At 61.9% G+C, this 41264-nt stretch carries 24 protein-coding genes; 8 read left to right on the forward strand and 16 right to left on the reverse strand.

Features of this window, described 5'->3' with window-relative positions:
* Positions 1-124: 124 nt before the first annotated feature.
* A complete protein-coding gene (locus VLU25_05600) occupies positions 125-1516 on the forward strand; it encodes an FAD-binding oxidoreductase (protein ID HSR67397.1) in 1392 nt (463 codons plus the stop codon).
* Positions 1517-1621: 105 nt separating this feature from the next.
* Positions 1622-3172, forward strand: coding sequence for a YifB family Mg chelatase-like AAA ATPase (locus VLU25_05605; protein ID HSR67398.1), 1551 nt, complete (start codon positions 1622-1624; stop codon positions 3170-3172).
* Between the two features lie 36 nt (positions 3173-3208).
* Here VLU25_05605 and VLU25_05610 read toward each other — a convergent pair whose 3' ends face one another.
* The 5 genes from VLU25_05610 to VLU25_05630 form a co-directional block, all read right to left on the reverse strand.
* Entirely contained in the window at positions 3209-6127 is a 2919-nt protein-coding gene (locus VLU25_05610; GenBank protein HSR67399.1) for a TIR domain-containing protein, read from the reverse strand.
* A gap of 5 nt (positions 6128-6132) precedes the next feature.
* Positions 6133-8532 (reverse strand): choice-of-anchor Q domain-containing protein, encoded by a 2400-nt coding sequence (locus tag VLU25_05615; protein ID HSR67400.1) that lies wholly within the window; start codon positions 8530-8532, stop codon positions 6133-6135.
* 9 nt (positions 8533-8541) lie between these two features.
* Positions 8542-10047: a tetratricopeptide repeat protein gene (locus tag VLU25_05620; protein ID HSR67401.1), complete on the reverse strand. Its 1506-nt coding sequence runs from the start codon at positions 10045-10047 to the stop codon at positions 8542-8544.
* Positions 10048-10152: 105 nt separating this feature from the next.
* Entirely contained in the window at positions 10153-10944 is a 792-nt protein-coding gene (locus tag VLU25_05625; protein HSR67402.1) for a hypothetical protein, read from the reverse strand.
* A gap of 155 nt (positions 10945-11099) precedes the next feature.
* On the reverse strand, positions 11100-11471 hold the full coding sequence (locus tag VLU25_05630; protein HSR67403.1) for a VOC family protein: 372 nt from the start codon (positions 11469-11471) through the stop codon (positions 11100-11102).
* Positions 11472-11638: 167 nt separating this feature from the next.
* Between VLU25_05630 and VLU25_05635 the strand changes: the two genes are divergently transcribed.
* The gene (locus VLU25_05635; protein ID HSR67404.1) at positions 11639-14728 is read left to right on the forward strand and encodes a hypothetical protein; all 3090 of its coding nucleotides are present in this window, start codon (positions 11639-11641) and stop codon (positions 14726-14728) included.
* Here the strand turns inward: VLU25_05635 and VLU25_05640 are convergent.
* Genes VLU25_05640 through VLU25_05660 form a run of 5 tightly spaced genes read right to left on the reverse strand, consistent with a single transcriptional unit; the run spans position 14707 to position 19171 of the window.
* A complete protein-coding gene (locus VLU25_05640) occupies positions 14707-15225 on the reverse strand; it encodes a dihydrofolate reductase family protein (protein ID HSR67405.1) in 519 nt (172 codons plus the stop codon). The genes VLU25_05635 and VLU25_05640 overlap by 22 nt on opposite strands.
* 30 nt (positions 15226-15255) lie before the next feature.
* Positions 15256-15762 carry a hypothetical protein gene (locus VLU25_05645; protein ID HSR67406.1) on the reverse strand — a complete coding sequence of 169 codons (507 nt, stop codon included), beginning with the start codon at positions 15760-15762 and terminating at the stop codon, positions 15256-15258.
* A gap of 44 nt (positions 15763-15806) precedes the next feature.
* Positions 15807-16544 carry a succinate dehydrogenase/fumarate reductase iron-sulfur subunit gene (locus VLU25_05650; protein ID HSR67407.1) on the reverse strand — a complete coding sequence of 246 codons (738 nt, stop codon included), beginning with the start codon at positions 16542-16544 and terminating at the stop codon, positions 15807-15809.
* The gene (locus tag VLU25_05655) at positions 16544-18367 is read right to left on the reverse strand and encodes a fumarate reductase/succinate dehydrogenase flavoprotein subunit (GenBank protein HSR67408.1); all 1824 of its coding nucleotides are present in this window, start codon (positions 18365-18367) and stop codon (positions 16544-16546) included. The genes VLU25_05650 and VLU25_05655 overlap by 1 nt, the downstream gene beginning before the upstream one ends.
* The gene (locus VLU25_05660) at positions 18368-19171 is read right to left on the reverse strand and encodes a succinate dehydrogenase (GenBank protein ID HSR67409.1); all 804 of its coding nucleotides are present in this window, start codon (positions 19169-19171) and stop codon (positions 18368-18370) included.
* 1003 nt (positions 19172-20174) lie between these two features.
* Between VLU25_05660 and VLU25_05665 the strand changes: the two genes are divergently transcribed.
* Positions 20175-22043 (forward strand): hypothetical protein, encoded by a 1869-nt coding sequence (locus VLU25_05665; GenBank protein HSR67410.1) that lies wholly within the window; start codon positions 20175-20177, stop codon positions 22041-22043.
* Positions 22044-22097: 54 nt separating this feature from the next.
* The gene (locus VLU25_05670; GenBank protein HSR67411.1) at positions 22098-26762 is read left to right on the forward strand and encodes a hypothetical protein; all 4665 of its coding nucleotides are present in this window, start codon (positions 22098-22100) and stop codon (positions 26760-26762) included.
* Positions 26763-26824: 62 nt separating this feature from the next.
* On the opposite strand, the gene VLU25_05675 is transcribed toward VLU25_05670, so the two are convergent.
* From VLU25_05675 to VLU25_05700, 6 genes are read right to left on the reverse strand one after another with little or no spacing between them, the layout of a single operon-like run.
* Positions 26825-27715: a carbohydrate kinase family protein gene (locus VLU25_05675; GenBank protein ID HSR67412.1), complete on the reverse strand. Its 891-nt coding sequence runs from the start codon at positions 27713-27715 to the stop codon at positions 26825-26827.
* 12 nt (positions 27716-27727) lie between these two features.
* Positions 27728-29983 (reverse strand): FAD-dependent oxidoreductase, encoded by a 2256-nt coding sequence (locus tag VLU25_05680; GenBank protein HSR67413.1) that lies wholly within the window; start codon positions 29981-29983, stop codon positions 27728-27730.
* 9 nt (positions 29984-29992) lie between these two features.
* The gene (locus VLU25_05685; GenBank protein ID HSR67414.1) at positions 29993-30991 is read right to left on the reverse strand and encodes an FHA domain-containing protein; all 999 of its coding nucleotides are present in this window, start codon (positions 30989-30991) and stop codon (positions 29993-29995) included.
* Positions 30984-32654: a hypothetical protein gene (locus VLU25_05690; GenBank protein HSR67415.1), complete on the reverse strand. Its 1671-nt coding sequence runs from the start codon at positions 32652-32654 to the stop codon at positions 30984-30986. Before VLU25_05690 ends, VLU25_05685 begins: the two co-directional genes overlap by 8 nt.
* A 16-nt stretch (positions 32655-32670) precedes the next feature.
* The gene (locus tag VLU25_05695) at positions 32671-33510 is read right to left on the reverse strand and encodes a hypothetical protein (protein HSR67416.1); all 840 of its coding nucleotides are present in this window, start codon (positions 33508-33510) and stop codon (positions 32671-32673) included.
* A gap of 2 nt (positions 33511-33512) precedes the next feature.
* Positions 33513-35171 carry a cyclic nucleotide-binding domain-containing protein gene (locus VLU25_05700; GenBank protein HSR67417.1) on the reverse strand — a complete coding sequence of 553 codons (1659 nt, stop codon included), beginning with the start codon at positions 35169-35171 and terminating at the stop codon, positions 33513-33515.
* 282 nt (positions 35172-35453) lie between these two features.
* On the opposite strand from VLU25_05700, the gene VLU25_05705 reads away from it, so the two are divergent.
* The 3 genes from VLU25_05705 to VLU25_05715 all read left to right on the forward strand — a co-directional run.
* Positions 35454-36221: a Stp1/IreP family PP2C-type Ser/Thr phosphatase gene (locus tag VLU25_05705; protein HSR67418.1), complete on the forward strand. Its 768-nt coding sequence runs from the start codon at positions 35454-35456 to the stop codon at positions 36219-36221.
* Positions 36222-36226: 5 nt separating this feature from the next.
* Positions 36227-40156, forward strand: a complete 3930-nt coding sequence (locus VLU25_05710) for a protein kinase (protein HSR67419.1) — start codon at positions 36227-36229, stop codon at positions 40154-40156.
* A gap of 95 nt (positions 40157-40251) precedes the next feature.
* A partial coding sequence (locus VLU25_05715) for a hypothetical protein (GenBank protein HSR67420.1) occupies positions 40252-41264 on the forward strand: 1013 nt, incomplete at its 3' end.

The raw sequence follows: 41264 nt of genomic DNA on the forward strand, positions 1-41264 counted from the left end.
TTTTGCAAGGGAGCCGTCCTGCCCTCTTCCGGATAACACTGCACGGTCCTTTGGTTCTAGAGTAGGATGTTGCGGAAATCCATTGAAACATCGACTTGCTCGAGACGGAAGGGGTTAGACATCGATGCACCTTGACGAGGCAAAGCTCGGACAGCTTCGCACCTCGCTGCAGGGCGAGCTGCTCACTGCCGGGGATCCCGGATACGAAGGTGCCCGCCGTATCTGGAATGCCAGGCTCGACCGCCGCCCCGCGGCAATCGCCCGTTGCGCTAATGCTACCGATGTGCAGTCGGCAGTCGATTGGGCAAGGAAAAACGGCATCCCGGCAGCCGTCCGGGGCGGCGGACACGATTTCTCAGGCCATTCGGTCTGCGAGGGCGGATTGGTGATCGACCTCTCGCACCTGACCGCAGTCAAGGTGTATCCCGACCGGAGGGTGGTGTCGGTCGGGGGTGGCGCCACCTGGGGCGCCGTCGATCAGGCCACTCAGGCTTACGGCTTGGCGACAACCGGCGGAACCGTGTCGACGGTAGGGGTGGCCGGCTATGCCCTGGGCGGAGGCACGGGCCACTTGACCCGCCGTTTCGGGCTCGGACTCGACAACCTGCTCTCGGTCGAGATCGTCACCGCCGATGGGAAGCTCCGTAAGGCCGACCAAGATGAGCACTCTGACCTGTTCTGGGCTGTGCGAGGAGGAAGCGGCAATTTTGGAGTCGTCACGGCTTTCCAGTTCCGTCTTCATGAGGTAGGCCCAGAGGTGCTGGCCGGACAGACGATCTATGCGCTGGAGGACGCGGCCCAAGTTCTGCCCTCCTACAGTCGCTTCATGGCCCAGGCGCCTGACGAGCTCCAGTGCTATGCCTTCATCGTTCCCATCCCTCCCCTCGACGTCTTTCCAGAGGACCTCCATGGCCACCCGGCGCTCGACCTGGTGACGGTCTACAGCGGGCCGCCGTCCCATGGCGAGGAGATCATCAGACCGCTACGGACCGTGTCCAAGCCCATCCTCGACGATGTGGGTGTCCGCAGCTATGTGGAGGCTCAAACGATGTTCGACGCGGGAGCTGCCAAGGGCAACCGCTGGTATTCCAAGGCTCATTACCTGGACGGACTGTCGGACGAGGCTATCGAGACCGCACTCAGCCATGCGCGAGACCTGCACGGGGAGTTCACCATGGTCTACTTCGAGCCGCTGGGAGGTGCGGTGGCCCGGGTCGATCCTTCCGAGACCTCATTCTCTCACAGGGACGCCGCCTACTCTTTTCACGTCCTGACCGGATGGGCGTCTCCTGAGCGCGACGACGCGAACATGGCCTGGACGCGGGACTTTCATCAGGCCATGGCTCCACACGCCCGAGGCGGCGTCTACGTCAATCTGCTCAGCCCGGACGAATCCGAGCGCATTCCCGAAGCTTATGGAAGCAGCTACCCGAAGCTGTCGCGACTCAAGGCACGATTCGACCCCGGCAACCTCTTTCGATTCAACCACAACGTCCCGCCCAAGCGAATCACGTAGCAGACCAACCCTCAAGCGCTGTTTTCCTTTTCTTCGTCGCTCAACCGGGGGGGTGGCGCGTTCTTATCAGTAGGTCCGTCAAGGCGGCGGATTGAAAGGAGGACGATGCTGCTCAAGATTCAGAGCGCTTATGTGGAGGGCATCCAGGCGCAGTTGATCGACGTCGAAGTCGACTATTCCGTCAGCGCCAAGCCCCGCTACCACGTGGTGGGCCTTCCCGACACGGCCATCCGCGAAAGCGGCGAGCGGGTGCGGGCGGCCATCCGCAACTGCGGACTCTACTATCCCAGCTCGGGGACCATCACCGTCAATCTGGCGCCGGCCGATTTCAAGAAGGAGGGAAGCTGCTACGACCTGCCCATCGCCTTGGCCCTGCTGGGAATGAGCGACGCCCTGCCTCCACGATCCCTGCGCGGCTGGCTCATCCTGGGCGAGTTGTCGCTGGACGGCAAGGTGCGTCCCATCAAGGGCGCTTTGCCGGTGGCGCTGAGCGCCCAGAAGGCCGGAGTCAAGCGGCTGCTGCTTCCGCCGGGCAGTTCCGAGGAAGCCGCCGTGGTGGACGGCATCGAGGTCTTCTGTGCCGAGACGCTGCCCCAGGTCTGCAAGATGCTCGAGAACGACCCCGTCAGCGACAAGCCCGTGCAGGTCCGCAAGCAGGACCTGACCAACCCGCCCGGCCTTTACCGTCCTGACTTCGCTGAGGTCAAGGGCCAGCAGTCGGCCAAGCGGGCTCTGGAGGTGGCCTGCGCCGGCGGCCACAACATCCTCATGATCGGCCCGCCCGGCTCGGGCAAAACCATGCTGGCCAAACGCATCCCTTCCATCCTGCCCCGCATGAGCTTCACGGAAGCGCTGGAGACCACCGCTATTCACTCGGTCACCGGACTGCTCAGCTCTCGGCGCCGATTCCTGGTCGAGCGTCCCTTCCGGGCGCCCCACCACACCATCTCCTTCGCCGGACTGGTGGGCGGCGGAGCCGTCCCGCGTCCGGGCGAGGTGTCGCTGGCTCACAACGGCGTCCTCTTCCTGGACGAGCTGCCCGAGTTTCAGCGTCACGTGCTGGAAGTCCTGCGCCAGCCGCTGGAGGACGGCGAGGTCACCATCAGCCGCGCCGCCCGCACCCTCACATTCCCTTCCCGCTTTATGCTGGCGGCGGCCATGAACCCCTGCCCCTGCGGCTATCACGGCAGCGCCGTCAAGCAGTGCGCCTGCACGCCGCCCCAGATCCACCGCTACCGCAGCAAGATCTCGGGTCCGCTGATGGACCGCATCGACCTGCATATCGAAGTGGCCGAAGTGCCTTACCGGGAGCTGACCGCCAAGCCTGACGGCGAGCCGTCCAAAAACATCGCCGCCCGGGTGCGCGAGTCGCGCCGCCTTCAACTCGAGCGCTTCAAGCGCGAGGGCGTCTACTGCAACGCCCAGATGGGCCCCCGCGAACTGGAATCGCTATGCGGACTCACCCTCAGAGCCCAAAACCGCCTGCGCCAGGCCATCGAGCGACTCGGCTTCTCGGCCCGCACCTACGACCGCGTCCTCAAAGTGGCCCGGACCATCGCCGACCTGGAAGCCTCCGACATCCTCTCCGCCACCCACATCTCCGAAGCCATCCAATACCGAACCCTCGACCGCCACGACTGGACCGACCCCGGCTGACAAGGCATGCAGACGTGATGCTGAAACCCGGACTCTTCAGTTGCCATGATCAGAGGCTGGACAAGTCGGAGAGAGCTGGGAGGGGTCGATTTCAGCCGACGGGGTGCCGTTGAGTCGCTTTTGGACCGAGCGGCGGCAAGCCTCGTCGAGCAGGTCTTGAGGATGCCAGAGAACGCTGCGCGCGGTTTGCTTGGAGGCTACGGTCAAGAGACGCTCCCTGGATCCGGGGTGGAAAGCGACTTGAGCGACCCTACCATCGTTTTCGATCTCCGCGATCAAGCGCCCTTGGCGCCACTGCCACACCTTCGCGCTGAAAGCAACCGCGCCAGCTAGATACAGTCCGTCGCGATCGAAAGCAAGGTCCTTGACGATGCCTCCCGCTTCAAGCTGCCTCTCTTCTTCCGTCGCGGGAGCCCAGATCCGGATGCGGCTGTCCACGGCCAAGGCGAGCCACCGGCCTCGGGGACCGAAGGCGATATCGGCGACCGGCTTGTCGTAACTGCGCTGCGATTGCAAGAGGGGCTGATCAGCGAGTGACGACCACAACTCGATCCGGCTTCCACGGGCCAAGACCAACTGCTCCGAATCGGGACTGAAAACGAGGGACCGGATCGGTTCCGGCCCTTCGATAGGCAATTCGCGAAACGAGTCAGCCGCGGCTGACTGTCCCAAGAAAACCTTGGGAGGACTCTGGTTGACCCCGAGGGCCAGTCGTCCTCCGCGACCCCAGGCCGCGCGGCTGAACCCAGGCCCTGGAATAAGCGTTGCAACCGTGTCCTGGCCAGTCCACAAAACGGCTCCCCCAGCCGTTGAGAGCAAGACCCTCTCGCCGTCGGGGCTGACGGAGCAATCCAGGATCTGGTTGGCCTGGCCCGACGAGATGAGAAGCCGCCCGGAACCCTCCCTTGAGTTCCACAGGCTGGCCTGGGAGCTTCGACCGCAGAGGACAAGCCGGCCTCCGTCCCCGCTGTAGGCCATGGCGCCGATGCTGACGTCATGCGTGTAACGGCTCCGCTCCCCGCTCCCAAGCGGACTCCAGGAAGCCATCAGGCTTGGATCGGCGAGCTGCCCAGGCTGGCTGATGGTGGCCAGGTTGCCGGCATCTTGAAAGGCCACCGTGTGGACGATTCCTGGATGATCGATACGCAATACCGGCTGGTTGGACCGAAAGTCCCAAACCTCGGCGTTGAAGTTGGAAAGCCCCAAGGCCACCAGGCTGCCGTCGGGGCTGAAGTCGGCCGAAACCACGTCACCAGGGTCGGTCATGAGCACATCCTTTCTAATCGGATCTGGTGCTCCCTGGATGAACTGATGCTCCCAAATGCTGCCGCTGGCTCTTCCCCTGACCTCAACCACCTTGACCCCCGACAGTCCGCCGATGGCGAGAAGGTCGCCGTCCTGTGAATAAGCGAGGACCTGAATGAGGCCTTCCCTGGGGAGGAGCAGTTGCAAGGGCTGGTCCGCGCCGCGCTCCAGCAGGTAAACCCGAGAGCTGAGTCCATCCTCCAGGAGGACGGATACCGCCATGTGACGGCCATCGGGACTCAAGGCCACCCTGTCGGGCCCAATTTCATCCTCGGCATAACAGTGGGCCTTGGTCCTGACCTTCTCGAATCGCCCGTCGCGCTCCCGCCACTCTTCCACGCCGTCATAGCCAGTTGCCGCCAGAACGACCTCGCCCGAGGTCTCTACCATGGAAAGCTTCTCGGGGCCCACCTCATGATGGAGGGGCTCTCCGACCTGCGGGGTATCGCTATCGATATCGATGGGAAAGGTCTCGCCCCCCTGAGTCAGGACGGCCAGCAACTTCCCCCGGGGGTGAAAGACCGCCCACGAAATGTCGTCGGACTCTGCAAGATGACCGGACAGAGGCACCTCCCGCGGCGGGTTGCCGCTGTCCCAATCCCAAACCAGCAGCCGCTGGCCGCCGAATGCCCCCATGCGCTTCTTCAGGGGATGCACGGCACCCCCAATCAACTTCTCTTCAAGCCTGGCTTCGGCCAGTTGCTCGGGAATCAAGGGCAAGACCTGGAGCAGAGCCTTCTGGGCTCGAACGGTCTTCGATTGGGGGAAAAAGGGCCAAACGGCTCTGCCGTACATGTTATCTAATGCCAGGGAACTCCTGACGGCTTCAGCCGCCCAGAGGGCCTTGGCGCTTTGAGGTTGTTCCGGTTTCGCGGCCTCGGTCAAGAGCGCCTCGATGCGCTCTCCCTGGCGGACCAGCCAGATCTGTCCCAGAGCCAGCAGCGTCCCGACCAAGACCAGGACCGAGGCGGAGGCCAGCAAGATCCTCTTGCGCCGGTACCACTTGCGACTCTCCTTGATGAATTCGCGCTCAAGAGGAGTTGGACTTTCGTGCTGGGGACTGGGGCGGGCGAGAAACGTCTCTCCGGCCTTCAATTCGACCTTGTCGCTGATCAGCATGCCGCGCCGCCGCTTGGCCCGTTTCCATTTCAGTGCCTCATTGCGGAAGTGATTGTGTGCCTCAAGCCAATCCCAGTCGCTTTCGATGGCCGTCAGCAGCTCCCCGAAGGCCTTCTCAAACTCGTCCTGCTCAGTGGCGAAGATCCAGTTCAAGTCGTGAATCTTGGCAGGCCAGGCTTCTACAGGATCGTCGGCCTCGGGCTTTACGCGCACCAGAGGAATGATGCGCTTCTCATTCTTGACAGCATGCTCCATCTCCATAGGCACCACCTCCGAGGCGGCAGAGTCGGGCGAGAGGACGCAGATGAAGGCGGGTGCCTCTTCGATGGCATTGAAGATTTCCCTCAACCACTCTCGGGAAGGCTTGATGTCCTTCCAATCCACCCAGATTCCGTAGTCAGCCTCAAGCCGTTTGCATAGGGCCTTGACGAACGGTTTCTGCTCCCGCGCGTAACAGATGAAGAGATCGGGCTCTGCTACGTCGGAACCAGCCGAAGGCTCTTTTACCGTCGGGTCGCTTGTCTCGGGCACGGCGGTCACCTCCTTGGTGCGGCAGGCGCGGGCTGGAAGACCCAGAAGCGGCGAGGATTTTGGGGGCCGGCGGCGAAACTGTACCGGTTGAGTTCCAGCATGTCGCTCCAGCGGCCGGCGAATTCGTCCCAAAGCAGGAGCCGCTCCGGGGCCAGGCCGCTGAGGCTCCAGCTCAGTTCTACGCTTTGGGCTGATGGAGGCGTCCGCACCTCGAACATCCATTGGCGCCCGCTGAAGCCGGACGGTCTTCTCTCAAGGCCGCGGACGTCGGCGGAGAAACGCGGCCATTGAGCGCTCCACTCCGGCTGCGGGAAGTAGAGCGTGAGACCGTGAATGGAGGGCGCCTCCCGCTGGTCCAGGGGGTCCAGTCCATCCTCAGCGGCCGAATCGACCCCCAGAATGTTGTGGTCGTCGGCCAAACTGCCGGAGACCGCCGAGAGGCGAAGAAGCCATCCCCGCGGGCGTGCGGACGGCCGCGCCACCCTGCCTTTGGGCATCAGGGATTGAGCGGGAAGCATGCCGCACAAAGGCGGGATCTCGATGAAGGGGTCGCCGTCGCTGGGGCCAAAGCCACCCTGGAACAGTTGGGCTTCCAGGTGCTCCTGAGTCAAGAAGAACCAGTATCCCCGAGCGGGACGCATGCTTGCTTCGGGTTCCAGTCCAACGGCCTCTGGGGCTTGTCCGCTGGGTCCGAAGCCCAGCAACTGGGAGGAGGCGCCTGGCGGCAGCCGCTGGGCGATGCAGCCCCACTCGAGTTCGAACTGAAAGGGGCTGGAGATCTGCTGCCAGCCTGCGTCGCGCTGCAGGGGGAGAAAATAAGGTGCTCCCGAGGCATCGTTGACGATGCCCTCCACGCTGGACGATGGCAGTCCTCCGCCCACGATCAGCCAGAAACCTCGGCCGGGATCGAAGTCGAAGAAGGGATCGTCTTCGGCCCAGGGACGGTAACGGGCTTGGGCGGTGTCGTATCGAAAGAGAAGCCAAGTCGAGGGGCCCGGCTCTTGACCAATCAACCGGCTCAAGAAGGAAGCCGGACCCACGCCTGCCAGGGGACTGCCCACCATCCGGTAGCCCGCCACCGGATCGGCCAGTTGAAAGGCGGCCGGCTGGGAAAGTGTGAACGTTGCCGGCTGAAAAGGGGGAGCTTCGTAGGCGCCGATGTCGCACTCGCCCAAGGTATTCCGGTCCGGATCGCCGTCAATCCCGCGTCTCCCTCCACGCTGGTCGAGGCGAGAGCAAGAGCTGCTTTGGGCCTGATCGATGGCGGGGCTTCCGGGCATCAGGGCCATTGTCAGAGCCGCACCCTCAATCGAATCGTTGTTCTGCAGGGGGCCCAGCCGGGGCTGGTCGCTCATCACGTCATCTGGATGGCTGGATTGGCATTGGGGCGAAATCAGATTGCCGCCCAGCGTTACCAGACGCGGGCCGGGACAGACCCGCGGACTGTTGGCGAAGAACAACGAGTTGGAGAACTCGACCCGGGACTGGTTGTCGGGCAACCCTCGTTCAGCCAACCCGCCTCCGGCCGATGTGTTGTCGACAACGGTGCAATGGTTGAGAGAGATGACCTGAGTCACTGTGGCGATCAACTCGAAGGCGCCGCCACCAATCTCGGCGTGATTGCCGTGGATAGTCGCGTTCCTCAGGTCCAAGGATGCATTGATGAGGGCGAAGGCGCCCCCCGCCTCGGCGGCCTGGTTGTCGAGGAAGGAGCTGGAGCTGATTTGGCTCACCTTGCCCGCAGGATTCCGCAAGCTGACAGCACCCCCCGAACAACCTTCCGCAAGACCGCAGCCAGCCAGGGCCTCATTGTCCCTGAAGACGCTGTTGCTCACCATCACCGAGGCGCCCACGGCCGCCAGGCCCCCTCCTCGTCCGGCGACATTGCGTGTCACCTCGCTGTCGCTAACCTTCAATTCAACGAGGGGAAAGGAAAGGCCCGGCAACGCTTCAACACGGATGCCGCCTCCCTCCTCAGACCCGGCCTCCCCGCCCTGGATCACCAGGCGCTTGAGTCGGATCACCGCCGCTTGAAGATCGCTGATGCGGATATCGATCACCCGGTCGCCGAGGCCCTCAGCCGAAATCAAAGCCGGGAGCGTGCCCTCGGCGCGTATGGTCACCGAGTCGGTGATGTCGAGGTCTCCCACGAGTCCTTGGTTCTCGCCGCCGCCTTGAAGGGTCAGGAGGTAGCTCCTGCCGGAGGTCAAGAGGATTTCATCGGGCCCTGGGTTGGCATTGGCAGACAGCACGGCTTCGCGCAGCGAGCAGGAGGCAGGCAGGCAAGGGCCAGCGTTCCTGTCGGCGGTCATGGTGACCCTGAATTCAGCCGCTTCGAGCGGTCCGGCCCAAAGAGCGATGAAGGCCGCGGTCAGGAAGCAGAGAGGTCGGATTATTCGAGGCATAAGTGCACCTCAAAAGTCGAAATGGATGGCGATCGAGGCGATATTGCGACGGTATTCGAAGGCCTCGATCGTCGAGTTGTTGAACTGTCCCAGATAATCCGCCTGAAGCCGCAGGTAATCGTTAAGAGGACGCCGAAAGGTGAACTGGATCTGGTGGCTGTCGTCCTGGCGAATGCGCCCAAGGGGGTCGAGGTTGATGGGGAAGGGATAATCTTGGTGACGGAAGGCGTAGCCGATATCGAGGCTGGAACGCCCGGCTAGCGGGAAGCGGCAGCCCAATTCGAACTGATGGCCGGAGTACTGGAAATCGTTGCCGGAGACCCTCTCGGGATTGTCCTCAATGTACTTGTACCCGAAATAGAGATGCCTCTGAAACCCGTCGAGCAGCCAAAAGTAGCGTCCGCCGGCCTCCTGGCTGCGGCCGTCGCGCTGGGGATCGAAGAAGTCGATTCGGAAATCCTGGTCGGTGTACTGATAGAAGGCTTCGACGTAGCCCGAGGAACCCAGGAAGAAGGCTGCGAAGGGCTTGAGGTAGATTTGACGCAGGTAGTCTTGGCCGCCCAACCTGTAGAAGGGCGCTCCTCCCTCCACTCCCAGGCGAAAGCCTCTTCCCGCCCGCCAGGCGGCTTGCAGGCGGGGACGGTGGGACTGAAGATTGAAATCCTCCAAGTCGGAGTGGCGAGTGTAGAGGAAGTCGTATTGTGCGCGCAGGTATCCGGCCTCGCCGTTCCACAATTCAAGACCCCCGCCCGCCGTCACCACCAGGCGAACGTCCGCCTCATCGGTGGGCCTGCGGAAGACAGGGCTTTCTTCAGGCTGGAGGAGGACGTTGGAGTCGTATTGGGTTCCCGCTGAGAACCGCAGTTGCCACAACTTGCCGGCCTTTGGAGCCGCTCCGGAACCGAGGCCTTCCAGACTGGCGATGAGACCACGGGCTCGGACAGCCGTCTCAGACTCTGGTGCCTCGCTGACGACGGTGCGGAAGGTCTGCAGGGCTTCTTCCTCGCGTTCCAGCCCAAGATAGGCCAAACCGATGTGGTACCTGGCTCGAAGTCGGATCTCAGAATCCAACTGAGCAGCCCTCTCTAAGTAAGCCACGGCATCGTCGAATCGCTTGAGTCGATAATGGCATATCCCCCCCTGCAGATGAAGCAGGGCAGAATCCCGGTCCCCGGAGCGTGCCAGCGCGAAAGTCTCCAGTGCCTCAGCGCCACGACCGCTCAGGCACAGCGCGGTTCCCAAGTCGGCGTAGGCCCGGCTAAGGCCCAAACGTCGGACCGGGGCCTCCTCGAAGTCGCGGATCGTCTGGCGCAGATAGGGAATGGCCTCTTCCAACCGTCCCAGCCTGGCCAGGGTCAAGCCCGTGTAGTAGACCGCCAAGTCGAAGGGGTGCGATTCAGCGGCGCCCCGGCGGAAAAACTCCAGGGCCCGGCTGAACAATCGGCGGGCCTGGCTCGGGTCCTGGCTGGCGATGGCCTGCTGAAAATAGTCCAGCCCCTCCCAGTAAGCCTGCATCGAGCGCTCTTCGGACCTGTCGGCGGAGTCCTCTTGGGGTCGAGCGGACAGCGTCCAGGCGCCCAAGAGTATCGACAAAAGCACGAGAGTTGCTCTCTTCACGGCTCACCTCCGGGGAGGTTCAGGCGGGTCTGGAGGCGGGGGCAGTTCGCGTGGCCGCGGCTGATCCCAGACCTGATCCTGGAGATTGACGCCGGGCGGGCGGGTGAGAAAGAAGGAATCGCCCCAGGCCGGAAAGGCGGCGTTCAGATCGAGCCGGTCGAGCGGGCTTCCCGTACCTATGATGCGGGTCGCATCCACCAGTCTTAAATAGAGGCTCTCGTCGATCCGTCCAGGCGGATTCGGATCAGGTCTCTCTCTCCCTCTGATGCGAGTGTAATAACGGGCCCGCAATGGGACGGCGTCGGGCTGCAAAGCCACGGCGAAGACACGCGTGACGCCGTGGACTCCGACATAGAGGCACTGATCGTCGAAAGTGTTCCAAGGCCGTCCGCAGGCCACGATGAAGCTGCTGAAGAATGTCTCCGCGCGATTTTCCCCTGCCCACAGAGTGCATCTGCCACCCTGCGAATTGACCTGGATTGCGCCCTCCTCCAAGCGTGCTTGGTCGACGGTTTCGAGCGGTAACGTCGCCCCGTTGGAAAGGGAAAGACTACATCCATCGTTGAGCCTCACCATCAGCTTGGCGCTGGGTCCTGTCTTTAGTGTGTCGCTGCTGTGGACAGCATCGGGGACCCGAAGTACTGTCTCTTCCCCATCTCGCTCACATCGCGGACCACGTACCGCAAGCCTGGCATTGCCTACCTCATCCTGAGCCGCGAGAAAAACGCAGGCCGCCTTCAATAGCAGCACCCATTGCAGCAGATAGCTCACTTTACACAGTGTCTGCGTCTTCATCTCGCTCTTCCCTGGACTGAGCCAATGAGTTAAGAAAAGTTAGGCGATATTATTCATAACGTCGCAAGCCGTTCGAATACCTCATTTAAGTGAGTGACTCCACCTCCATTCTGCTTCTGACGGCACCTCGGACAGAAACTTCCGCTGCCGGCGGCCTAGACGTGTTGATCGACGAGAATGGGATTTCCGTCTGGATCGACAATCACGAAGCTCGCCGGGCCGGTGGAGTTCTCGTCCGCTTCTGTCGCCATCTCTACGCCGCGCTCCTTTAACTGGCGCTGAAGGTCCCGAACATCGGTGAATTCTTCCAGCGGCTGGGCTTCGCTGTTCCAGCCCGGGTTGAATGTGAGAATGTTCTTCTCGAACATGCCCTGAAAGAGCCCGATGGCGTGTTCGCCGTTCTTCATGATCAGCCAATTCTGCGATGGGTCTCCGGCGAAGACTGCAAAGCCCAACTTTTCGTAAAACGCCTTAGAAGCCTCGATATCTTTCACGGCCAGGCTGACGGAAAAAGCTCCCAGTTCCATAATTGCCTCGCTCTCAACGCGCTACTCTTGCAAACCTCGACTTGAGGGGCTAGAGTACAAGTCAAGTCCGTTAGTTTCACCTACGACTATGGCCTGCGTAAAGGAACTTGTGCCTTCTTGCGGCAAGGTGTCCCGATTCCCAAGGCGAGATCCTGGAGTCATTATTCATGAGCGATGAGATTACTTTTGAAGGAACACATGGCCCCTTTTCGGCTTCTGTGCAAGCCGCCAGCCGGAGCGAGTTGGTCGAGTTCGCCAAGAACCAGCCACCCCGGGGACCTGTCGAATTGGGCGACTTTAACCTCAAGCTGGATGCAGGCGAGCAGTCGGTGTCCTTTAAAAACGGCGCCGGCAGCGTCACCTTCGGCGCAACCGCCGGCGTCTTCGCCCAACTGGGACTCTATCCCGATCCGGCCAGAATCCTATCCGCCATCGATCTCAACGCGAACGTTTCTCCTGCCCTCAACCTCGAGGCTGAGGCCAACAGCTACTACGCGGTCATCAAGGCCGGCTTCAACGCCCAAGCCAAAGCCAACGGATCAATGGCCCTGGCCACCGGATTCTCAGCCTCTTTCGGCGCACAAGCTGACGCCGATGGCCTCTTCGCCGTCATTCAGCGATTTCCGGACGATACCGGGGGACTCACCGCGGTTCAGAAGACCGCCGACAACTGGCGGCTGCCCCGCCAAGTGGCGAAGGCCAGCGATCTGGCACCCGGAAGTTGGCTGATCACGGAAGTGGGCGGAAAAGTGGGAGTTCAATTAGGCGCTACTCTCGGCTACAAGTTCAACTGGATACGCGAGGCTAAGCTGGCGGGGCTGACGGGCGATATCGGCTTGCGCCTGCAGGTCGGCGCTTCGGTCAGTCTGGGTTTCAGCGCCTCCGGCCGCTACGCCGTGGTCGTCAGCCGCGAGACGGAGGCCGAAGAGGTTCGCTTTCGGCTCTTTAAGCAGTCGCAAAAAGGCATCAACTTCGCCCTCAGTCTGGCGGCCACCGTCAAAGCTGAGACCCCCCTGCCCGACAGGGTAGATGACCTGGTCAAGGCCATTTTCGGCGTGCAGGCCCTTCAAGTCATCCAGGACATCGAGGAGTGGACCAATCCCGACATTTCCACGGCCCAACTGCTGGCCGAGAAAATCGGCGATTTCGCAGTGGAGGCGGTTGGAGAAATCACCGGAATCGACCCCGAAACGGCTTTCGAGCAGGCTCGGCAGCGGCTGCTCGACTTGTTTGACAAATGGAACAACCTGCCCGGAGAGCTGTCTGCCAAGATCTTGCAGTGGGTTGACAGCAAGGTCGACCTGAATCCGCTCAGGGACGTCCTCAAGAAGATTGCCGGCTTTGATGATGCACAGCTCTCCCAGCTCATCAAGGATCAAATCTCCAGGATCGACTTCGGAAGCGCCCTGGTGGACGAATGGCTGGATCGGGCGGCCGAGGCCGCCGGCGCCCGGCTCATCGGACTGCTCGAAAAGAACGGCCTGAGGGAAGTCCGGTCGCTGGCCCAAAAGACGCTGGCCGTACTGGACGGCTCCGTTTTGGAGGACCTCCTGACGAAAGCCGTTCAGACCATCAACGAACGTCTCAAGCTGAGCGTAATCCAAGAGAAAATCGACGAAACCAGCTTCAAAGAGATCGACTCCTGGCTGAAAGCCAAGCTGTCGGACTTTCTGGACCGGACCTTCGACTTCGAGGACGTGGAAGAGGTCCGCAAGGCCATCAACCTGGTCATCTCCAAGCGTCAGGAATTCTACGAAAAAGCTTTGGCGGCCGCCAGGCGTTCCTACGAGTTCTCGCTCAGCGCAACCTTTCAGAAGACCACCAGCTCCACGGCCCTCATCGACGTCGCATTCGATTTTTCGGGCTCAAAGGAGCAGGACGCCAAAGTGGCTGAAGTACTGAGCCGGCTGGTCGACGGCGATCTCGACCTGGTACTGATCAAGGAAGTTTCCGGAGTCAAGCTGAGCGTGGGAGAACTGACCCACAGCATCTCCAAAGAAAGTCATGTCGAGATCAGTCTTCCCTTCTGGAGTGGCAGCACCAGCAAATTCACCGAGTCGATGGGCGGTCTCACCGTCTCCGACGACGGAGGCCGCCTGCTGCTTTATGACCTCAAGGCCAAGAACAGGGTGCTTTCTATTTCCAAGGGCCGTTCCGTCCGCGACAGTCAATTGATGGTGGGGTTGAAGTATCCGGCGCGACCGGGCCAGCCTGGCATCAGGGTCTTTTCCAGGACGGAAGCCAACTATTCTTACGGGTTTGAACAAGCCGCCCGCATGCCGCTGGATCGACTTCAATCTCAGCTCAAGTCCTACGCCGGCAACTACTTCGGAGACAACCTCAACCCTGGCGGAGACGACCCGATGCCGCTGGCCGACTGGGTCAAGTTGGTGGAGTCAGCCGCCGGTTCGAAAAAGGCCGCCGTAATTCTCTCTATGCAGGTCACAGCCGGGCAGGAACTCCTGGACGCCTGGTGGAAGGCCCCTCGAGATCCCAACGATCAGCTCTACAAGAAACTGTCACAACACCTTCAGTTTTCCTTCCGCGACTTGGTGCTACATTACTACTTCCAGGACCCTGACCGCTACGATAATCTCACCACGGCACAGGTGCTGCTGCTTTACGCGGCCTCGCTGCCCGTGGCCGAGCCCGAACACGGCTGGTATTGGAACTGGCCCGACCGCGGACTGCGCATGCAAGTCTTGAAGAATCCCGGTTCCCAGTCCCGCTTGAAGAGCAAGCTCAAGGGGGCCTGCGACGATTTGAAGGCGGCAGGCAAAGACGGCAAAGTCGGCTTTTATGAGCCCACGGGGGGCAATATCAGCAAGATCTTCCAGTTCGCCGGGGATGACGAAGGGAACAAGGTCCTGAAGAGCCTCTTCCTGAGCGAGTCGCAACTGGTCAAGGGCGCTATCAAGGCGGCTCAGGAGATCGGCCGGTTCCGCCAACAGGCAACCTCCAAACCTCAAGCGGCAGTCAAAGCTTTGACCATCTTCGGCAAGAACATTACCGAGGCCTTCAATGAAGACGTGTCCAACATCTACGTGGACGGAGCCTTGAGGCCCATGGGATCGATGCTCTTGGTGGAGGCCGCCCAAGTCCTCTCAGGAGGTGGTGAGTCCGACTTGAAAGCCTTGCTCGACCTGCGACTGGTGAAGGACAGCGTTTCCCCCTTCCCGCCCCTCAACTTCCCCGAGGACGATCCCGACCTCACGGAAGACGACCTGCTGCTGCATCAGCGTCTGGTGACCGAGTAGCTGAGCGTGACCAGTCCTGTGTCGTAGCGGGTGATGTCTTGCAGGTGAAGGCGGATGTGGCGGTCGCTGTCCGGCAGCAGCGGGATGCCCCGTCCCAGCAAGATGGGGTGGACGGCTACGCTGACTTCGTCGATGAGTCCGGCCCGGAAGAGAGGCTGCGCCAGTTGTCCTCCTCCCACCAGCCAGATGGCTTTGCCGTCCTCTTCCTTCAAACGTCCTACCGCCTGTGCGGGATGTTCTGAAGTGACCGTGACTTCGGGGTAGTCCTGAGGGTCGAGAGTGCTGGAAAAAACGTAGTTGTCCATGCCCTTGTACTTGCGCATTCCATGGCTGAGGCCGAACTCGTAGGTCTTGCGTCCCAAGAGCACCGTATCGACGGTGGAATAGAACTCGGTCATCCCGTAGTCCTGATCGCCGAAGAGCCAGTCGACCCCGCCCTCGGGATCGGCCAGGTAGGCATCCAGACTCATGGCCACGAAGTACTTGACGGTTCTCATCGCCGCTATTGTAGCGGCCGCCCGTGACGCCTACTCGAGCAGCGGACGGAAGCTGTCCTCTTCTTCGGCTTCCAGGTTGCAGTCGCGGATGATGCGGGCGCAACTGTTCCACCTGAGCAAAGCTTCGTCATTGCCTTCGGGACGCATCTTTTCGGCCGCTTCGAACTCGTCCATGGCCCGGCGCAGCCAATGGTAGACGCCGCTGAGCGAGGCGGGCAGATGATCTTTGCGCAGTTGGGCCAGCGCCCGCCGCTCGTAAATGATGCCCTGATAGTAGCGGGCCCGGTACTCGTCGCTGAGCCGCGAGACGACTTCCTCGGCGCGTTTGAAACGGTCGGTCAAAGACGAGGTTTCGAATTGGTCGGTCAGGGCCAGCAGCAAGAGGACGAGGGCCTCCTGATGGTCGGGCTCGATGCGCAGGATGTCGCGGGCGATGCTCTCGGCCTGAGCGGGCTGATTGAGCAGACGATAGCGTTGAGCCTTCTCGAACGCCTTGGGGACGGCCTTGGGGGAAAGCTTCTTAAGTTCGAAATCCATGCCTGATACCTCCAAACTGCAGTCCGCCGAACGGCAGCCGGCGCTCAGGACCTGAAGAGCCGGAACAGGGCCCGGATGGGATCGAAGAAACGGTCGGCGACCCTTTCCTTGAGCGGAATGATGGCGTTGTCGGTAATCGTAATCTCTTCGGGACAGACCTTGGTGCAGCACTTGGTGATGTTGCACAAACCCACGCCCTGAGTCTTCTTCAATTCCTCGAGGCGGTCCTCTTCGTCCAGCGGATGCATTTCCAGACCGGCTACGTAGATCAAAAGACGGGGGCCGATGAACTGATCGTGGAGCCGGTGTTCGCGCAGCACGTGGCAGACGTCCTGGCAGAGAAAGCACTCGATGCACTTGCGGAACTCCTGCACCCGGTCGATGTCTTGCTGGCGCATGCGCCAGGTTCCGTCGGCCTGGGGCGGCCGGGGTTTGAACTTCTTGATCTTCTTTTTGACCTCGTAGTTCCAGGAAACATCAGTGACCAGGTCCTTGATCAGCGGAAAGGCCTTAACGGGTTCAACCACCACCGTCTCGCCGGGGGGCAGAGAGTTCAGACGCGTCATGCAGGTCAGCCGGGGACGGCCGTTGACCTCGGCCGAACAGGAGCCGCAGCGGCCCGCCTTGCAGTTCCAGCGGATGGCCAGATCAGGCGCTTGTCGAGCCTGTATCCGCCGCAGGGCGTCGAGAACCACCATGCCCTCGGATACCTCGGCCGAGTATTCCTGGAAGGCGCCGCTCTCGGACGTACCCCGCCAGATGCGGAACTTCATCTCTGCCATCAGCCCATCTCCTCTATGATTCTCTTGAGTTCTTCGGGCATCTCCTCGATCTCGGTGTGAGCGACCTCCATCTGGCCGCCGGCCCCCTTGCGCACCACCGTGATGTTGCGGCTCAAGTCGGGATCCTTCTCCTGATAGTCGATCCGGAAGTGGGCGCCGCGGCTTTCTCTGCGTCCCAGGGCGGAACGGGCAATGGCCTCGGACACCGTGAGCAGATTCTCCAGGTCGAGCGCCGTGTGCCAGCCTGGATTGAACTCGCGGTTGCCCGTGACCGTGACATGCTCCATCCTATCCCGGAGTTCCGCGATCTTTTCTAAGGCCTCCTCCATTTCCTCCTCGCGGCGGACGATTCCTACCAGTGATTGCATGCACTTCTGCAGTTCGACCTGAATCTGAAAGGGACCGGTCTCCTGGGCCGAGTTCTTGCTTTCGAAGGGCCTGAGCCGGCGTCGTGAACACTCCTCGACTTCCGCCCCGCCGATCTTGCCCACCGTCGGATGCTCCTTGGCGAAGCGGGCGGCGTGACTTCCCGCCCTTTTGCCGAATACCAGCAGATCTGAGAGCGAATTGCCGCCCAGGCGGTTGGCCCCGTGGAGGCCCGACCCGCATTCACCCACGGCGAAGAGCCCAGGGACGCTCGACATCTGGGACTCGGCGTCGACCCTCACGCCGCCCATCATGTAGTGAGTGGTGGGGCCTACCTCCATGGGTTCTTTGGTGATGTCGATATCGGCCAATGCTGCGAACTGGTGGTACATGCCCGGAAGCTTGCGCTTGATGTGAGCCTCGGCGTCGGATTTCTTCTCCTTGATCCAGGCGATGTCCAGGAAGACGCCTCCGTGGGGCGATCCGCGGCCTTGCCTGATTTCACGCACGATGCAGCGGGCCACGTGGTCGCGGGTCAGCAACTCGGGCGGACGGCGGGCCCGCTTGTCGCCCTGGGTGTAGCGCCAGCCTTCCTCGGGGTTGTCGGCGGTCTGATCGCGGTAGAGTTCGGGAATGTCGTCGAACATGAAGCGGCGCCCTTCGCTGTTGACCAGGATACCTCCTTCGCCCCGCACGCCCTCGGTCACCAGAATGCCCTTGACGCTGGGAGGCCACACCATTCCGGTGGGATGGAACTGCACGAACTCCATGTCGATCAGTTCGGCCCCGGCGTGGTAGGCCAGCGAGTGGCCGTCGCCGGTGTATTCCCAGCTGTTGCTGGTCACCTCATAGGCCTTGCCGATGCCTCCCGTGGCCAGCACGATGGCCGGAGCCTTGATGAGGAAGAAGCGCCCCTTCTCGCGGTCGTAGCCGAAAGCGCCCGCCATGCGGCCGTCCTCTTTGAGCAGGTCGGTGACGGTATGCTCCATGAAGAAGTCGATGCCCTGATGGATGCCGTGATCCTGAAGGGTGCGCAGCATCTCCAGGCCGGTGCGGTCGCCCACATGGGCCAGCCGCGGGTACTTGTGCCCGCCGAAGTTGCGTTGCAGGATGCGTCCGTCGGGCGTGCGGTCGAAGAGGGCCCCCCAGGCTTCAAGCTCGCGCACGCAGTCGGGAGCCTCCTGGGCGTGGAGCTGTGCCATGCGCCAGTCGTTGAGGTATTGCCCGCCCCTCATGGTGTCGGCGAAATGGACCTTCCAGCCGTCGCGGTCGTCCACCGTCCCCAGGGCCGCGGCGATTCCTCCCTCTGCCATGACGGTGTGAGCTTTCCCCAGCAGCGATTTGCTCACCACCGCCACCGACACTCCCGCCGCCGAGGCTTCGATGGCGCAGCGCAGCCCGGCGCCTCCCGCTCCGATCACCAGGACGTCGTATTCATGGATGCGTGGTAGCGCCATTTAAAGAATTCTCCAGTCCGTCAGGTATCCCATCGAGCAGGCGCGCACGTAGACGTCAGAGAAGGCCACCCAAAAAAGACTCATCCAGGCCCACAGCATGTGGCGCCGGTTGAGGCAGCTCACGCAGCGGTAAGAGGCGAATTGGGCCGGAGATTTGGAAAGGCGGTCCCGATAGCCGCCCACCAGGTGGCGCAGGGAATGGCAGCCCAGGGTATATCCGCCCAGCAGCACGACGTTGAGGGCCAGCACCAACGTCCCCACGCCGATCCCGAAGGAGACCTCTCCGTCGGCACCCTGGAACCAGAGCGCCTTCCAGACGTCGTGGGAAAGGATCAGCAAAAAGACCAGCGCTAAGTAAAGAAAATAGCGGTGCACGTTCTGAAGAATGAGCGGGAAGGACTTTTCGCCCCGATAGCCCTTCCGCGGTTCGCCCACCCCGCAGGAAGGCGGGTCGGCCCAAAAGGCCTTGTAGTAAGCGCCGCGATAGTAATAGCAGGTCAACCTGAATCCCCCCGGCGCCCACAGAATCAGAAAAGCCGGCGAAAAAGGCAGCCACAGCGGCCACCAGCCGGGCTTGGCTCCCAGCCAGCTATGGGGGGAACCGCCGAGCAGCTCCGGCGAATAGAAGGGGGAGAGGTAGGGCCCGTAATGGTAGTGCTCGCCCTGGAAGGCCGCCCAGGTCGAATAGACGATGAAGGCGGAAAGTCCCGTGAAGACCACCAACGGCTGCACCCACCACAAGTCGCGCCGCATGGTCTGACCGAAGCCGCTGCGCCGCGGCATCGCCTTGGAATCGATGGCCATAGGCTTTGTCTCCCAAAACAGTTCTGCAAAAGGATTAGCAGCGAGAATGGTAACGGCTGAGCAGGCGATGATCAAGGAGTCCGACGGAAAAAATGAGGGCCGTGTCAACGGACGGCTCCGGGGCGAGGTGCAGGATGGCGAATTCACCCCGACTTGGGGGGTGAATCGGGGAATCCGATGGCGGCGCGATTTGTGCCCCTGGAGCGGCTGGAGTAGGTTCCCGGAGCAAGCTCAAAGCGGCGTTTCGTTCCCTCTTCTCCACACCCGGCCCTGCTCTGGCCGTGATCCCGACCTTGGCCGTCGCCATCGGCGCCAACACCGCCATCTTTCAGCGTCATCGAAGGGGTGTTGTTGAGTCCGCTGGGATACGGCGAGGAGGGACGGTTGGTGGCGGTCTGGGCCGTCCGGAAGCGAACGTTCGGTCTCCCAGCGCCGCCGCGAGATCGGACTGCTGCCGGCTCTGGGCGCCACCCGCTTCCTGGGTCAACTGCTTTTCCAAGGTGCAGCCCACCGGCCCGTAGACCTATGCCCGGGTCGGCAGCGGCGGTCGTTTTGGCAGGGGCGCTCTCAGCATGGATGCCGGCCCGCCGCACCACCCGCATCGATCCCGTGAGGGCGCTGCGGATGGAGTAGGCCAAAACAGAATTCATCAGCGTCAGCTCTGCGGTTGTCGATGTCCATTGGACGGGGATAACTGTGGGTTAAGTCCCGGTATAATTCTTGTTCCACCCATCAAACTTCTAACACTTACCCCCTTCAGCCCTGCTCAACTTAAGATAGCCTTAGTTACTATTGCGGCCTTTAGACTCGGGTGCTAGACTTGCCTTCACTGATTCCGCAGGTCTGGTCAACAGTCAGTTAGGGAGTCGTAATTACTGGCAATGTTGGGGCGGTTCTTGCACTTTTTTGTGTGCGTCGGTTCCGCCACAATAATGTCACGGCGGTCACTCGAATCGCTTGCCGACCCGGGGACTGGGATGTCGTTTGTAGGAAGGGCAGGTCGATGATGGAATCCAGAACAGCTACCCGCGCGATAGTCTTATTGACCCTGTTTCTATGCGGCAGCTCAGCGCAACTACTGGCGCAGAGTTCCAGCAGAGCCTTTCCGCATGCTGTGGTCGGATCTGCAGGAGACCTCGAGAGCAGGATCGAAGTCGAGCTCAGTTTGGTCACTGAAGGGAATCCGGCTCTTTCGCAGGTGAAACGCGGCTCGACCTCGGCGTCAGGAACCTTGAAGCTACGACAACAAGACGGGACGCCTCTATCTCTGCGCATCGTCACCGAGAATCAACCACCCGCCACGAGCTCGGAAATTGCCTACGAGTTCGACTTCTTCCAAGGGCCCGTCAGGCAACGTTGGGTCTTGGAAAGCCTGACAGGATCACTTCAAGTGTTCTGGATAGAGATTGAACAAGAGTCAGGGGAAGTCAACGGACTGCTTCAGTTTGATTTCATCCGACCTTCGGACGATGCTCTGCTCACCTCCGTCCCCGTTCCTGTAGTGTCCTCCTCAGAAGGCAACTTCGTCTCTGTTGACAACCGGGGGACCCGCAACACCGGCTTGGCCTTTGCTAATCCAAGTGGTGACACCGTTTTGTTCTGGATCATCGCTCTTGACGAGGACGGGGAAGAAATCGCGGCCCGTCAAGGCGAGCTGTCCGCCTTCGAACAAAGAGCCTTTTTCCTTCCTGAGTTCTTTGAGGATTCCGATGCTGAGATTTTGGCACGAATCCAAGAGCTTGACGGATTCGTTGCCGTTTTGGCCCCTCGCGACATTTCCGTCGTCGCTTTGCGCCAGAATGGAATCGAACTGGCGACCGCCCCGTCGATCTCACCAAACCTCCTCAAAGTCCCTTATGCCTTCGGCCAGGTGGAAGATTTCCTGGGGCGCGATGAGGAGGATCTGCAGGATGCGATGGTGAGGACCGGAACGATGACCTTGACACCGGTCGCCGGAGAATCCGGGAAGACAGCTGTCGCCCTACGAGGCAACTCAGGAGTGCAAAGCGGCCCTATTTCGCCCGACGGGAAGTTTCTGATCGGCCCGCTGGAGGCGGGGGACTGGGTCCTCCGCGTCGAGGCCGATGGTTTCTGCCCACTGGAGCAAACTGTGACCTTTCCGTCGTCGCGGCTCAGCCTTAACCTGACCAACGTGGGGCGAGTCAATGTCGAATGGCTGAGCCAGACACTGCAGTCGACGCTGAGGGTAAATGTCGGTTTGGACGGCGTGGTGATCAAGCCCACCAGGCAATTCGACTTCCGCTTCGATGGTTCGGCCTTCGGACCAGAGACTCCCGCCGACGTGCGGGAGCGAATCGAAGCCGTTCGGCGTGCGTTCCTGATGTGGGTTTGGTTCGAATTGCCGCAACTGCGCCTCCCCGTGCTGGATGAATTCGACCAAGCTGTCGTTTTCGGCGGACGGGAAAGGTATTCGGAAGGCGCCTCCCAGGCAAGCCTCAATCAACTCCGCGTAGTCGCTGACCCTGAAACAGGTCAGCCTGTAACCTCGGCGGTAGACCTGGTATCCGGCGAGGTGCGGAGAGCGACTCTGCGATTCGATCCCGAAGCCTGTTCGGGAGAAGATTGCGTCCTCTTGCCGCAGCTAGTCAGCAGCGTTCTCTGGAATGTCTTGTTCCTCCGCTCGACTTCCTCGGCCGGAGGCGAGATCGATGTCGGCGACTTCAAGATCAGCGGTCTATCGGAAGAAACCGAGAGCCTTGCCTTCCAATACACCCAAATTTCGGCGCAGCCGCGCAGCATGGCCTCCACGCCTGTCGACAACCTCTACTGGGCCGTTCTGCGCCAGCGACCAGCCGGAACGCTTATCATGCCGGACGTCGAGATTCTGCCAAAAAGGGGATCAGGACGATGAATTAGATGGCACGTGTCCGTCTAGTTTATTAAGCCGTTAATAAGTGAGGTGAGCATGCCCGTTCGTCGCAACATCCCGCTGGCGCTGGTCTTGGTCCTCTTTTCTTTTCAGCCGCTCTTTGCCTTCCAAATCACAAAACTGGGCGAGTGGGGCGGCGGACGCTGCCTCGATGTTTTTGTGCAAGGCGATTTCGCCTACTGCGCCTCGGCAGGCAGCGGTCTTGAGGTCTTTGATGTCGGCGACCCCCTGAACCCGCGCTTGGCCGGTTCAGCCGATACTTTGGGTTTAGGATCTACCGCAGTGGCCCAAACCGTATTCGTAGAAGGAGAGTTGGTCTACATCATCACCGGCGTTGAGAACTTCGCATCGGTGCTTCAGGTCTTTGACATCTCCAACCCTCCGTCGCCCACGCCCTACGAAATGAGCTTTTTCGATGCCTCCGACGTTCACGTCATCGACAACCTGGCTTACATCGGGAGGCGTGAAGAGGGCTTTCAGATTTGGGACTTCGCCGATCCCGCCAACCCTGAGTTCAAGGGCTCCGGAGGTACCGACACAGTCTTGCGGATTTTCGCCGATGAGCAGTTCGTCTATGTGATCGAGCGCGTCGAGGAAAGCGGAGAGCTGTTCCTCACGATTCATGACCCGCGGTTCAGCTTCTCAGGGCTTGCCAACCCCGTTGAAGTCAACCGTTTTCCCATCTCAAACGGCGGCGACCTTCTCGTGGTTGAAGGCTTCGTCTACGTCTCTGGGGCCAATGGCTTGGAAGTCATGGACAGCAGCGGGGCCGAGGCCGCATCGAGCAGGCTAAAACCGCGAGGATCAATTGGCACCGCTGAACCGCGCTCGCGCCTCTTCTCCAACGGAGATCTTCTCTTCGAAGCCTTCAGCGGAGGTTTTTTTGATCCGGTGCATGGCCTGACCATCTGGGACCTTTCTACGCCCGGCAGCCCCGTCATTTTAGAGTTCTTTGTTCCCGAACTTGGCGTGGCCAGCGGATTCTTTGCCGTGGGCAACCGCGGCTACCTGGCAGCGGCTTCGGGGGGACTGCAGTTTTTGGACATAAGCAATCCGGCCAATCCTGTCGGCGGTCCGCGCCTTCCCTCCAGCGGAAGCCTGACCGATGTCTATGCCGATGCTCAAAGAGCCTACGTCACCGACAGTCGATTCGGCCTCAGAGTCCTCGACATTTCGGATCTCTCGGCCCCCCGCGAGATCGGCGGACTGGCGGTCGACGGGCCAGAGGCCTGCCCCGCCTCTTTCACCCCTCAATTCAGGGGAGTCTTCGTGCAGGATAACATCGCCTACTTGACCGGACGCACCGGATTCGAGGTCTACGATGTCTCGGTGGCCGCGAATCCCGCCTGTTTGGGATCCGCACAAGACTTTGGCTTCGACCAAGGTGTCCAATTGATCGGCCACCTGGCCTTCAGCCAGTCTACTTTTGGACCGGTTTCTGTGGTCGATGTCAGCGATCCTCAAAACATGGCGGTGCTCACAGAGATAGGTGAGTCCGTCGCTGACTTCCAACTCGACGGCGATCATCTGTTTTTGGCTGGAGGGGAGATCTTGAGCTTGGCCGACCCCTCCAATCCCCAGATGGTTTCCGCTCTCTCTCGATCCGGTGACTTCATTGGAGTTCACAACGGCAAGGCGGTCACGCTTCAGACCGTCGCCCTGTTGGACCAACTCGACCTGAGTTTGCACGATGTTCAGACTGCTGAGAACCCCGAGCAACTCGTAAATCTCGAGATCTTTTCCGATAACGCCTTTGGCCTCTGCACTTTTGCCGAGCTCGTCCCCCATTGCTTCATCATTCCCAGTGATCTCGAGCTTTATCGTGACCGAGCCTTTGTGACCAGCTTTGCCGGCGGGCTCCTCGTCTATGACTTCTTCTTTCCGGAAAAGCCCAAGGAGGTGGCAAGATTCGTGACCCCAGGCGAGGCCGGGGCCGTCTTTGTCAGGGACGACGGCATCGTCTTTGTTGCTGACAACATCAGCGGCAAGCTCTTCATCCTGCGCATGAACCCGTTCATCTCAGGCTCAATCCATTACTCCGACGGGTCGCCGGTGCCTGACGTCGAATTGACCTTCATGCAGGCTGAGGGATCAGGCTTTGAGATCACTCTCAAGGAAACGGCCACCGATGGGGAAGGCACCTTCGAGGACTGGGTGGATTTGGGATGGGGGGGCACGGCAACACCAACCTTGCAGGGTCATACTTTCGAGCCCCCCGCCTTGACCTACCAGGATCTGCAAGCGGATCAACGGGGACAGAATTTCGTGGCCAACCGCATTCCCTCGGTTGACGCCGGTTCGGACATCACGATCGGCTGGGGCCAGCAAGTCGACCTGCAGGGATCGGTCAGCGATGAGGATGGGGACGAGATCTGCTCAACCTGGGCAGTCACGTCGCAAACTGCCGGAGCACCCGCCCAACTTGACTCTCAAACCGACTGCGCATCTGGTCAAGCCCAGCCCCAGGCCAGGCTCACCGCCCCGCCCCAGCCTGACGACCGCAACATCACAGCCGCTCAACTGCAGGTTGAATTGGAGACCAGCGACAATCGATCCCCTCCGGTGTCCGACCAGATCTTGGTGGAAGTCGTAAGTTGTCCAGGCCAAGTGTCCAGGGCCGATCTGAGGATTCTCCCAGCGGCCGGTCAGCCGGTCATCAGCGCCCTGGACAGACTCACCTACAACTTCAGAGTCACCAACCTGGCTGAGTTCGGCAACTCTGACGCAACCGGTGTGATCTTTGCGTTTGAAGTGCCCCAAGGAACCGCCTACTTGCAGGGCGAGACCGAACAGGGCAGTTGTCCGCAGGGAGGGGACGCGACAAGCGTGCAATGTCTTCTGGGGACGTTGGGCGCAAACTCGACTGTCGACGTGTCCATTACCCTCAAGCTCTCGCCCGACTTCACAGGCAGGCTCGCCCTCAATGCAGATGTCAGCAGTCAGCAATGCGATCCCTTCTCGCCCAACAATATGACTACCTCGCGTTCGGAGGAGGTTCCGCCCCAAACTGATCTGGAGGTCGTTTCCAAGCAATCTGCGCCCGCCAATCCCTCCATCGGAAATCTCCTCAACCAGAGCGTCAGCGTGTTCAACCGGGGACCGCGAAGCGCCGACAACGTGGCCCTCAACATCAGCCCTCCCCCCGACGTGCAAGTCGTCAGCGTGGACTCGGGGACTGGAACCTGTCAAGCGGCTTCCAGCGGGTACCGATGTACGTTCCTGCAATTGCCTGCGGGGCGTGAGTCCCTCGTGCACCTCTCATTCCAGCCGTCCGCCTCGGGTTTGCTGGAAACCGGCTTCTCCGTATCTTCCAACCTCGACGACTGGACCCCTGACAACAACCAACTCGAAATCGAGGTCGAAGTCGGCTCCAAAGAGGACTTGGCTTTCCCAGCGGCGCTCGACCCTGCAGTGCTGGGGGTGGCCGTGGTCAACTCCAGCAGCGAAGAGAACCGGGTCCTGATGCGTCTCTTGAATGCGCAGGGGCAGGTCGCTGGAGAAATACCAGGCATCGTATTGCCGCCCCTGGGACAGGCCGCCCAGCCCATTCCCGATTCTGGTCTAGGTCAAACCCTGTTGATATCGAGCGAAGGGCAAGCCATTCAGGGCTTTCTCTCTATTTTCCTGAACAGCTTGAGGAAGCTGGACGCGGTTGGCGGCCGGTTGACCGACGGCAGGGAGCTCTATTTCCCCAGAGCCCTGCAAAACGGCAGCGGACGGACGGTGTTGTTCGTCTACAATCCCCAAGAAAATCCCACCGATGTCCAACTGGAGCTGTTCACGCCTCAGGGAACACTGCGGGGGCAAGTCACGCGCATGCTCGAACCCCTGGGATCTTTTCTCGGCGACCTGAATACACTCTTCGGCCCCGAATTGGCCCAAAGCGATGGTTATATCCGATTGAGCAGTGCGCCGTTGCCCGTCCGCGGAGTGCAGATCATCGAAGACAACGAGACCCTTTCCGCCATCGCGGCACAGCCGACAATCTTCCCGGGGAGCCGAACTCTGCGCGCGCCCCACTTCTTCAATCTAGGCGACGGCGCCACCACCTTCGTAAGGCTCTTAAACCTGAGGGAGGAAGAGGTGCTGGTTCGCGCTCAGGTGATTTCCGATGAGGGCCAGCAATTTACGGCTGAGTTCCCTGTTTCCGGGCATCAGCTCGCCATTGTCGATCTGGCCGCAGAGATCCAGGCTCCCGTGGGCACTCTGGGTCACTTTGAACTCTCCTTCGAGAACTCTGATGAAAACGCCGGAGGCGAACCGCAGGTAGTCGCGATCGCCACCTACGTCGGTACCCAGGCCCAGACGCGTGCCAGCCTGCCTCTGATCCTCAATCCTCAAGGTCAGGTCCTCTTCCAACACGTGGCCCAAACCGAGGGGATCTTCCACGGTTTAGCCATATTGAATCCGGACGGGGGCGATCAAGCCGAAGTGGTCCTGACCGCGTTTGATCCAACTGCTCAAGAGACGGCCCAAAAACAAATCCAATTGGCAAGCGGCGAACGGCTCTTGGGCCTTCTCAACCAAGAGGTCTTCTTCGGTTCCTCTTTTTCTCAAAACGGTGGGTACTTGTTAGTGCAGAGTGACCAGCCTCTCGTCGTGTTCACAATCTTCGGGGGCGCCGCCTACCTGGCAGCCATCGAGGGGCAATATCCGATCTTCTCGGTGAGCCCGGCATCTAGCCTCGAGGAAGCGCGCTGAAAGGCGCCGCGCCACCCGCATCGATCAAGGCACTGCGCCTCGAGTAGCAGAGCGATAGGGTCTCAGGTTGCAGGGCGGGGGGCGGGAATCTCGGCGCCCAGGCGGGTGACGACTCGAGAGGCGGTCCGGACGGCCCGGTCAGCCGCTTCCTCCACCGCCTGCGGCCCCTTCCGCGCCAGGACGGCCAGGAAGGTGCCCGCGAAAGCGTCTCCGGCTCCAGTGGAGTCGATCGCTTCTCCAACCGCCGGGGCCGAGATCTCGATCGCTTGTCCGGGAAGCTCGATGAGCGCTCCTCCCTCCCCCAGCGTGGTGGCGGCGCAGGATAAGCCGTAGCGCTTCACCAGCGCACAGGTGGCGGCGCCCAGTCCTGTCTGCAAGAGCCGTGACTCCTCTTCGTTCATGAACAGGTAGTCGGTGGCGTCCAGCAGCCGCGCCAGGTTCTCGTCGTCGACATCGAGGCAGAGCGGATTCCAGGCCGCGCGGATTCCTGTCTGGCGGGCGGCCGCGAAAACCTCGGCGATCAATCCGCTATCGAGCATGGAGCAATAGAGGGCCCAGGGCTTGCGGCCAAGGGTTTGTTGGACGAAGTGCCGGCGCAACCGTTGGCGATCTTCCTCGATCACTTCGATGCCGGCGCCCAGCGTGCAGAGGACGCCCGAGTGGCCCAGCGAAACAAAGAGCGGCGTCTTGCGGGCCGAGCGATAGACGCCCTCAACCTCGACTCCCAGGCCTTGCAGGTAGGCTTTGTGGCCCGAGCTTTCAAAGTCGCTGCCCACGACTCCCACATAAGCTGTGCGGGCTCCGGCGTGAGCGCTGTAAGCGGCCGCGTTGGGAGCCTTGCCGCCGAAACCGAAGCCCCACCTGGAAAGCTGATGATGCCCCTCGGAACGCAGCACTCCCTCGACCTGCCCCAGCAGGTCATAAGTAGCGCTGCCGACGAAAACCAGATCCATCTCGGGGCCCACCTAGTCCAGCAACTTCACCACGACGGGGCCGTGGGCGCGGACTTTGCAGGCGTAGCGGTGGGAGCCGCATTGCATGCCGTTCTGCTCCAGGGTGGCGACTTCGTCCTCGTCGCAGGGGTTGAGGTATTCCTGTCCGGAAACGATCTTGACGGGATCGATGCCGCAGGTGCCGTTGCGGCAACTGGCCTCGATGTCGAGATCGTTCTCCTCGGCCACTTCCAGCAGGGTCTTGCCCGCCATGGGGTAGGACCGTCCGTCGATGGTGACCGTGACCTCCTCGGGGGGACGCTCCGGAGCAGGCTCCACGCCCGCCTGGGTGGAGGAGACGAGTTTCTTCTTCTCTTTCTTCTTGGGCGGCGCCTGCTTGAGGGCGAAGGTGAAATGGCTTTGCCCGATGCGGAAGCGGTCCTGGTGCTGGAGGATGGCCTCGCGGATGCGCAGCGCCGATCCGTTGCTGCTGTAGAGGTCGCGGACGAAGATCTGCCCCTCGCGCACCAGGATTTTGAGGTGGCGGCGGGAGAGGGTATGGTCGTCTTTGTCGGGGATGATGTCGGGTCCCTGTCGGCCCAGGATGGCGACCTCGCCTTCCTGCAAGTCGTGACGTTTGACCATCTCCCCCTGGGCGTTGTAGAGGGCCGCGTAGAATCCCTTCTCGCGCTCGCCCAGCAGCAAGAAGTGCTGTCCCACCCCGATCAGGTCGCCCTTGAAGACCTCGCGCTCATGGTCGGGATTGAGCATGAGGAAGACCCCGTTGGCGCTGCCGTCGTCGCGCAGCAGGAAGCCGTCGGAGGTGCGGGTGATGGAGGCGTGCTGCTGGGACACCAGCGGGTCGTCGGCCAGCTCGATATCGCAATCGCTGCGCCCGATGGTGGTGGGCCCTTGCCCGCGCACTCCGTAGCGGGCGTCCTCGATGCCGCCCGGCTGCACCCGGATGAGCCAGGCCGGTTCGTCCACCGCCGGCCTGATGTTGTCGTCGTAGTCCTCTTCGTCGCCTTCCACCGGACTTACGAAGGGCCTGGACCCGGCTTCTTCCGGTGCGTCCTCGACCTTGACCGACTTGCCGGTTCCTCCTTGCAGGCGGTCCTGGATCACGTCGGCGATAAAGACCCCGTCGCGGACGGCGCTCTTGATGTTGCCGGGATGGCGCACGCGCTCGGAGTCGTCCTGATCGGGCGAGGGCGGCTCGGCTCGCAGGTAGTACTGGCTGAGGATGTCTCCGATCATGTAGACGCCGGGCTGCTCGCTCTGGAGGACGGGGTCCACCACCATGAACTTCTTCTTGCCTCCGCTGGGCGATGCCATGCGGATGCCCATGCCGTTGAGGAACTTCTCGGGGATGTCCTCGCCGATGCAGGCGATGCAGCGGTCCTTGGGGAACTCGTAGTGGAGGGTTTCGCTGGGCCGTCCCTCGATGAGGCGGCGGTCCACCCGGATGGCCAGATATTCCTTGTGGTCCTCCCCCGAGAGGACGGCGGCCGGTTCGCTGCGCGGGCAGTAGCGGATGTTGCCGTTGAGGACGAAGGCCTCGAAGAACTCCTCGTTGAGGGCTTTGGAGACGCGGGGCATCTTGTCTCCGCGGTAGGACCAGTAAATGGCGCTGGAGTCTCCGGCGGCGATCTTGGCGCGGGAGATGGCGATGACGGCTTCAGCCGCCGAAGTGCCGCCGCCCACCACGCACACCGGACCGTCGGCGAAGTCCTCGGCATCGGCCAGGCGGTAGTGGATCCCCATGGTGTTTCCGGGGATGTCGAAAGTGCGCGGCACTCCGCGCCCGATGGCCAGCACCACGTGACGGGCCCGCAATTCCTGCTCTTCTTTCAGGTTGTGATTGAAGACCGAGGCTTTCCAGCAGCCCTGGTGGTCCTGGTCGGGTTCCAATCCCATCAGTTCCACGCCTACCTGGGCCGCCAGGGCGTGCTTGAGGTAAAGCGTCTTCCAGGCGGCGCACAGCTCATCCTTGTCGATGGGGGAGAAGGGCAACTCGGAAATCAACTCGCCTCCCTTGGGGAAGCGCATGGTGTCTTCGCCGCCGTAGTTGGGGTAGATCAGCTTGTCCTTGGAGTAGTCGCGGATGCGTGACATGATGTCGTCGCGGTCGATGACCAGCGCCTTCAGGCCGTGCTCGCGGGCCCGCAGCGCGGCGGCGGTTCCGGCTGGTCCGCCGCCCACGATGAGCAGATCGAGGACTTCGGGCAATTGGGCCGCAGGATCGACCTTCAGCGTGCCGTCCTCAAGGATCTCGTAACCGATGGGCAAAGCCTCCTCCTATCCCGTGCTGTCGTCCTTGCGCCTCACCAGCGAGGCCCGGAAAGGCCCGATTCGCAGTTCCTGGCCCGGCTGGATCTCCACCTCGCCCTGCAGGGGCTGACCGTCCACCAGAGTGGCATTGAGTCCGCCCAGGTCGCTGACCACCACCCCGTGGGCGTCGACTAAGAGTACCGCTTGCCGGCGAGACACGGCTTTGTGCCCCAGCACCACCTGGCAGTCGTCCATCCGTCCCACCACGTTCTTGCCCACCTTGAGGGGATAGCTGCGCGCCGTCCCTCCTTCTTCAGCCACCAGCAGGATGAAGCGGGAACGGGCCTGCTCGTGGCGATCCTCAGCCGGGGCAGGCCGGGTCTTCTCTTCGGCCTTCTCGGAAGAGACCCGCGGAGGATCTTGCAGGGAAGGAAGGGCGACGGGCGCGCCGGCCTGGGTGTCGGCGTCAAGCGTCTCTTCCTCCTTGCCAGCCGGCGGCGGTTCTTCCTTCACTTCCTCCGCCCCAGGACTCTCGTCTTGAGGTTCTTGGGCCTGGGCAAAGACCTGCGGCGTCGGCACCACCTTGTCGAAGGTTGTCTTGGGTTCGGGACGCTGAGAGGGATCGCGCTCGGATTCCTGCAACAGTTGGGAGGGCACGTACTTGACGAAGACTCCCGGACTGGTGGCGGCACCCACCTCCTGATGCAGCACCTGGAAGATGTAGTCGTGCCCTCCCGGGAAGGTGAGCACGTGCAGTTCGCCCAGCCGGCGGGGGCGCTCGACGGGCCGCCCGTCCAGCAGCAGCGGCTGTGAGGGCGACAGGTTCTCCAGCACGTAGGCCCTCAATTGGGGCGAATATTTGATGCGGGCCTGCCTCCCGGCCAAGAGCGAGGAGCGGATGGTGATCTTGGCGCCCGCCGCGCTGCCGATGTCGGCTTCGCTCCCCAGGAAAAAAGCCTCTCCCTTGTGGTCGCCGGTCTGACAAAAAAGCCGCGCCCGCACTTGGCCGCTCTGCGAGTCAGTCATCGGCAACCTCCCTGGCCCGCAGCAGCAGCACCGGCAGGCGCCGGTCCTTGCGGGGGTGAAAATGATGACAGGTAACGCAGCTCTGAGAGACCTGGCCGGGGGCGTGGCACTGACGGCAGTCGTCGATGGAAGGCAGATGCAGCCTTTGGCCCCTGTCCTCCTGGTCGGCCGCCACCGAGGGATGGCAAGAGGCGCATTCCATCTGCACGCGGTGGGCCGAGTGATCGAAAAGCGCCCGGCTCAACGTTTTCTGAGATGCCCGCAGGGGGGCCAAGCCTCGAGGCGAAACGTCGTGGCATTCGCGGCATTGCTGGGTGAGCGCGTCCACCAGCTCGGACAGCCCGGCTGAATTTCCGCCGAAAGAGGGCTGAGGCGCATAGCCTGCCTGGCGTAAGTCGGTCCAGGCTTCCAGCAGCCAGCGGTCGATTTCGTTGAAGGGCTCATGGGATGGATCGGCCAGAAGCGAGCGCGGGCTGACCGCGCCCGGATCGCGCAGGCCTTCTTGAGCCCGCTGCAGCCGAACGTCGGACGCGCCGCCAGGACGCAGTGAGGGGGCCAGTGCGGAGTTCTCCTCCACCGCCAACTGTCGCGCTCGCGCCAGCCGGGCCGAGAGGGCGCCTACGGCATCTGCGTAGCGTTCGCGCAGGAGGCCCGGGTCGAAGTCCTGAGGCGGACGCTGAGGCAGCAGATCGGCCAGTCCCAGCGAGGAGTGAAGGCTGCGCCTGAGGATGCGCAGGTTTTCCTCGATCCAGCAATCGCGGTGATTGGCGGCCAGAGGACGGATGCGGCGAGGATCCTGGGGAGGAACCAGCCTGAAGCGGCTGGGATTCATCGTGGGCAGGCAGGGAGCCGCCGGATCGGCCGCTTCGAGCTGCTGAGGACGCAGGACGCCGGGCGCGCCGGATAGTCCCTGCTGAGCCAGTTGCATCAGCGCTCCGTCCTTGTTGAGGTGGCAGCCGTCCCCGCAGTGCAGCCGGAAGGAAAGGGCCTGGAAGCCGCGTCCGTCCCGCTCGGGATGGTGACAGTACAAACAGGTCGCATCGCCCTCCAGCTTTCTCTCCTCGGGCAGCACCTTGTTGACGTGGACGGCGTGGGGAAAGCGCAGCCCCTCGGCTTCCCTGAACTGCGCGACGCCGCCCGAGCCGTGCAGAAACTCGGGATGCCCCCGGGCGAAAGAGGCGAAGTCATGGCAGGACGTACAGCGCGAGTCGGGGACCTGGGTGAGAGAAGCGCCGCGTCCCAGGTGCTCGGAATGGCAGGAGGCGCAGTCTCCTGCCAGCGACTCCTCGCCTCTCCGCTCCAGGTCGTCTGAGAAATAAGCGTAGTGGGCCGGATATCCGTAAAGGGCCATCCGGCTCCCCTCAGGACCGCTTCCCGAGTCGGCATTCAGACTCTCATGGCAGGAAGCGCACTTTTCTTCCGGCGTGCCGCGCAGAGGACTGTGGCAAGCCGAGCAATCGGATTCCACCTTCATGTGGGCCGAAGAGACGGGTCCGCTGGAGACGAAGGCTGCGTCCAGCAAGAGGAAGTCGAAGGCCGTCCACAGCAGCGCCACCGCGGCCACGGCCAGCCCCGCATTGAGCCAGCGCCTGCGCGGGGAAGGATAGACGTAGTGAGGCGAAACCTCCAACTCCATCCGTGAATAGTGTCGCTTCTTCTTCATCTCTGATGGCGCTGTTTCAATAATAGAGCACGGCCAGCATGTGCATCAGCAAGAGAGCCAGCAAGGCAAAAGACAGCGGCCCGTGGATCACCAGCCATCGCCGCAGGAGACGCTGCACGGTGTATTGCGCGTCCAGTTCCAGTTTGGCGCGATAGATCTCGCGCAGCTTCTCGATGTGCAGACGCTCCTTCTCTCCCACAATACGGCTCAGGTGGTCGAACTCCCTCAAACGGGTGTCGATGCCTCCCCGGATATCGAGCAGGTAGCTCCAGCGGGGCATGGGCTTGGCCAGGACCTCTTCGACACGGTCCCGATAAAACTCGCTGACCGCCTGGCCGCATTCGCCCATGAGTTTCTCGGCTTTGCCCCGCAATTGGCCGACCAGGTCGGGGATGCGTTCGTAAAGGGCTTCAACCGAGAGTCCCGAGGCCAGCACACGCGGATAGTATTTCTGGGCGGCCACTCCTATCAGTCCGCTCAAGATGGTCCACAAGCTGAGCAGGAAGAGAACCCAGGTCAGCCGGCCGGACGGCCATGAGAAACCCATATGCATGAAGATCAGCAACAGGCAAGCCAGTCCTCCGTAAACATGGAGCTGCAGCCAGGAGCGGGCCGAACCCAAACCTTTGCTGGAGGCCATGGAGGGAATGCGGCGGCGCCAGGCATAGGCGCCCGCCGCCCACATCAGCAGGGCCGCCGACCATCCGTAAGCCAGTCCCCAGTAGTTTCCCGGACGCAACTCGCCTAGCAGCAGATTGAGCGCCAGAATCAGGAGCAAGGCGACGACCGCGACGAGGAACCACAGCAGTCCGCGGGAAAGGCCCCGCAGCCGCCGCCTCTGGGATGGCTTGAGCATATTCATGAATAGTCGGGCAGAAGGTCGAGGAAATCTTCCATCCCGCTCACCCGTATGGCGCATCCGTGAGGACAATTGCTGACGCAGGCGGGACCGTGTCCGCGGTCGTAGCAAAGGTCGCACTTGCTGGCCAGCAGGCGCGGCTTTTCTCTCAGGTTGCGGGGCAAGGCGTCGGCCGGCCACAACTCCTCGGTGTCGTGCATGACGATGGCATCGTAGGGGCAGTTGTTGGCGCAAGCCTGGCACCCGATGCAGATGTCGTCGAGGATCTCCACCACGTCGTCGTGATCGGCCCGGCGGATGGCTCCCGTGGGACAGCCGATCATGCACACCGGATCCTGGCAGTGAAAACAGGAGCGGGCGATGAGGAACTGGTGGTAGCGGTCGCCCTCGCGCACGAAACGGGGCCGTCCGCCGTGAGTTTCGGCGCAGGCCCGCACGCAGTCGTCGCAGCGGGTGCAGGTGTTGAGGTCGATCAGCAGGACGCTCGATCCCTGGGCCAGGCCGTTGCCCAGCGAGGCCTCGATGAACTCGGAACGCCGGATGTCGCTGGCCCCCGCCGACACCTCCTTGATGCGCTTGACCGCCATCTCCCACAGCTCGGCGGCCATCTCCTCCTGTCCTTCGGTCAGCTTTCTGAAATCGTCGCCTGAAATCTTGACCAGTTCGCTGTTCTCCACCGAAGAGGCCGTACAGCGCCAGTTCTCGACCCCTTCAACCAGCAACTCGACTTCCCCCAGGCTCATGCCCTTGGAGAGGTAGGTGACGGTCGCCTGTCCGTCGGCGAACTGCTGAGAGAGCCGCACAAAGCCTGAGCGGACGATGTAGAAGGCATCGGCGGCCTTTCCCTGCTCGACGATGGTCTGGCCGCGACGAAAGGACTCCAGCTCCACATCGAGCTTCCTCAACTGGCCCTCCGAGCAATGGCGCAGGACGGGAGTGGCTTTGAGCTGGTGCACCAGGCTGCGGCGGCGGTAGATGTCGTCCACCCACTTCTTGAAGGCGGGCGACTTGCGCTTCATCAAGCGCAGGGCGGGAAGACGGATCTGCACCAGTCGGCAATCGGTCTTGGCTCGGGCCGTGGCCGACTGGGGCCAGCCGTTGAGGGCGCCGATTTCGCCGAAAACCTCTCCGCGCCCAAGCACCGCAGCGCCCGAATCGGGCAAGAAGACGTCCATGTTGGTGAGCAGGGTGATCTGGGTGGACCCGCTGGGAACCGCCGCCGGCGGCATTCCGCGGGATGGCCTCTTGGACTGGGGTTTGCCTTTGGTCGTCGCCGACTGCAGGTCCTCCAGCCGGTGGATCCCGGTCCTCTCCGGATCGAAAAGGGGACGGCTGGACCGGCTCTCGTTTTCGACGCTCTGCAAGGCCACCTCGACCTGCCCCTCGACGATGAGAAAAGCCAAATCGATGTAGGTCCCCTCCTCGAAGAAAACCGACCCCGCCTTCCAGGAAGCGATGGAGACGTCGGGACAGATCTGGGCCAGCAGATCGGAATCGAAATCGTCGAAGATCTTGGAGGCACTTTTCAGTTGGGCGGGCGTCGGCTGATCCGACAGGTCCACGATGCCGCTTTGCTCATCCAAACCGCTCCAGCGGTCTTGGTAGAGGGACTGGCGGCGGATGACCGTCTGACCCGCAGACACCTTCTCCTGAGACATGGTGGACGCTCCGCTCGTTAAACCAACATGAGACTCCGCCCGTCGGCGAAACCTGGACAAACCTTGATCCGAGGTTGCTGGGACTCGACCTGATTCCATTAATACATTCCCTCGGAAGGGCCGTCAAGACCATGAAATCCGGTTGCGGTTGCGGGGGTGCAGGTTTACCATGAGGGAGTCGTTTTTCGTCAGCAATCCCAGAGAGTGCCCAATGCCCTTCGAATTCCGTCACGAAACCTGGTACTGCGACGAAACCTACCAAACCTCGAGAGAAGGAAGCTTGTGTTTGAATTTGCCGTCCTGACCGACAAAGGGCTCAAGCGTCGCATCAACCAGGACGCCGTGAAAGTCAATCCCGAGTGCCGCCTTTTCGTGCTCTCCGATGGAATGGGCGGGCACGCGGCAGGCGAGGTGGCTTCCCAACTGACGGTGGACACGGTAGAAGAGTTCGTGGCGCTCAGCCTGGGCACCAGCGAAGTGACCTGGCCCTTCGGCTACGACATCCAGCAGCCCTTCGCCTACAACATCCTGGGGACAGCCGTCCGCCTGGCCAACGTCAAGGTGCGCCACGAAGCCGAGAAAAAAGAAATCTACGCCGGCATGGGCGCCACCCTGGTTTGCCTGCTGCTGGACGATGAAGGGGCCTTTTACACTCATGTGGGAGACAGCCGCCTCTACCTGCTGCGCCAAGGACGGCTCAAGCAATTGACCCAGGACCACTCCATCGTCCAGGAGCAACTGCGGCTGGGCATCATCAGTCCCGAAGACGTGGAGAACCACACCTACCGCCACGTCGTCACTCGCGCCATCGGCAGCCAGGAGCTCGATTTCGACGTGCGCAAGATGGAAACCCGTCCCGGAGACCTGTTCCTGATCTGCTGCGACGGACTCACCGACATGATCGACGATCAGGGCATCGAGCAAGTGCTGCGCTGCGAGGAGAGCCTGGAAAGCCGCTGCCGCAGATTGGTCGAACAAGCCAACCAAGCCGGGGGGGACGACAACATCAGCGTCATCCTTGTCCACTGTGAGTCGGCCATTTCCAGTTAGAATAAATGGCAATGACACCCGAGAAGATCGGCCGCTACATCATCGAGGGGGAGATTGGCTCCGGCGGGATGGGCATCGTCTACGAGGCCGTGGACCCCGTCCTCAAGCGCCGCCTGGCCATCAAGGTGATGAAGCCGATCTACGCCGCCAACGAGGACGTGCGCAAGCGCTTTCTGAGAGAAGCCGAGGCGGTGGCCGGACTCCAGCATCCCAACATCGTGGCCATCTTCGACAGCGGAGGCGGAAGCGACGAAGACCAGCCTCCCTTCATGGCCATGGAGTTCATCGAGGGCCATGACCTGGAACAGATCCGCAAGGAAGGCGTGGTCACCCTGCCCTTCGCCCGCAAACTGAAGATCATCGCCAAAGTGGCCCGCGGACTCGACCACGCCCACTCCAAGAACGTCATCCACCGCGACATCAAGCCCGGCAACATCCGGGTCGGCAAAGACGCCGTCAAGATCCTCGACTTCGGGGTGGCCCGCTTGACCACCTCCTCGGTCATGACCCAAACCGGCGTTTTTCTGGGCACCTTCTTCTATGCCTCTCCGGAGCATTTCGGAAAGGAAGTCGACGGGCGCAGCGACCTCTTCAGCCTGGGCGTGATCCTCTACGAGCTGCTGACCGATGAACGCCCCTTTCCCGGCCCCGACTACACCGCCCTCATCAACCAGATCTGCATCGAGCCCCATCCCCCGCTGCATGACCGCCTCACCGGATGCGACGAAGACCTGGTGGCCATCGTCGACAAGGCCCTGGCCAAAAAGCCCGAGGACCGGTTTCAGAACGGCATCGAGATGGCCGAGGCCATCGAACGCTATGTGGAAACCCTGCCCCAGCGGCGGCAACGCTTTCTGGAACGCCTTTCCACCATGGCCGAAGAACTGCAGCAGTTGCAGACCGACTTCGGGCACCAGGCCCTGGCGGCGGTCAGCGATGACGCGGAATGGATGAAGGCCCTCTCCACCCTGATGGTCGATCCCGAAGTGACGGTGGCTTACGACGTCAACCAGATGGCCCCGCCTCAAGACTACGGCGAGATCATCGAGCTTTGTCAGCTCTACCGAAGCCGTCTCGACCGGCTCAACGAGCGCGAAAGCGAATTGCGGCGCCTTTCTTCCCTGTTCGAGAAGAGCCGGAAAGAGTTCGAAAAGGGAGAATGGAGCCACTGCCAGAAAACGGTGGAAGAGATCCTGGCCGACTATCCCGACAACCCGGTGGCCCTGGATCGGCGCAAGCTGTGCGAAGAGCGCCTGAGCGAGGTCGAACGCATCGACGGGTACCTGGAAGAAGCCCGCCAATCCCTCCAGGAAGGCCGCCCCGAGCAAGCCCTCAAGCGAATCGAAGAAGTCCTCAAGCTGCAGCCCGAGCACCCCCAAGCCGTCCAGCTTGCCCAGCAAGCCGAGCAGCAGAAGGAGGTGGCCGAGTTGATCGCGCAGGCCCGCCAAGCCGCTCAGGAGAAGGACTGGCAAAGGACCTTGGAAAAGGCCCAGGCCGGTCTGGGGAAAGTCCCCGATCAGGAGCATCTGGCGGCCCTCAAAGAGGAGGCCGAGCGAGGCCTGGAAGAAGAAAAGGAAATCAGCGAACTGCTGGGCCAGGCTCAGCGCAAGCTTGAATCAGAAGATCCTGAAGAAGCCATCAAGACGGCCCGAAAAGGGCTTGAACTGCGCCCCGACCACGCCGCCCTGATCCGCTTGGTGGAACGGGCCCGCCGCCGCATCGAACGTCGCCAACGCATCCAATCGCTGCTCGACGAAGCGCGCCAAAACGAGAAATCGGGCCGCCTCGCGGAAGCTCTCCAGGCCGCCGAGCAGGGGCTGGAGCTGGACGCCGACCATCCCCAATTGAAGGAGATCCGCCAGCGTTGCCTGGCCGAGATCGAGAAGCGCGAAGAGGCCTCCAAACTGGCTGCACAGGGCCGCGCCTATTTTGAGGAAGGCCGGCTGCAAGAAGCTGTCGATCACCTGCGGGGAGCCCTCAAGCTGACCCCGGACGAGAAGGAACTGGAAGAGCTGGTCGAGCAGGCCATAGAGCAGCAGCGCAAGCACCGTCAACGCGAAGAACTGCTGCAAGAAGCCACCGGGCTGGCCGATGAGGGCCGCTGGCAGGGTTGCCTGCAAGCCGCTCGCAAGGGACTTAAGGTGGCTCCCGGCTTCCAGCCTTTGGTCGACCTTGCCCAGGAAGCGGAAGCGGCCCTGGAGCGAGCGCGGCAGATTGAGGACCTGGTGCAGCAGGCCGGCCTAGCCATGCGCGAGGAACGCCTGCAAGAGGCTCTTGAAGCCGCGCAGCAGGCCCTTGAAGCGGCCCCCCAGGACTCGGGGGGGCGTCCTCTCGGCAAGGAAACCCAGGACCGGATCGAGGAGGCGGACTCGATCATCGCTGAAGCCCGCAAGGGCATGGAGCGCCGGCAGCTTCAGGAAGCCATCTCCAACGCCCGCCAGGCCTTGCAGGAGGAACAGTTCGAGGGAGCCCGCAGCAAAGCCCTCGAAGCCCTCGAGTTCGACCTCAAAGGCTCGGCGCTGGGTGAAGAGGCCAAGGAACTGATGGCTGAGGCCCGGTCGGTGGCTGAGCAGGCCGAGACCGAGATGCGGCGCCAGCGCCTAGAGGCATTTCTGGAAAAGGCCCGCAAGGCCCTCGGGGAAGAGCGGTTCCAGGATGCCCAGGAAGCTGCCGGGCAAGCGCTGGAACTGGCTCCTGAGCATTCAGAGGCCAGTTCCCTGGCCGACAAGGCGCGGGAACTCCTTGAGCTTCGGCAACGCACCGAGTCGCTGCTTGAGTCGGCCCGCCAAGCCCTGCAGGCGCAAAAACCGGAGAAGGCCCTGCAAGAGATTGCCAAAGGACTCGACCTCGATCCCCGGCACGCCGCACTCCTGGAGGCGGGCAAAGAAGCCCGCGCTCTTCAGCAACGTCTGGAGAAGATCAAGGGACTTAGGGCTAAGGCGCAGAAGGCCCTGCAAGCCAAGGACTTCAGCTTGGCGATGCAAGCCTGTGACGAGGTCCTGGCCCTCCAGCCGGACTCAGCCGAGGCGCGCCAAATCAAGGAAGAGGCCAAGAAGGCGCAGGAGGAGCAGGAGCGGCGCAAGCGCTTGAAGGAATGCCTGGCCAATGCCCGCCAGGCTGAAAAGGCAGACGACCTGGAGGCCTGCCTGGCCTCTTTGAACGAAGCCGTGCAGTGGTCTGCCGGCGACGCCAAAGTACAGGAATACCGGGACCGCATCGGCCTTCAAGTCAAGGCCAACCGGTTGTTCTCTCAAGCCAAATTCCACGCCCGGGCGGGGAGGCACGGCAAGGCGGTTTCCCTTCTCAACCAGTTGCTGGAGATCCAGCCGGGGCATTCCGAGGCCCACAAGCTGCGCCGGGAAAGCCGCAAGCAGATGGCCGCCCGGCGCCGTCAATGGGTCAGCCGTCTTTCTTATGTGGCCGCGGGACTGGTCGTCGCTGTGGCCCTGTGGTGGGTCATTCCCTTCATCGCCTCGGAATCAGCCGGAACCGATAGCGGCTCCGGCGACTTGCCTGCCGGGCCGTCCTTGGGCCGCTTCTACCAGGTGCAGCCGGGAGAGAGCGCCGAATCCCTGCCCCCGGAGATCGCCAGCGTCTTTTCGACCAGCTCGGGGCCTCTGGCGGCCGGAAGGGTGCTGGCCGCCGATTTGCCCGAGTCCACCGTGCAAGTGGGCATCGACGTGCGGCCCTGGGCCTGGATCGAGTCCATCGTCCGCAAGGACGATAAAGCCCCGGTCCAGATGGAAAACGAATTCGCGACCCCGGTCACCATCCCGCTGCCTCCAGGTGAGTACCTGCTGACTTTCCGCCACGACACCTTGGGACCGGGCCAACTGGAGATGTCGGTTCCGGACCGCAACCAGTTCGTATTCTCGGTCGACCATCCTTCCCTCAACGATAAAGACAACGAGTTGGAGAAGCTGATCAACAAGTAACAGGCGGGCTATCCTTGAGAAACAACCCCCTGGCAGCGCGTTAAGATAAGATATAGGGAGATTTCCAATGCTTTCGACTTAGTATCGGAGGATTCATGAGATTTTCACGCCATCGCAGTTGGCTCCTCGTTTTTGCCCTTTTCATCGCTTCCGGTCCCTGGGCATTGGCTCAGACCGACGAAGGCCTCTTCCAACAGTTTCAGTTCAATTTTTCTCCTCCGGGAGCCCGTGCGGCGGCCATGGGCCGCACCTTTATCGGACTGGCCAATGACGGCACCGCCGCCATCAGCAACCCGGCCGGACTGGTGCAGTTGGGCAACGCCGAGGTTTACTTCGAGTACCGCCACACCGATCTGGAGATCGAGCGTCTGGCGGCCTTCGACTCCCTCTCCACAAATCGCACCACGACCTTCGGCGAATCGGTCGACTCCTTCTCTTTCTTCAGCTTCACCAAACAGGTGGGCGAGCGGACTTGGGTGTCCTTCACGACCCACGAGTTTCTCAACCTGGAAGAGAATTTCGTCCTCGAGCCCCGCATCATCCCTCAGACGGTGACACCCGCCGTGGTGGCCTTCTTTCCCAGCCAGGGGACCTTCGACATGGAGGCCCGCAGCTACGCCTTCTCGATGGCCGTCAACGTGGCGCCCGGTTTCAATGTGGGATGGACGGGCTCCATCAACCGGCTGGAGTCGGACACCCGGGAGACCCGCTTCGACTTCGATTTCAATCCCCAGGGAGTCCCGGTGGCCAACAGCACTGCCGTCAACCGCTCGGTCATCGAAGATGAAGATACGGCCTTCGGCTTCACCATAGGAGCTCTTTACGACGTGGTGGACGGCTTCTCCATCGGAGGCATCTATGCCTACGGCCCCCGCTTCGATCTGCAGGAGAGCCTCTTTGACCTGACGTCCCCCAATGGCGGACTGGCCGACGTTGACGGCGACGGCACGGCCGATTTTCCTGTGGAAATGTCGCTTAACGTCCCTGACCGCTACGGCTTTGGCCTGCAAGTGGCGCCTACCCGTTTGGCGGGCATCAGCAGCTACCGGCTGACCTTCGCCTTCGACGCGGTCAGAATCGAGTATTCCGACCTGCTGGAGGATTTCAC

The sequence above is a fragment of the Acidobacteriota bacterium genome (genome assembly GCA_035471785.1).
Lineage (GTDB): Bacteria > Acidobacteriota > UBA6911 > RPQK01 > DATIPO01 > JANQFM01.

What these genes read in the sequence shown, in the direction of transcription:
- VLU25_05665 (HSR67410.1), top strand. Translation starts at nt 20,175, where the DNA reads ATGATGGAATCCAGAACAGCTACCCGCGCGATAGTCTTATTGACCCTG.
- VLU25_05640 (HSR67405.1), bottom strand. Translation starts at nt 15,225, where the DNA reads ATGAGAACCGTCAAGTACTTCGTGGCCATGAGTCTGGATGCCTACCTG.
- VLU25_05700 (HSR67417.1), bottom strand. Translation starts at nt 35,171, where the DNA reads ATGTCTCAGGAGAAGGTGTCTGCGGGTCAGACGGTCATCCGCCGCCAG.
- VLU25_05635 (HSR67404.1), top strand. Translation starts at nt 11,639, where the DNA reads ATGAGCGATGAGATTACTTTTGAAGGAACACATGGCCCCTTTTCGGCT.
- VLU25_05670 (HSR67411.1), top strand. Translation starts at nt 22,098, where the DNA reads ATGCCCGTTCGTCGCAACATCCCGCTGGCGCTGGTCTTGGTCCTCTTT.
- VLU25_05675 (HSR67412.1), bottom strand. Translation starts at nt 27,715, where the DNA reads ATGGATCTGGTTTTCGTCGGCAGCGCTACTTATGACCTGCTGGGGCAG.
- VLU25_05650 (HSR67407.1), bottom strand. Translation starts at nt 16,544, where the DNA reads ATGGCAGAGATGAAGTTCCGCATCTGGCGGGGTACGTCCGAGAGCGGC.
- VLU25_05710 (HSR67419.1), top strand. Translation starts at nt 36,227, where the DNA reads ATGGCAATGACACCCGAGAAGATCGGCCGCTACATCATCGAGGGGGAG.
- VLU25_05605 (HSR67398.1), top strand. Translation starts at nt 1,622, where the DNA reads ATGCTGCTCAAGATTCAGAGCGCTTATGTGGAGGGCATCCAGGCGCAG.
- VLU25_05690 (HSR67415.1), bottom strand. Translation starts at nt 32,654, where the DNA reads ATGAAGAAGAAGCGACACTATTCACGGATGGAGTTGGAGGTTTCGCCT.
- VLU25_05625 (HSR67402.1), bottom strand. Translation starts at nt 10,944, where the DNA reads ATGAAGACGCAGACACTGTGTAAAGTGAGCTATCTGCTGCAATGGGTG.
- VLU25_05630 (HSR67403.1), bottom strand. Translation starts at nt 11,471, where the DNA reads ATGGAACTGGGAGCTTTTTCCGTCAGCCTGGCCGTGAAAGATATCGAG.
- VLU25_05660 (HSR67409.1), bottom strand. Translation starts at nt 19,171, where the DNA reads ATGGCCATCGATTCCAAGGCGATGCCGCGGCGCAGCGGCTTCGGTCAG.
- VLU25_05620 (HSR67401.1), bottom strand. Translation starts at nt 10,047, where the DNA reads ATGCAGGCTTACTGGGAGGGGCTGGACTATTTTCAGCAGGCCATCGCC.
- VLU25_05615 (HSR67400.1), bottom strand. Translation starts at nt 8,532, where the DNA reads ATGCCTCGAATAATCCGACCTCTCTGCTTCCTGACCGCGGCCTTCATC.
- VLU25_05695 (HSR67416.1), bottom strand. Translation starts at nt 33,510, where the DNA reads ATGCTCAAGCCATCCCAGAGGCGGCGGCTGCGGGGCCTTTCCCGCGGA.
- VLU25_05645 (HSR67406.1), bottom strand. Translation starts at nt 15,762, where the DNA reads ATGGATTTCGAACTTAAGAAGCTTTCCCCCAAGGCCGTCCCCAAGGCG.
- VLU25_05600 (HSR67397.1), top strand. Translation starts at nt 125, where the DNA reads ATGCACCTTGACGAGGCAAAGCTCGGACAGCTTCGCACCTCGCTGCAG.
- VLU25_05685 (HSR67414.1), bottom strand. Translation starts at nt 30,991, where the DNA reads ATGACTGACTCGCAGAGCGGCCAAGTGCGGGCGCGGCTTTTTTGTCAG.
- VLU25_05655 (HSR67408.1), bottom strand. Translation starts at nt 18,367, where the DNA reads ATGGCGCTACCACGCATCCATGAATACGACGTCCTGGTGATCGGAGCG.